The sequence below is a fragment of the Streptosporangium fragile genome, from assembly GCF_039534445.1.
Lineage (GTDB): Bacteria > Actinomycetota > Actinomycetes > Streptosporangiales > Streptosporangiaceae > Streptosporangium > Streptosporangium fragile.
Genome location: NZ_BAAAVI010000026.1, coordinates 1 through 56,703, shown reverse-complemented (window position 1 = coordinate 56,703; position 56,703 = coordinate 1). Strand labels below are relative to the sequence as shown.

The window sequence follows — 56,703 nt, the reverse complement described above, 5'->3', positions numbered from 1 at the left end:
AGTGGATGGCGGGTTCGGCGTTCGGCGCGGCCCCGGGGACGGACGACCCGTTCGGCGTCGTCCCCGGCACGGACGACCCGGCGCTGCCCGCCCCCGAACTGCCGACGACCCCGCTGAAGGCGCGGGGGCGCCACCGTTGACCGTGTCCGGCGGCTCCCCGCGACGCGCCTCCCGCACCCTCCGAGGCGGGAAGCCGGTACGGCCGTGGACCGCCGTGGCGTCCCGCGGCCGGTGACCGCGCACACCGTGCGGCACTCCGAGGGCTCACCGGCCGGGTTCGCCGTGATCGCCCCCGCCGACGCTCGGGAAATCCCTGTCCGAAAACATGATTTTTTTCCCTATTAGTCATGATTTCGTCGTAACGGGAAAGCAACGTGGGAACCACGGTTCCGGCAGGGTGGACTCCCGCAACGGTAAGGGGGCGGCATGGCGGCCATCGATCCGAGCATGCGCACCGGCCAGCATGAGACTCCCTGGCAGGCGGGCTTCCGGGAGCTGGAAAGACAGGAGCGCCTCCTCATCGGCCGGCTGTTCCTCGCCCTCGCCCTCGGCCTGGTCCTCGGCCTGGCCGGTGAGTCGCTGAGCGACGTGCTCCCCGCCGGCGCCGTCGCCGTCTACGACCCCTACCTGTACGGGCTCCTGGTGCTCGGCATGACCCGCGGCCCGGCGCAGGCGGGATGGGCGCTGCTCACCGGCGTGGCGACCACCGCCGGCCTGGCCGCGGGCCACCTGAGCGCACAGGCGGTCGACTACGACGAGACACTGTTCGGCCAGGCCGACGCGAGCTGGAAGACCGCCCTGAGCGTCACGGTGATCGCCTTCGGGCTGGTCGGCCACCTCAGCCGCCGCGAGGACACCGGCGGCGACCTCGCCGTGGGGCTGCTCAGCGGCCTGCTCTTCGGCCGCGTCGCGCAGGAGCTCCGGCAGCTCTCCGGCCCGCCCCCGCACGGCGGGCCGTGGATCTTCGCCGTCCTGCTCGTCCTGGGCGTGGCCTTCCCGCTGCTGCTGCGCCGGACTCACGGGGCGCGCATACGCACCGCGCTCATCACCCTGATCGGCGCCGCTCTCGCCACGGCGTTCCTCCTCCTGCCGCCGGCGGGGTGAGCCGCCCGCACCGCGGGCGCCCGCCCCCGATGCCGGTTCCGGCGTCGGCAGCGTCGACGCCGAGGGCGGGGACAGGGGCAGGGCGGGGGGCGGCCGGAGCTAGACGACGATCAGTTCCCTGGGCCGGTGGTTGACGCGCTCGCCGCCCTCGGCCGTGCAGACCACGATGTCCTCGATCCGGGCACCGTGCGCCCCGGGCAGGTAGATGCCCGGCTCGACGGAGAAGGCGAAGCCCGGGGCCAGCGGCTCGGTGTTGCCTTCGACGATGTAGGGCTCCTCGTGGGTCTCCAGGCCGATGCCGTGGCCGGTGCGGTGGATGAAGTAGTCGCCGTAGCCCTCGGCGGCGATCACCTCGCGCGCGGCGGCGTCGACGTCCTCGCACGGCACCCCGGGGCGCACGGCGTCGCAGGCGGCCTGCTGGGCGCGCTGGAGCACGTTGTAGTACTTGACGAAGCCGGCCGGCGGTTCGCCGATGGCGTACACGCGAGTGGAGTCGGAGCAGTAGCCGTCGGGCATCTGCCCGCCGATGTCGACCACGATCGGCTCGCGCTCCCGCACCACCCGGTCCGACAGCTCGTGGTGCGGGCTGGCCCCGTTGGGGCCGGAACCGACGATGACGAAGTCGACGGTGGCATGCCCGGCCGCGATGATCGCGTCGGCGATGTCCCGGCCGATCTCGCGCTCGGTCCTGCCGGCCCGCAGGAAGTCGGGGACCCGGGCGTGGACGGCGTCGATCGCGGCGCCCGCCTCGCGCAGCGCGGCGACCTCGGCGGGGCTCTTGCGCATGCGCAGGCCCCGCAGAACCGTCCCGGCGAGCACCTGCTCGGCGCCGGGGATCGCGTCGCGGAAGCGCAGCGACTGCATCGCCCACATGCGGTCGGCGAGGCCGACCCGGCGCACCGCGCCCAGGCGGGCGCCGACGGCCGCGTAGGGATCGTCGGTCTCGTCCCAGGGGACGAACTCGATCCCCAGCCGTGACGCCGGAGAGTGCTCGGCCGCGGGCAACTCCAGGCGGGGCACCATCATGAAGGCCTCGCCCTCCGCCGGGAGCACCAGGCAGGTGAGCCGCTCCAGCGGAAGCGCGTCGTAGCCGGTCACGTAGCGCAGGTCGGGGCCCGGCGTGAGCAGCAACGCGTCGAGCCCGGCTGCCCCGGTCGCCTCCCGGGCGGCGGCCAGGCGGGTAACGGGATAGAGATCAGAAGACACCGTTGTCACACCGCCCAATCTAATCGGGGACGGATCTCGGACGCATCCGGCCCGGGCGCGGGAACGAAAGTCCAGGAAAAGCAGCCGGGGCGGCGAGCCCACCACTACAATCCGTTTAAGTACGATCACATTTTGTTGGTGAAATGTCCGTAAGGCCATAAATTCCGAGAGCGAGCTACATGGTCGGCGTAGTGGGCGGCCACCAGCCACCCCTCCACCCACGAAACGACCACGTGACCGGTTCGGCCCCGTTGACCGCTGCCGAGATGGTGCAGCGCCTGCGCGGAGAGCTGGACGAGCACCTGGCCGTGGAGCGCCAGCTCCTTAACGCACGCCTGGCGCACGCTGAGCGCCTGGGCGACATGGGCTGGGCCGAGTGGAATCTCCAGACCGGAGAAGCCACCTGGTCCGACCAGGCGTACGTCATCTTCGGCAGGGATCCCGGCGACGGGCCGGTCCAGCTGCGTGACCTGCTCGGCCACGTCGAGGCGGTCGACCGGCCGGCCCTCGACCGGCTGCTCTGGGCCGTGGTGCACCGGGCCTTCTCCGGGGAGGCGGAGTTCCGCATCCGCCGCCGGGGCGAGATCCGCCACCTGCGCGCCGCACTCGACCCCGTCGCCGCCGACGGCGCGGCCGTGCACGCCGTGGTTCAGGACATCACCGACCGGCGCCGGGCCGAACGCATCATGTCGGAGTCGCGCAGCAAGCTGCTGGAGGTGCGCGAGCGGGCCGCCCGGGAGCGGCACATGAGCGTGGCGCTGCGCGACGCGATCATGCCGGGGCTGGGCGAGGCCATCGAGCTGCCCCACGCGCGGATCGCAGTCCGTTACGTGGCGGCGGGCATCAGGGCCGGCCTCGGCGGCGACTGGTACGACGCCCTGCCCCTGCCCGACGACCGGGTCCTGCTGGCCATCGGTGACGTCTCCGGGCACGGCATGCCGGCGATCTCCCAGATGGCCCAGCTCCGGCACGCGCTGGTCGGCCTGGCGATGACCGGCCACGGCCCCGACCGGCTGCTGGCCTGGCTCAACGACCTGGTCCTGCACCGGATGCCGGAGAGCACGGCGACCGCGGTGGTCGGCCACCTCGACCCGGCCACGGGGAGGTTCACCTGGGGGCAGGCCGGGCACCCCGCGCCGATCCTGGTCCGCGACGGCAGAGCCGTCCAGCTCGACCCGCCCACCGGGGTGCTGCTCGGCGCCACCTCCGACGAGCCGTACGCCCTGGAGACGGTCGAGCTGCGGGAGGGCGACCTGCTGCTGCTGTTCACCGACGGGCTGGTGGAGCGGCGCACCCGCGACATCGACGAGGGCCTCACGCTGGTCCTGGAAGCGGCGGCCCTGCTGAGAGACGACCTGGGCGACGGCCTCGACCGGCTGATCGAGGTGGTCGGCGGCCCCAACCCGGAGGACGACACCTGCGTTCTGGCGATCGACGTGCTCGGCTGATTGGTTAAATGGTCGGCATGCCCGGTCTGATGCTTCTCGACACCCCGTCCCTGTACTACCGCGCCTTCTACGGGGTGCCCGAGTCACTGACCGCACCCGACGGGATGCCCGTCAACGCGGTGCGCGGCGTCATCGACATGATCGCCATGCTGGTCCGCGCGCACTCCCCCGCCGAACTGGTCGCCTGCATGGACGCCGACTGGCGTCCCGCCTTCCGGGTCGCGGCGATCCCGGCGTACAAGGCACACCGGGTCGCCCAGGACGGCGCCGAGGAGACCCCGTCGACGCTCGCCCCGCAGGTGCCGGTGATCGAGCAGGTGCTCGACGCGTTGGGTGTCGCCCGCATCGGGGTGCCCGGCTACGAGGCCGACGACGTGATGGGCACGCTCACCGCGCGGGCGCGCGGCCCGGTCGACGTCGTCACCGGCGACCGCGACCTGTTCCAGTTGGTCGACGACTCCCGGCCGGTGCGCGTCCTCTACACCGCCCGGGGCGTCAAGAACCTCCAGCCGGTCGACGAGGCCGCCGTCACCGGGAAGTACGGCATCCCCGGCCGCGCCTACGCCGACTTCGCCGTGCTACGCGGCGACCCCAGCGACGGCCTGCCGGGCGTGCCCGGTGTGGGTGAGAAGACCGCCGCGGCCCTGATCACCAGGTTCGGTTCGCTGGAGGCGCTGCTGCGGGCGGTCGACGGGGGCGGCGACCTGACGGCGGGCCAGCGGGCCAAGCTGTCGGCCGCCCACGACTACCTGCGTGTGGCCCCGGCGGTGGTCCGGGTCGCCCACGACGCGCCCGTCCCGGCGGCCGACCTCGCGCTCCCGGCCACGCCGCGCGACCCGGAGGCGCTGGCCGCTCTCGCCGAGCGCTACGGCATCGGCGGCCCTCTCGACCGCCTGACCTCCGCCCTCGCCGCGCGCTGAGCCCGGCGGATCCTCCGGCGGGGCGTACGGCCGTCCGGGGCTCGACCGGGAGCGGGGTCCGAGCGAGGGCCGGGGCTCGACCGGGAGCGGGGGACAAACCGGTAGGTTGCTCGATGTGCCCCATAAGAGCATCCGAATACCAGGAGAGTCCCATCCGCGGCTCGACGATGGTTTCGAGCGCATTCGCAGGGAGATGAAGCTGCCCTGGGAGTTCCCCCGGGCAGTGATCGACGAAGCCGAGTGGGTCGCCGAGGTACCGGCGCTGCCGCGGCTCGACCGCACCGACCTGCCGCTGGTCACCATCGACCCGCCGGGCGCGATGGACCTGGACCAGGCCCTCCACCTGGAGGAACGGCCCGGTGGCTACCGCGTCTGGTATGCCATCGCCGATGTCGGCGCATTCGTCCGGCCCGGCGGCGCGATCGACGCCGAGGCCCGCAACCGCGGTGAGACGGTCTACATGCCCGACGGGCGCGTGCCGCTGCACCCGCCCGTGCTGTCGGAGGGCGCCGCCAGCCTGCTGCCCGGGGTGACGCGCCCGGCCGCGCTGTGGTGCGTCGACCTCGACGCCGACGGGGAGATCGTGGGCGCCGACGTGACACGGGCGCTGGTGCGCAGCCGTGAACGCCTCGACTACGGCTACGTGCAGACGGCGGTCGACACCGGAACCGCCGACGGCACCCTGCGGCTGCTCGCCGAGATCGGCCGGCTCAGGCTCGCCCTGGAGCGGGCCCGGGGCGGCGTCACGCTACCCATCCCCGACCAGGAGATCGTCCCCGACGGGGGCGGCTACCGGGTGGAGTTCCGCGCCCCGCTGGAGGCCGAGGCGTGGAACGCGCAGATCTCCCTGCTGACCGGCATGGCCGCGGCGTCGATGATGCTGGACGCCGAGATCGGCCTGCTCCGGGTCCTGCCGCCCGCCCCCGCCGAGAAGGTGGCGCAGATCCGCCGGGTGGCCGCCGCACTCGGCGTGCCGTGGCCGGAGGACGCCGGCTACGGCGACGTCGTGCACGCCCTCGACCCGAGGGTCCCCGGGCAGGCGGCCTTCCTTCAGGAGTCCACCGTGCTGCTGCGAGGCGCCGGGTACGTGGCCTTCAACGGCGAGCCCCCGGCGCAGGCGGAGCACGTCGCGGTGGGAGCGCCGTACGCCCACGTGACGGCGCCGCTGCGCCGCCTCATCGACCGCTACGCCACCGAGATCTGCCTGGCCGTCGCGGCGGGCGAGCCTGTTCCGGCGGACGTGCAGGAGACCATGGGCACGCTACCGGAGATCATGCACGCCACCGGGCGGCGGGCGGGTGGCGTCGAGCGGGCGTGCGTGGACCTGGTGGAGGCGCTCGTGCTGCGCGAGCGGGTGGGCCAGGCGTTCGACGCCGTGGTGATCGATGTGGAGGCGGACCGTCCGGGGGGCCTGGTCCAGGTCACCGACCCGGCTGTGGTGGCCCGCTGCGACGGCGAAGGGCTCCCGCTCGGCGAGGCCGTCCGTGTGCGGCTGACACGCGCCGACCCGGCCACCCGCGAGGTCCGCTTCAGCCCGGCGTGACACCCGACCCCAACCGGCCTGACATCCCCTTCGTCCCCCTTCCCGGCCAGGCCCGGTCCGCCACCCGGGATGAGGCCGCGCCCGGGGCGTGGCGCGGCCTCACACACCGAGGGCTACCTCTTCAGGGTCCAGCCGGCGCCGACGCCCATCAGGTGCAGCGCCACGCAGAGCAGACCGGCGATGCCGAGCGTGGTGACGGTCACGACGGTGCCGACCGCCACGCCGGCGATCTGGAAGATCAAGGCCAGGACGAAGAGCAGTGCGGCGGCGAGGGCGAACATCCTTACCTCCCTGGGCGGGGGACAACTGCTTCCGACATGGGGATTTCCGCCGCGTCACCCCAGGAAACAGCCCTGAGGGCTACGTTCCGCCCACCGCCCGTCACGCCGTATTGACCGGGCGGTCAGCCAGGCCCGCCGGGCCCGCCGTGACGGCCCGGAGCGTGCGGGGGACGGCTCCCGGAAGCGGCCCACGCGGAGCGACCCGGCGGGAACCGGCCCGCGTGCGGGACCGCCCGGACGCGCGCCGGCTCGCGCAGAACAGCGCGGGACGCGCAGAACGGCACGGCGCGAACCGGCCTACGGCAGATCGCCCAGACGTGGAACGCCCCGGCGCGAACCGGCTCACCCGGAGGAGCGGACCCGGGCTCGAACCGGTCCCGGAGCGCGGCCGGGCAGCCGGGTCACGCCAGGGACGAGTAGGCCACCACGCCGCGCCGCAGGGCGTCCATCGATTTGCCCGCGGTCTGCTTGATCTTGCTCCCGGCGGGCGCGGCGTCGGCGATCTGACCGAGCAGGTCGAGCAGCTGCTTGGTCCAGCGCACGAAGTCACCCGCGGCCAGCTCCGCGCCGTTGATGCCGTCGCTGAGCACGGCGTCCAGGCTGTGGCCCTTGGCCCAGCGGAAGGCCGCCCAGGCGAAGCCGAAGTCGGGCTCCCTGATGAACGACAGGCCGTGGTCGCTCTCGATCGCCTCCAGCTCTCCCCAGAGGCGGACCATGTCCGCCAGCGCCTTCTGGGCGCGGCCCGCGGGGATCCTGGGCTGGCGGGCGTCGTCGGCCTGCCGCGACTCGAAGACCAGCGACGAGACGCAGGCGGCCAGCTCGGCCGGGTCCAGGTCGTTCCAGAGGCCGGCGCGCAGGCACTCGGAGGTCAGCAGGTCCAGCTCGGTGTAGAGCTGGGCCAGGCGGCGGCCCTCGGCGGTGACGTTCTCGCCGTCGAGGTAGCCGAGCTGGTCGAGCACCCCGCAGACCTTGTCGAAGGTGCGGGCGATGACGTGGGAGCGGCCCTCGACCCGGCGGCGCAGGCCCTCGGTGTCGCGGAGCAGCTTGTAGTAGCGCTCGGCCCAGCGGGCGTGGTCCTCACGCTCGTCACATCCGTGGCAGGGGTGCTGGCGCAGCTCCCGGCGCAGGCGCAGGATCTCGTCGTCCTCGGTCGCGTGGTCGCGCGCCCTGACCGGCTTGCCGAAGTCGCGGTCGCCGATCTTGGCGTGCACGGACGAGACCAGGTTGGCCCGCTCCTTCGGGGAGCGTGCGTTGAAGTTCTTCGGGATGCGCAGGTGGTCGACCGGCTCGACCGGGACGGGGAAGTCGGCCGGCGAGAGCTTCTTAACCTGCTTGCCGATGGTGAGCACCAGCGGCGAGGGCCCCTCGCCCCGGGAGTTGAGGCCCGGGTCGAGGACGACCGCCAGTCCGGCCCGGCGACCGCCGGGAACCCGGATGATGTCACCGGGCCGCAACGCCTCCAGCGAGCGCAGCGCCTGGGCCCGGCGGGCGGCGCCCCGCTGGCGCGACAGCTCGGACTCCCGGTCGGACAGCGCCCTGCGCAGCGCGGCGTACTCCTGGAAGTCTCCCAGGTGGCAGGTCATCGCCTCGCGGTAGCCCTCCAGGGCCTCCTCCGCGCGGCGCAACTGCTTGGCGATGCCCACCACGGCCCGGTCGGCCTGGAACTGCGCGAAGGAGGACTCCAGGAGGGTCCGGGCGCGCTCCCTGCCCACCTGGCCGACCAGGTTGACCGCCATGTTGTAGGAGGGGCGGAAGCTGGAGCGCAGCGGGTAGGTGCGGGTGCTGGCCAGGCCGGCGACCTGGAGCGGGTCGGTGCCCGGCTGCCACTGGACCACCGCGTGGCCTTCCACGTCGATGCCGCGCCGCCCCGCCCGGCCGGTGAGCTGGGTGTATTCGCCGGGCGTCAGGTCGGCGTGCGTCTCGCCGTTCCATTTGTCGAGCTTCTCGATCACCACGGAGCGGGCGGGCATGTTGATGCCCAGCGCCAGGGTCTCGGTGGCGAAGACGGCCTTGACCAGACCGCGGGTGAACAGCTCCTCGACGACCTCCTTGAAGGCCGGGAGCATGCCGGCGTGGTGCGCGGCCAGACCCCGCTCCAGGGCGTCGCGCCACTCCAGGTAGCCGAGCACGGCCAGGTCCTCGTCGGGCAGGTGCGCGGTGCGCTCGTCGACGATCTGACGGATCTCGTGGCGCTCGGCGTCGGTGGTGAGCCGGATGCCCGCGTACAGGCACTGCACGACGGCGGCGTCACACCCTGCCCGGGAGAAGATGAAGGTGATCGCGGGCAGCAGGCCGTTGGCGTCCAGGCGCTCGATGGCCACGGCCCGGTCGGGCGGGCCGCTCCGGCGGGGCCGGGAGTAGCCCCGGCGGCCCCGGCCGTAGGCCTGACGCTCCTCGTCGCGGGCGATGCGCAGCAGGTTGGGGTTGACCTGGGGGCGCAGGCCGTCTTCGTCGCCGACGAACAGGTCGTACAGGCGGTTGCCGACGAGCATGTGCTGCCAGAGCGGGACCGGACGGTGCTCGTCGACGATGACGCTCGTGTCGCCGCGGACCTCGCCGAGCCACTCGCCGAACTCCTCGGCGTTGCTGACGGTGGCCGACAGGGCGACCAGCCGCACCGACTCGGGCAGGTGGATGATCACCTCTTCCCAGACCGCGCCGCGGAACCGGTCTGCGAGGTAGTGCACCTCGTCCATGACGACGAAGCCGAGCCCCGCCAGGGTGCCGGAGCCCGCGTAGAGCATGTTGCGCAGCACCTCGGTCGTCATGACGACGATCGGGGCGTCGCCGTTGACGCTGTTGTCACCGGTGAGGAGGCCGACCTTGGCGGCGCCGTACCTCTTGACCAGGTCGTTGTACTTCTGGTTGGACAGGGCCTTGATCGGGGTGGTGTAGAAGCACTTGCGGCCCTCCGCGAGGGCGAGGTGGACCGCGAACTCACCGACGACGGTCTTGCCGGAGCCGGTGGGCGCCGCCACGAGGACGCCGTCGCCCGCTTCCAGGGCGCGGCAGGCGTCGAGCTGGAAGTCGTCCAGCTGGAAGTCGTACAGACCGCGGAACGAGGTCAGCGCGGGCCCGCTCTCGGCCTGACTCTGACGGAAGGCAGCGTATCGTTCCGCTGGGGTCGTCATGTCCCCCAGCCTACCGATATCGAGATTCCGGTCCGTCCGCCGTCCGCTCCGAGCGGATGTCCCACCGGGGGTGCCCCGGTCCGCGTGGGCCGGGGGTGGGCCGTGCCTGCGGCCGGACCGTCCCCGGCGGCCGAGCATCGCTAGACGACGACCGAGAGCGAGCCGGGGACGACCTCGCACGTCAGCGGGGTGGGCCCGACCCTCTCGCCGTCGGCGTAGGCGATCACGTCGGGGGCCTGGACGGTGACCCGGCGGGCGCGGCGCACGGTGACGGCCGGGTGGCCGATGTGGGACCCCCGGTAGACGCGGGGAAAGGTGCGCAGGAACTCGACCTTGGGAACCGCGCCGAGGACCACCACGTCCAGCAGGCCGTCGTCGGGGAGCGCGTCCGGGCAGACCCGCATGCCGGCGCCGTAGGAGCAGGTGTTGCCGATCGCGACCAGCATGGCCTCCCGCTCGACGAGCTCGCCGTCCAGGTCGATCCGGAACGGGATCGGCCGGAAGGTGCGCAGCTCGGCGGCGAGCGCGACCAGGTATTTGGCCATGCCGGGCGGCCAGGTCAGCCGGTTGGCCCGCTCGTTGACCCGGGAGTCGAAGCCGCAGGCGACGACCCCGGCGAACCACTCGGCCGCGCCCACGGTGGCGGCGTCGACCGTGCGGACCCGCCCGCGCAGCACGGTGTCGGCGGCGGCCAGGGGGTCCTTCAGCGGGATGCCGAGCGCGGCGGCGAAGTCGTTGCCGGTGCCGGCGGGGATGACGCCGAGCGGCACGCCGGTCCCGGCGACCGCCTGGACGGCGAGATGGACCAGGCCGTCGCCGCCGAAGGCCACCAGCACCGCGGGCCGCTCGGCGACGGCCGCGCGGGCGCGTTCCAGGGCGTCGGCGGCGGACTCCCCGAGGATGACCGAGACCTCACGACCGCCGCGCCGCAACCTGTCGAGCACCGGGGGCAGCAGTTCCCGTGACCGGCCGCCGCGGGCGGCGGGGTTGACGAGGACGGCGATCTGCGGGGGCACAGACCGGAACCTATCCCCTATTTGCTGGGATCGGGGTCGGCCGTTCTCGAATCGATAGGAGCCGGATCGTCGACGGGGTCCACGTCGCCCGGGGACGCCGGGTCGTCGCCGAGCGAGGACGCCTCGTCGTCGGACAGGTGGGAGAAGTCCTCACCCTTCGGCTGCCGCCTCTCCCGCAGATACATGAACCCCTCGGCCAGCGCGAACAGCACCACCATCGGGATGGCCAGGGCGACCATCGAGAACGGGTCGGTGCTCGGGGTGGCCAGCGCCGCGAAGAGGAACATGATGAAGATCACCATGCGCCGGTGCTTGGCCACCGTGGCGCGTGGCAGGACCCCGATGACGTTGAGGAAGACCATCAGCAGCGGCAGCTCGAAGGAGACCCCGAAGATGATGAGCATGACCAGCGCGTAGCTGAGGTACTCGTCCATCTCCAGCAGGGGCACCGCGTTGTCCGGCGCGAAGCCGAGCAGGATCGCCAGGCCGGTGTCCATGATGAAGTAGGCAAGCGCCGCACCCGCCAGGAACAGCGGGATCGCCATGGCGAGGAAGGCGATCGAGTAACGTCGCTCGTTGCGGTACAGGGCCGGGGTCACGAACGCCCAGATCTGATAGAGCCACACCGGGGAGGACGCCACCAGCGCGAACATCGCCGCGACCTTCAGGTTGACGAAGAAGGCCTCGAAGACGCCGCGGATGGCGAACGTGCACTCCCCCTCACGCAGGACCTGCGAGACCGGCAGGGCGCAGTACGGCTCGGTGATGAACGTCCAGATCGGCTGGAAGAAGACGAACCCGACGATGATCCCCACGACCATCGCCAGCAGGGAGATGACCAGCCGGTTACGCAACTCGCGGAGGTGCTCCATGAGCGGCATGCGGCCGTCGGCCGAGTCGGCGGGCGGTGCCGCCCCGTTCCGGCCCGGCTTGGGCCACTTCAGCAGCGCCATTCACGCATCCTGGTCTGACGAGTCGGGTGATCGGGAGAAGCTGGGGTGCCGCCGGTTACTGAGGCTTGGGGGCGGCGGCCTGGGCACGCAGCTTGGCGGCCTGCTCCTCCAGCCGGCGGGCCTGCTCCTCGGCGCTCAGCGCGGGCTCGGGAGCGGTCGCCGAGACCGGCGGGATCTGCTGCGGGGCCGGCGCGGGCGGCTGGGGCTGCGCCTGGACGACCGTGGCGGTCGTCGTCTCCGTCTCGTCGTCGCGGAGCTTGGAGGTCTCCGCCTTGAAGATACGCAACGAACGGCCGAGACCACGGGCGGCTTCGGGGAGCTTCTTGGCACCGAACAGCAGCACCAGAATCAGGCCGATGATGATCAGCTCAGTGGGTCCGAGGTTGGGCATGACACATCCTTATGCCGAGCGACGTGCAGTCTCTGGTCCCGATCGTACGCTGCTCACCGGGCAGACTCATCCCCTCCCGGCCCGTATTGTCCTTGTCGTCTCGATGAACACTTGTCGTGCGGGCTCCAACCTCCCGCGTGCCCGATCCACCTCCCGGCCGAGCTCGGTGGCCGCCCGCAGCACGCGAACGGCCAGGAAACCGAGGACGACCAGCCCGGCGAGGGCCAGCGCGCCCCCGGCGAAGATCCACGTCATACCCGGAGATCCTAACGCCGCACGTCAGGAAACCGATTCGTAACGATTCAGCGCCGCGGTCGCCGCCGCGCGCACGCTCTCGGCGAGCGAGGGGGGCGAGACCACCCGGCCGGTGTCGCCCAGGCGCAGCGCCAGGCGGACCACCCAGCCCCGCTCGCGGGCGCGCAGCGCCACCCGGACACGGCCCTCGCCGAGCTCCTCGACGCGCTCGCAGGGGTAGTACTCGGAGACCCAGCGGCCCGCGGCGGTCAGCTCCAGCTCCACCAGCTCGTCGGTGGGCGAGGGACGGAACACCCCGGGCGTCACCTCGTCGGGCACCGCGCCGGCCGGCGGGTCGGCGGGCACGTCGAGGACGTCGACGGAGAGCATCCGGTCGAGCCGGAACAGCCGCACCGCCTCGGCCCGATAGCACCAGCCGGACAGGTAGGGACGGCCGTCCACGACGACCAGGCGCATCGGGTCGACCTCGCGCGGGGTGATCTCGTCGCGCCCCGGCACGTAGTAGCGCAGCGAGAGCCGCCGCCGGCGGCGCAGCGCCTCGTTGACGCTGGGCAGCGCGTCGGGGGCGGCGTCGACCTCCACCGCGACCTGGCTGCTGACCGCCGCCGCGCCCTCGCCCGCGGCCTGCTCCAGCTTGGCGATGACCCGGGCCAGCGCGTCACGCTCCCCGAACTCGGGCATCTCGGCGAGCAGCCGCAGCGCCACCAGCAGCGCGCTGGCCTCGTCCACGCCCAGCCGCAGGGGGCGGGCGATCGTGTCGGCGTTGTCGATGACGATCTCGCCGCCGTCCCACGAGACGTCGATCAGGTCGCCGGGGGTGTGACCGGGCAGCCCGCACATCCACACCAGCTGCAGGTCGTCGATGAGCTGCTTCTCGCTCAGCCCGAAGATCTTCGCCACCTCCGGGACCTGCGCGCCCGGATGCGACATCAGATAGGGCACCAGCGCCAGCAGCCTGGGCAGGCGATCGGCCGTGCTCACGTGAGTGCTCCCTTCAGGCGGCAGATCACCGCGTCACGGGCGTCGGGCGGACCGACGACCACGGCGTCCGCGGCGAACCCCACGATCCACCCGGCCAGCCGGCCGGGGTCTGTGAAGTCGACTTCCAGCTCGTCCCAGCCGCCGCCGGCGGGCCGTACGGTCTTGGCCACCTGGCGCAGCCCCTGACAGGTGCCCTCCCTGACCCGGATGAGGGCGGTCCGCTCGGCGGGCGCGTCGTCGCCGTAGCCGACCATGGCCCTGATGTCGACGCCCTCGGGGACCACCACGGCGCCGGGACGGCCGATCGTGGTGACCGGGCCGCTGATCCGGCTGAGCCGGAACACCCGGGGCGCGTCGCGGTCGCGGTCGTGGCCCACCATGTACCAGCGGCCGCGGCGGCTGACCACGCCCCACGGCTCCACGGTGCGGGTCAGCACGTTCTGACTGGCCGCCCCGCGGTAGTCGAAGCGGACGGCGCGGCGGTCGCGGACGGCCTCCCACAGCGCGGGGAAGGACGGGTCCTGGGTGTCGACGCGCAGCTCAAGCGCCCCGCCGAGCACCCCCTGGGCCTCGTCGGTCTCCACGCCGCCCGCGCGCAGCTTCAGCAGCGCGCCGCTGGCCGCCTCGGCCAGGCTGGCCCGCTGCCACACCTGGGCGGCCAGGCCGACCACGGCCGCCTCGTCCGGCTCCAGGGTGATCTCCGGCAGCTCGTACGCCTGGCGGACGATCCGGTAGCCGGGATCCTCCTCCCAGGGGTCCTTGTGGACCTCGATCGGGATGCCGATCTCCCGTAGTTCGTTCTTGTCCCGCTCGAACATCCGCTGGAAGGCCTCGTCGTTGTCGGCGTCGTAGCCCGGCACCGCGTGGCGGATGTGCTCGGCGCTGAGCGGACGCCGCGTGGCCAGCAGGCAGATCACGAGATTGAGCAACCGCTCGGTCTTCCGGCGCGACATCAGGCCTCCTCCCTGTTCAAGTGACGCTACCCTTCCCCCGTGATCAGATGGCGCAAGGGTGAGGTCGTACGGGTCCGGCGCGAGTGGCCGGGGGCGGTGGAACTCGACGTCACCACCGAGGAGGGCGGCGTGCGCGCGCTCGCCTACCCGGCCCTCGTGGGACGCCCGGAGCCCGGCGACACGGTACTGCTCAACACGACCGCGCTCGCGATGGGTCTCGGTACGGGAGGCTACGCCATGGTGGTGGCGGTTCCCGACCGATTGCCGGAAGATCCACACGGTCCCGGACACCTGGTGAAGGCACGTTACACCCCTCTGCAGGCCACCGTGCTCGGCGCCGACGAGCAGGACTCCCCTTTTCACGAGGTCCTGCGGGAAGCCGACTCCCTCGACGGCATGCCGGTGATCGTCGCCGACCTGCACTCGGCCCTGCCGGCGATCCTGTGCGGCCTGTACGGCGCGCATCCGCCGGTCCCCGGCTCCCCCGCGGACGTCACGCCGATTTCACAGACCGCACCGGGCCCGTGGGAGACCGGTGCGGGGCACCCGTCGCCGGAGACGGCGACGCGAACCGGGGCGTCCGAGGTTGGGGCATCCGGGGCCGGGGCATCCGGGGCTGGGGCGTCCGAGGTTGGGGCGTCCGAGGTTGGGGCGGAGACTTCCGGGATGGAGACTTCCGGCGCGGAGGCTTCCCCGGCCGGAGACGGCGGACGGCGGGTCCCCCGGGTCGCCTACGTGATGCTCGACGGCGGCGCGTTGCCCGCCTGGTTCTCCATGTCGTGCGCGCGGCTGCGCGAGAGCGGCTGGCTGTGCGGGGTCATCACGGTGGGCCAGGCGTTCGGCGGCGACGTGGAGGCGGTGACGACGCACACCGGCCTGCTGGCGGCCCGCCACGTCCTCGGGGCGGACGTGGCGATCGTCGCCCAGGGGCCGGGCAACCTCGGCAGCGGCACCCGCTGGGGCTTCTCCGGCGTCTCGGCCGGGGAGGCCGTCAACGCCGCCGCCGTCCTCGGCGGCCGCCCGGTCGCGGCGCTGCGGGTCAGCGAGGGCGACCTGCGTGAGCGCCACGTCGGCGTCTCGCACCACTCGCTGACCGCCTACGGCCGGGTGGCGCTGGCCCCGGCCACGGTCGCGGTGCCGGAGCTGCCCGGCGACTTCGGCAGGCGGGTGGCCGAGCAGGCGCGGCCGCTCGGCGAGCGGCACGAGCTGGTCCGGGTACCCGTCGACGGGCTGTACGAGGCGTTGCGGGAGTGCCCGGTGCGGCTGTCGACGATGGGCCGGGGTCTGGACGAGGACCTGGCCTACTTCCTGGCCTCGGCGGCGGCCGGGCGCCACGCGGCCTCGCTGCTGCCGGAGCCGTCTCCGGCGCCTTAGCCGCCCGGGAACACCACGGCGTCCCGGCTCCGCACGCGCCCGGAACTCCACCGGCGCCGGTGGAGCCGTGGACGCCCTCGGCGCCGCGGTACGGCCGGCGCCCCTACATCGCGGGCGCCTCGACCTCGCGGACGCCTTCCGCCCCGTCGGCGCCCTCCGCCCCGCGGTCGCACGGCGCGTCGTGGAAGTCCTTGAAGGTGAACGCCTCCGGCGTGGGGCCCTGCGCCCTGAGCCGTTCCAGCCGCTCCATCCCCTCGGCCAGCGTCGGCACGTGGCCCTCGGGGATCCACCACATCACGGTGTACGGCTCCGCCATGCGCAGGAACCACTCCCTGCGCCGCTGCAGCACCGCCAGATGGCCGCTGCGGTAGATGAAGTCCCACAGCGTGTCACGCGACTCCCAGACCGAGAAGTTGATCAGCAGGTGGTCGCCGTAGTCGTGCTCGACGGTGTCCTGGGCGCCGTCGCCGCCCTTGAGCCGCCACACGAAGCCGGGGGTCGCTTCGGCCAGCCGGTTGATCGGGTCCAGGGCGGCCACGAAGCCGGCCAGTTCGGGAGAGTCCTTGGGGGCGCGCATGTGGGCGATGTTCATCTGGGCGAGGTGCATGGCCACAGCACACCATCCCCCCTCTTCTATGTCAATCTTCGTTGTTTTTAGAAAAGACGACGCAGCACTCCCCCGGCCGTGGATCCAGGCGGGCCGCCCCGGCGTCCCCGCCGAGCCCTTCGAGCAGGCCCCGGCAGAGTTCAAGGTTCATCGAGCAGACCAGCAGCGGATGCTCCTCGGCCAGCGTGTGGAACGGGCAGTTGCGCAACCGCACCATGCCGCGCCCGTCCGGGCCGCCCTCCTCGTACGGCTCGTAGCCGCGCCGCCGCAGCACCCCGTCCAGGTCCTCGCCCGCCCCGGCGAGAGCGCGCCCGGCCCGCCGTGCCGCCTGCTCGGCCCGTTCGTCCCCGCCGAGCAGGTCCACCGCCTCGGCCAGCGCCCGGGCGAGCGTGCGGTAGTCCCTGGCGGGCACACTGACCTGCCACTCGCCCCGCGCCCTGCGGTAGACCTTCGCCGGCCGCCCGCTACCCGGGCCCGTCCTGTCCGTAAGCCGCCGGAAGCCCGCCTCCAGCAGCCCGGCCTCAACGAGCTTGTCGAGGTGGAAGGCCGCCAGGGTCCGCTGGACCCCCACCGCCTCGGCGGCCTCGTTGCGCCCCACGTCCTGCCCACGGGAGACCACGTACTCGTAGACCGCCCGGCGCACCGGATCGTGGAGGGTCGCCACCGTGTCAAGGTCGTCGCTGTTCACAGCGGGGATTCTAGGCCCGGCCCGGAGGCCGCTCCGTCCCCTCGGGGCGGCGGGGCGACGGGACGGCCGGGTCAGGGCCGGCAGGCGGCCAGAGGGTCAGTAGGCGGCCAGCACGTCGACGACGAAGACGAGGGTGTCGCCGGGGCGGATCGTCGGGGGCAGGCCGTTCTCGTAGCCGAACCTCGGCGGGACGATCAGGGCGACGCGGCTGCCGACGGGGACGCCGACCAGGGCGCGGTCCCACCCGGCGATGACGGCTCCCTTGCCGATCCGGAACGCCCTGGGGTGCCCGGACCGCCAGGTGGAGTCGAAGACGGCGCCGCTCTCCCAGACCTTGCCCTCGTACTGGGTGACCAGGAGCTGCCCGGCCCGGGTCTTCGCCCCGGCGCCCCGGATGAGGACCTTGCTGCGCAGGTCCGCGGGCGGCCTGCTGCGCGGCAGGGCGAGGGAGGGTCGCGCTCCGGAGGCACCGGCGATCCTGACCCCGTCGAGGACCCCGGGGCCACCCTCTCCCCTGGCCGCCGCGCCCGGCGGGAAGGAACCGAGCACGTCGACCACGTAGAACAGCTCGTCCTCGGCGGTCATCCCGCCGGGCGGGTTCGGGCCGTAGCCCTCCTCCGGCGGGACGACGGCGACCACCCGGCTGCCGACCTTGTGACCGCGCAGGGCCCTGCCCACACCGGTGATCGACTGGCCCAGCGCGAACGAGGCGGGGGCACCCTGATTGAAACTGGAAGCCAGCAGGCGGTTGTCCTTGCCGTCCCACACGTGGGTGGTGTAGTGGGCGACGACCAGGTCGTTCCCGCCGATCTCCGCGCCGGTGCCGGCCATCAGCTCGGCGAACCGCAGGTCGGCGGGGGGCATGCCCTCCGGGAAACGCACGGTGGGCCTGTCCCCGAAACTTCCGAGCACCTCGACGTCCGGACCGGCCTGCTCACCGGAGGTGCACGCGGCGGCCAGCAGCAGCGAGAGCGCGGCGAGCAGAGCAGCAGGACGCATCCCAACCTCCCCGGGCCGAGGGCTGCGCCCACCCTAGCGCCCTATTAGGAGAGTTGTCAGTAGCCCGGTCTCCCTCCGACGCGCGGTGGAGCCCGGCCACGGCTCCGGCCTCGAACGACGCCGGCCCGGCCGTGAACACGCACACCCCGCCGCGAACGCACGCGGGCCCGGCCGTGAACACGCACGGCCGGGCCCGCGGTCACGGGACGGAAGCGTCAGTAGGCGGCCAGCACGTCCACCAGGAAGACCAGGGTGTCGGTGCCCTTGATCTTGTCGCCGGAGCCGGCCTTGCCGTAACCGAGGTCCGGCGGGATGCTCAGCAGCACCCGGCTGCCCACCGGGACACCGACCAGACCCTGGTCCCAGCCCTTGATGACCTTGCCGGTGCCGATCTGGAAGATGATCGGCTGGGCGCCCCGGGACCAGCTGCTGTCGAACTCGACGCCGGTGCCCCAGATCTTGCCGGCGTACTGGACCAGGATCGACTGGCCGGACTTGACCTCCGGGCCGTCACCCTTGATCACGGTCTTGGCGACCAGTTCCTTGGGCGCCTTGACCTCGGTCTTGGTGGTCAGCGTGGGGGCGGTGTCGCCGCCCGGGTTCTCGACCTTGACCCCCTTGACGCCGGGGTCGACGGCCTTGCCCTTGGCCGCGTTGGCCTCGGGGACGCCGACCACGTCGACCACGAAGACCTGCGACTGCCCCGCGGGAACCTGCGCCTGCTGCTCAGCGGGCAGCGCGTCCTTGCCGACGACGGAGACGAAACGCCCGCCGCCCTTGGTCTGGGCGAAGCCCTTGCGCAGGACCTCCGGGATCTGCTCGTTGACCGGGATGACCTGCGGGCTGCCCTCGTCATAGGTCGACCCGCTGAGCGCGTTCGTCTTACCGTCCCAGGTGAAGACGGTGAAGTTGGCGACCACGTTTGTCCCGGCCGTGGCGGAGCGGCCGACGGTGCCGGGCGTGAGCACCTTGACCGAGGAGGTCTCGGCGACCTTCGACGGGAAGGTCACGGTCGGCTTCGCGTTCGTCTCCCCCGTCACCTGGATCTCCGTGGCCCCGCCGGAGGCGGAACCGGAGGTGCTGGTGGTCCCGCCGCTCCCGGAACCACAGGCTGCGGCGAACATCAGGGGAACTGCGGCAAGTACGGCCATGCTGCGGCGGCGCATAGATATCCCTCAAGCAGACGTCAGGTTCGCGCCACATTACCCGCCCCGGCATACGGAAGAGGTAAGCCATGGGCGGTCTTGCCGAAGCGTGACCATCACATTCCGGCGATCAGCTTGTCCACTCTCTCGTCGACGCTGCGGAAGGGATCCTTGCAGAGCACGGTGCGCTGAGCCTGGTCGTTGAGCTTCAGGTGGACCCAGTCGACGGTGAAGTCGCGCCGCTTCTCCTGCGCCCTGCGGATGAACTCCCCGCGCAGCCGCGCCCGGGTGGTCTGCGGCGGCACCGACTTGGCCTCGAAGATCTTCAGGTCGGACGCCACCCGCTCCACCGCGCCGCGCTTCTGCAGCAGGTAGAACAGACCTCGGCGGCGGTGCACGTCGTGGTAGGCCAGGTCGAGCTGGGCGACCCGGGGGCTCGACAGCGGCAGGTCGTACTTGCTGCGGTAGCGCTCGATGAGCTGGTACTTGGTCACCCAGTCGATCTCGCGGGAGACCAGGTCGAGGTTGCCGGTGTCGACCGCGTTGAGCGTGCGCTCCCAGAGCTCCAGCACCCGCTCGCTGATGTCGTCGCCGCCGCGGCGGTCGACGAAGTCACGGGCCTTGGAGAGGTACTCCTGCTGGATCTCCAGCGAGGACGCCTCCCGGCCGTTGGCCAGCCGCACCCGCCGCCGCCCCGTCATGTCGTGGGAGACCTCGCGGATGGCCCGGATCGGGTTCTCCAGCGACAGGTCGCGCATCACCGTGCCCGCCTCGATCATGCGCAGCACCAGGTCGGTCGCGCCGACCTTGAGCAGCATGGTCGTCTCGCTCATGTTGGAGTCGCCGACGATGACGTGCAGGCGGCGGAAGCGCTCGGCGTCGGCGTGCGGTTCGTCCCGGGTGTTGATGATCGGGCGCGAGCGGGTGGTGGCGCTGGAGACGCCCTCCCAGATGTGCTCGGCCCGCTGGGAGACGCAGTAGACCGCGCCGCGCGGGGTCTGCAGCACCTTGCCGGCGCCGCAGATGATCTGGCGGGTGACCAGGAAGGGGATCAGCACGTCGGCCAGGCGGCCGAACTCCCCGTGCCGGCCGACCAGGTAGTTCTCGTGACAGCCGTAGGAGTTGCCCGCGGAGTCGGTGTTGTTCTTGAACAGGTAGATGTCTCCGGCGATGCCCTCCTCCCGCAGGCGCTTCTCGGCGTCGACCAGCAATCCCTCCAGGATGCGCTCGCCCGCCTTGTCGTGGGTCACGAGCTCCACGACGTTGTCGCATTCCGGAGTGGCGTACTCGGGGTGGCTGCCGACGTCGAGATACAGGCGGGCGCCGTTGCGGAGGAAGACGTTGCTCGACCGGCCCCATGAGACCACCCGGCGGAACAGATATCGCGCGACCTCGTCGGGCGACAGCCGCCGCTGCCCCCTGAACGTGCAGGTGACGCCGTACTCGTTCTCAAGCCCGAAGATGCGACGATCCATTGCCTCACACTATTCGCCGAACCCCTCTCGCGGGAGGGATCATGGGGTTTTCGGTCGTACGGCTTATGCCCCGGGCGGTGAACTGCTAAGCACGGCCCGGCCCGGACGGCCGGGGGCGGGCCGGAGGGGATGGCACCGCACCCCCGGCGAACAGCCGGAAAACACCTGCGGTGGCGCCCGGGAACCGGGCGGGAACGGGCGGGAACACGGTCCCGGCGGAGCCGTTTCCGGCACGGCTCAGGGGGTGTAGATCTCCTGAAGCTTGACGATTTCGCCGCGGTAGACCGTGATCAGCGCGGGGCGCTCGGCCTTCGCGGCCCTGGACAGCAGTTCCTTGCGGGAACAACGCTTGACCCCCAGGCCCTTCTCGTTCACCGTGGTGGCCGATCGCCTGCCGGAGCAGCCGGCGGCGCTCAGGAAGACGACGGTCTCGGCGACGGGCGAGGCGTAGGCGGTGACGTCGCCCTCCGGCGGCCCCACGAAGTAGCCCTTGGTCTTCCTGCCCTTCACCCATCTGATGGGTTCGTACTCCACCCGGCCGGAGTCCACGTGGGTGATCCAGCCGCGCAGGACGCCGTCCTTGCGGGGCCTGAGGCCCTTGGTGAAGTCGTGGCCGGGGTCGGGCTGGAACGCCGTCCCGTAGACCTTCGGGACGGGGAAGCCGGGGATCGCGGCGGCCTGGGCGGGGACCGCGGCGACGAGGACGGCCGAGAGCGCCGCGGCGGCCGGGAGGAGAGGCAAGCTTCTCATGCGCCGTACGACGGCGGACCCGGACACCGCGTTGCCAGGGCGGTGAGTGATTCGCGTCACAGCGGAGCGCCGCCCCCCGGGGCGGGGCACGGCGCTCCGTGGTCTCGCGGTCAGCCGCCGGAGCCGGTGTCGATGTCGCCCTCGGGCGCCGTGGGCGGCACCTCGGGGGCTCCGGTCTCGGCTGCGCCGGTCTCGGGGGTCTCCGGCGCGGGGGCGGGCGTGGCGCTCTCGGCCAGCAGGCGCTCCAGCCTCGCGCCGTTGAGCCGCAGGAACTTGCGGTGCGGCCGGTTGCGGTCGAGCACCGCGACCTCCAGCTGGCCGGCGGGCGGGCGCTCACCGCCCGGCTCGGTCAGCGCGAACAGCGCCGCGTCCAGCGCCTCGGCCAGTGGCAGCCCGTCACGGTAGCGCTCCTTGAGACGGCCCGCCACCGCGTCCGCGTGGCCGCCCATCGCCACCAGGCCCGCCTCGTCGAAAACCGAGCCGTCGAAGGTCAGCCGGTAGATGTGGTCCTCGTCGGCCGTGTCACCGACCTCGGCGACCACGATCTCCACCTCGAACGGCTTCAGCGACTCGGTGAAGATCTGGCCGAGGTTCTGCGCGTAGAGGTTGGCCAGGCCGCGGGCGGTCACGTCGTCGCGGGCGTAGGTGTAGCCGTTGATGTCGGCGTAGCGGATGCCGCCGAGGCGTAGCGCCTCGAACTCGTTGTAGCGGCCGACCGCGGCGAAACCGATCTTGTCGTAGATCTCGCTGATCTTGTGCAGAGCCCGGGACGGGTTGGGGGCGACGAACAGGATGCCGTCCTCGTACTGCAGGACGACGACGCTGCGACCCCGCGCGATCCCCTTTCGCGCGTAGTCCGCCTTGTCCCGCATCTGCTGCTCGGGCGAGACATATCCAAAAGGCATGGACACCTGGGGTGATCCTCTCGTGTTAGCGCAGCGGGGCGATGGGGCCGTCGGGAGTGCCCATCCGGTTGCCGATCACCGTCTGGACGTACTCGGCGACCTCGTCATCGGAGAGCCGGCGGAAGCCGTCCGCGGTGATCACCGCCACGACGGGCCAGATCCTGCGGGTGACGTCGGGGCCGCCGGTCGCGGAGTCGTCGTCGGCCGCGTCGTAGAGGGCGTGGATGGCGGTCAGCACGGTGTCCTCGGGCGAGGCGCCCTCCCGGTAGAGCTTCTTCAGCGCGCCCCGGGCGAAGATCGAACCAGAGCCGATCGCGTGGTGCTGCCGCTGCTCGTAGGGGCCGCCGCCGACGTCGTAGCTGAAGATCCGGCCGCCGTCGATGGCGGGGTCGTAGGCGACGAACAGCGGCACGACCACCAGGCCCTGCATCGCCATCGGAAGGTTGCCGCGGATCATCGTGGCGAGGCGGTTGGCCTTGCCCTTGACCGAGAGGGTGCGGCCCTCCCTCTTCTCGTAGTGCTCCAGCTCTACCTGGTAGAGCCTGGCCAGCTCGATCCCGGTGCTCGCCGCCCCGGCGATGCCCATGCCCGAGTGGTCGTCGGTGCGGAACACCTTCTCCATGTCGCGCTGGGAGATGATGTTGCCGGAGGTCGCCCGGCGGTCTCCGGCGATCACCACGCCGCCGGCGCACGTGGCCGCGACGATCGTGGTCGCATGGGGGATCTGGTCACCCACCGGAGCCGCCAGGGTCTCGTTACGGCCAGGCAACAAGTCCGGCGCGTGGGACCTAACGAACTCGGTGAACGACGAACTCCCAGTGTCGGTAAAGATGTGATTCACCATTCCGGCGGGCAGGTCCCTGTGCGATCCCACGCCACTCCCTCCAAAGGTGCGGTCCCTTAAGGCCCGACCTTACTCATCTTGCCGTGCTGCATGCACTTCCCTCGATCAGCTCAGCGCGAACCACCTGCGGCGGGGCCGCCCGATATTTACGGCCGGACCCACCCGCGCGACGGCCGGGCGCCGCCCGGCGGCCGGGCGGCCGCGAGCCGTCGAGGTGTGACGCCGGAGCCGGTGGGACAGAACCTGGGATGCCCGCCGGAGAGATCACAGGAATCGGAGATGAGGCGTGTGACGCCTGACATCGTGGTCGTCCCGCACACCCACTGGGACCGCGAGTGGTATCTGCCGTTCCAGCGGTTCAGGCTCGGCCTCGTCCGCATGCTCGACGACGTCCTCGACGCCATGGGCGCCGACCCCGCCTACAGGTTCACCATGGACGGCCAACTGGCCGCCCTGGAGGACTACCTGGAGATCCGCCCCGAGCGGCTGCCGGAACTGAGGCGGTTCGTCACCGAGGGGCGCCTGGCGGCCGGGCCGTGGCTCGTCCTCGCCGACGAGTTCCTGTGCTCGGGTGAGACGCTGATCCGCAACCTCGAGTACGGCATGCGGGGAGCCGCCGAGCTGGGCGGCGTCATGCGGGTCGGCTACCTGCCCGACCAGTTCGGCCACTGCGCCCAGATGCCGCAGATCCTCAAGCAGGCCGGGCTCGACCACGCCTGCCTGTGGCGGGGCGTGCCCGGCCGCGTCGACCGCGACGCGTTCGCCTGGGTCGGCGCCGACGGCACCGCCATCCGCACCCAGTACCTCCCCGGCGGGTACGGCAACGCCGCGGCCCTGTTCAAGGGCCCGGCGGCGGGGCTCGCCGACCGGCTGGCCGCGTTCACCGAGACCATGCGCCCGTGGCACCCCGAGGGACCGCTGCTGGCCATGTACGGCGGCGACCACACCGCGCCCGCCGCGGACATCACCGCCGCCGGGCTGCGCATCGCCACCCTCGGCGACTACGTCACCGCCCAGGACCCGGGTGTCACCGGCCTGCCCGTGGTCCACGGCGAGCTGCGTTCCCACGCGCGGGCCAATCTCCTGCCGGGTGTCGTCTCCGCCCGCATGCCCGCCAAGCGGCTCATGGCCCGCGCCGAACGCGTCGTGACCCGCTACGCCGAACCGCTGTCGGCGCTCTGGCTGCCGGGCGGCACGGGCGGCACGGGCGGCACGGCGGCCCGAAGCGGCGCTGACGGCGCGGGCGTCAGGAGCGGCACGGCGGCGGCGAGGCTCCTCGACATGGCCTGGCGCCGCCTGATCGCGTGCGGCGGCCACGACTCGATCACCGGGTGCGGCGCCGACGAGACCGCGCAGCAGGTCGCGGCGCGCATCGCCGAGGCCGAGCAGATCGGCCAGGCCGTGGTCGACCTGGTCGGCTCCCACCTGGCGGACCGGGCCGCCCGGGGCTCCCTCGTGGTCGTCAACCCCTCCCCGTTCGCCCGCACCGCCCTCGTCCTCGCCGACCTGCCCGAGGCCCGGGCCCACCTGCTCACCCCCGGCGGCGGGCAGGTGCCCACCCAGCGGCTCGAACTCGCCCCCACTCTCCTCGACGAGACCGTGATGGACGACCTCACCCGGCTCCTGGGCCGGGTCCACGAGCGCGAGCTGTTCGGGATGGAGATCGTCTCCTGGTCCGCCGCCGAGGATGTCTTCACCGTCGTCGTGGGGCGGCACGCGACCGGCGGCTACGACCACGCCGACCTGCGCGCGGCCGTGCTGGCCGCCGCCGCGGCCCGGCCCGGCCCCTGGCGCGTGCGCACCTGCGCCGAGCCCGTCGTCACCGTCGCCGCCCAGGTCACCGTCCCGCCCCTGGGTCGCGTCACGCTCTCCCCGGCGCCCCGCCCGGCTCCCTCCGCCGGGGCGGCGCCCGCGGGCGGGCCGGGGTGGGACCGTCCCGCCGACGGCACGCTCGACAACGGCCTGTTGCGCGTCGTCGCCGCCGCCGACGGCACCCTGTCGCTGTTCTCCGCCGGCGGCGAGGCGCACGGCGTGGGACGCGTCGTGGACGGCGGTGACGCCGGCGACACCTACAACCACGCCCCTCCCCGCGAGGACCTCCTCGTCGGCGTCCCACGCCTGGTGGAGGTCGAGCCCCTGTACACCGGGCCGCTGGTCTCGGTGCTGGAGATCCGCCGCACGTACGCCTGGCCGTCGGACACCACCCCGGAGGCCCGCTCCGCCGCCGCCGAGGACGTCACCGTCGTCACCCGGGCGGAGCTGCGCGCCGGAGAACCGTACGTGCGGCTGGAGATCTCCTTCGACAACCGCTCCCGCGACCACCGGGTCCGCTGGCACGCGCCACTCCCCCGCACGGCGGCGGAGTCGTTCGCCGAGGGGCAGCTGGCCGTGGTGCGGCGCGGGCTGACCGGCGAGGGAGGTTGCGGCGAGCGGCCCGTGCCCACCTTCCCCGCGGAGGGCTTCGTCGCCGCGGGGGGCCTGGCCGTCCTGCTGGACCAGGTCACCGAGTACGAGCTCACCGGCGGGGAGCTGGCCCTGACCCTGGTCCGCTCGGTGGGGCTGCTGTCGAACAACCGGAACGCCTGGCGCGAGGAGCCCGCGGGGCCGCAGCTGCCCACGCCGGCCGCCCAGTGCCCGGGGCCGGTCTCCATGCGCCTGGCCGTGCTCCCTCATTCGGGCGGCTGGGAGGAGGCGGGGCTGCCGCGCCTGGCCGAGGAGTACCGTCACGAACTGCTGGCCGTACCCGGGACGGGCCGCGCCGGCGCGGAACCCGCGGGCGCGGCGACCGCGGGTGTCGCGGTGGAGGGCGCGGGCGTGGTGCTCACCGCGCTGCGCGAACGCGCGGGCGTCCTGGAAATGCGTCTGGTGGCCGAGCATCCGCGCCCCACCGAGGCCGTCGTCCGCGGCCCCTTCACAGCCGCCCGCCGCGCCGACATACTCGGCGCGGCGGGCGAGCGACTGGAAATCGCCGGCGGTGCCGTACGGCTGCCGCTGCGCCCCTTCGAGATCGCGACCCTTCACCTGACGAGGGCGGGGTGAGCGCGCCGGGCCGTACTCTCCGTGTCTTCCGGCCCGGCGTTCTCCGCCTGCGCGGCCCTCGCGCCCGCTCCGGCTCCGGCCGTCACCGGCGCAGCCGGGAGACCCCGCCGCGGGATCCTCCCGTATTCTCTTCCCGCGCCGAAGAACAGGGCGTTCCACGCTGCGGGGGCTCGGTGACGGAGCTTCCGGTAAGGAGTCGGCCCATCGGGATACCACCGATTAGGGCCGACCTCAGCCCAGGGTTTTTATCTCTCCATATTTCGGACAGCATCAGCGCCCTCCGGAGCGCCGAAACGCTCCCGGACGGCTTTTCCCCGTTCGGCCCGGCATCGGGGGAGCTCCCGGCGGAGCGCCTCCCGCGGCATTACCCGCCGGAGCGGGCACGCCTCACGCCGGACTTTAAATCTGGACACATATCTTACTGTCCGCCCTTTTGGACGTAGCTCCTTACGAACTCCTCCGCGTTCTCTTCGAGAACCTCGTCGATCTCGTCCAGAATCGCGTCGACGTCGTCCGAGAGCTTCTCGTGGCGCTCCTGGACGTCGGAGGTCTCCGCCGGGGCGGTCTCCTCCACTTCCTTGTCGGTCCGGCCAGTCTGCTTCTGGCCGCCGGTGTCCTTGCTCACCATCTGTGGCTCCTCCGCCTGGGGGACGTATCTGACCCACCCCATATCTTCCCCGAACCGGACGACATTGCGCGTGGATCACCCTGCGATCTTTCGGGGAACGCGCCGAGGCCGGTCCGGGGCCCCGCGCCAGAGAGCCTCCCCAGGAGGCACGGCGGCGAATCCACCCGCCCTTGACCAGATAGTGTAACTATCCAATAATTGGCGAGCGACACTATCCAATCGAAGGGCTCCCCATGTCACCGTCGTCGCTGAGCACCGCCGGCCTGCTCCTCGTCACCGTGCCCGCCGTCGCCTTCGGCGGGGCCTCCCTGCTGGCGCACATCATGCGCGGCTTCCCGGGTTACCTGGACAACCCGGTGCGGCGCGGCCTGTGGCGGGCCGGGCACGCGCACGCGGGCATCCTGGTGCTCTTCGCGCTCGTCGCCATGCTGTACGTCGACCAGGCCGACCTGTCCGACGGCCTGAAGGGCCTGACCCGCGTCCTGATCGTGGCGGCGCCGATCCTGATGCCGATCGGCTTCTTCCTGTCGGTGGCGCGCCCCTCCGACACCAGGCCGAACAGGCTGATCTGGCTGGTCCCCGCCGGTGGGGTGTCCCTCGCGGCGGGCACGCTGCTGCTCGGCGTCGGGCTCGTCTGAGTGCCCCGCCCGATGACTTCTGACGCATTTCCGAACCCCCGGACGGTCAGGGACCGTTCCAAGTAGGCCTCAGGCGCCGGAAACTGCGATCATTGGAGGGTGAGCACCATCATCGCCCGCAGGTACAAGCTCGTCTCCCGCGTCGGCCAGGGAGCGACCGGGGTCGTCTGGCGCGCCTACGACCTGCTGCTGGAGCGAGAGGTGGCCCTCAAGGAGATACCGTTGCCACCCGGGCCCGCCGCGGCCGAGCAGCGGCGGCGGGTGGTGCGGGAGGCCCGGATGGCGGCGCGGCTGAGCCACCGGGGCATCGTGACGGTGCACAACCTGACCGAGGAGGCCGACCGCCTCTGGATCGTCATGGAGTTCCTGGAGGCGCTGACGCTGCACGACACGCTCGTGCAGGCCGGCCCCCTCCCGGTCCACCTGGTGGCCGCGATGGGCTGCCACCTGCTCGACGCGCTGCGGCACGCCCATGACGGCGGGGTCATCCACCGCGACATCAAGCCGGCCAACATCATGCTGACCGGCGACCGGGTGGTGCTGGCCGACTTCGGCTTCGCCGCGCCGGAGGGGGTGGCGTCGAGCTCGATGCGGGGCACCCCGGCGTTCATCGCGCCGGAGGCGCTCCAGGGCCGGGGCGGCACCCGCGAGGCGGACATGTGGTCGTTCGGCGCGACGCTGTACATGGCGGTGGAGGGCAGGACCCCGTTCCGCACGGTGAACTCGATGGCGGCACTGGTGGCGGCGTTGCGCGAGCCGCCGCGCGCGCCCAAGCGGGCGGGTGCCCTGGAGCCGGTGCTGCGCGGGCTGCTGCGCAAGGATCCGCGGGCGCGGCTGAGCGCGGAGCGCACCTCGCAGATGCTGGAGGACGTGCGCTCGACCCTCAGCGCCGCCTGACACCTCGGCGCTTCACACCCCCGGAGGCGTTCGCCGAGTTCCGGGGGTTTTTCCTGACCACCGCCTCAAGGTTCGCAGCATGGACGGCATTCTGCGCGTTCCATGCTGCGAACCATGCAATCCAATCGTTACCGACAATCACCATCAGTAACCGCATATGCATCGTTCCACAGTGAAAATATGAATCAGCTGAGGGGAATCGGCGTCTATGCGCAATGGGTGATTCATGGGAACAGATGCCGGAAAGGCGCGGTTACTCGGAGCTCGTTATCAACTGATATCGCCGATGGGCCGGGACTCGGTGGGCATGGTGTGGCGCGCCCACGATTTCCTGCTGAGACGTAATGTGGCGATCAAGGAAATCCGCCCTCGGTCCTACGAGAACGGCGTGGACCTTCACGACGCCCGCCGCCGGGCGCTGCGCGAGGCGCGGTCGGCCGGGCGGCTGAACCACCCGGCGGTGATCTCGGTGCACGACCTCCTGGAGGTGGAGGGACGACTCTGGATCGTCATGGAGCTCCTGGAAGCCCTCACCCTGAAGGAGACGGTCCGGCACCTGGGCCACCTGCCGATCCACTGGACGGCGTGGATCGGCTTCCAACTGCTGGGCGGGCTGCGCCACGCCCACGGGATGGGCATCCTGCACCGGGACATCAACCCGGGCAACATCCTGCTGACCGGCGATCGGGTGGTGCTGTCGGACTTCGGGATCGCGGCGCTGCACCGCGACTCGGACCAGTCGACGACCATGCCGCTCGGCTACGCCCCCGCCTTCATCGCGCCGGAGCGGATACGGGGCGGCCCGGCGACCCCCGCGGGTGACCTGTGGTCGTTCGGGGCGTGCCTGTACTTCGCGGTGGAGGGCCGGGCGCCCTACCCCGTCGCCGGCCCGCCGGGCGCGTCCGGCACGCAGGCGGCCGGGCGCGTGGCCCCGCCGGTGAAGGCCGGGCCGCTCCGGCCGGTCCTGGAGGGGCTGCTCCGGCCCGATCCGGCGGCCCGGATGGGCACCGGGCACGCGGGCCGGATGTTGTCGGAGATCCTTCGCGTGGAGGGGGTGACGGCGGCGGCGCCACGGCTGCCCGCGGCACGCCTGCCACCCGACTCCTTTACAGTGTAGATCATCAGGTGCGGGTGAGCGGGCGGCAGGCCTCGACGAACCTGGCGGCCAGGTGAGGGCTGCCGGCCCAGTGCAGGTGCAGGTAGGAGGCGGCCACCCGGCCGTCGGCGAAACCGTCGGCCCCGCCCCGCCAGCGGAACAGCGGCCGCTCGGGCACCGGCTCGACCGCGGTGCGGTGGAACTCATGGCCGCGGTAGCGCTCGCCGGCCCTGGTCAGCACGGAGTCGCGGACGGCGACCGCGTCCCGGTAGCCGAGGGTCAGCGTGCCGGTCATCCTGGCCGTGGCGTCCAGGACCCCGCACATCGGCCTGCCGTCCAGCTCCCTGGCGAGGTACAGCAGCCCCGCGCACTCGGCCGCGATCGGCCCGTCGAACGCGGCGACCTCCTTGCGCAGCGGCTCGTTGGCCGACAGCTCGGCGGCGTAGACCTCGGGGAAGCCGCCCCCCACGACGATCCCGCGGGTCCCCTCGGGCAGGCTCTCGTCGGCGAGCGGGTCGAAGGGCACCACCTCGGCCCCCGCCGCCGCCAGGAGCTCGGCCTGCTCGGTGTAGCCGAAGGTGAAGGCCTGCCCTCCGGCGACGGCGACCCGCGTGGTGGCGGGAGCGGGCGGGCCCGGGGTCCACGGGGTGCCGGGCAGCGGCGGGGCCGTGCGGGCCAGCCGCACGAGCCCCGGCAGGTCGCAGGAGGCGGCGACGAGCTCCGCGACGGCGTCCATCGCCCGCTCCGCCTGGGTACGGCGCTCGGCGGCCGGCACCAGGCCGAGGTGGCGGGAGGGGGTTGCGACGGCGTCGCTGCGGTGGATCGCGCCCAGCACCGGGACGCCGCTCTCGGCCAGGGCCTCGCGGCAGATGGCCTCGTGCCGCGCCGAGCCGATCCGGTTGAGGATCACCCCGCCGAGCCTGATCCGGGTGTCGAAGGAGGCGAACCCGTGCACCAGCGCCGCCACCGACCGGCTCTGCTTGGCCGCGTCCACGACCAGCACCACCGGGGCGTCCAGCAGCCTGGCGACGTGCGCGGTGGAGGCGAACTCCCCCGAACCCGCGCCGTCGTACAGGCCCATCACCCCCTCGACCACCGCGACGTCGGCCCCGGCGGCGCCGTGCAGGAACAGCGGGGCGACGAGGTCCTCCCCCACCAGCCACGGGTCGAGGTTGCGACCGGGGCGGCCGGTGGCCAACGCGTGGTAGCTGGGGTCGATGTAGTCGGGGCCCACCTTGTGCGGGGAGACCACCGTGCCCCGGCGGGCGAGCGCGGCCATCAGCCCGGTCGCCACGGTCGTCTTCCCCGCGCCCGAGGCCGGGGCCGCGATGACCAGGCGGGCTACCATTCGATGCCCTTCTGACCCTTCTGCCCGGCGTCCATGGGGTGCTTGACCTTGCCCATCTCCGTCACCAGGTCGGCGGCGTCGAGCAGCCTGGGATCGGCGTCACGGCCGGTGACGACGACGTGCTGGGCACCCGGCCGGGCCCGCAGGGTCTCGACCACGTCGTCGACGTCGACCCAGCCCCACTTCATCGGGTAGGTGAACTCGTCGAGCACGTACAGCCGGAACGTCTCGGCGGCCAGGTCGCGCTTGATCTGCTCCCAGCCCTCGCGGGCGTCGGCGGCGTGGTCCTCCTCCCGGCCCGGGCGCTGGATCCAGGACCAGCCCTCGCCCATCTTGTGCCAGGAGACCGTCCCGCCCTCCCCCGAGGCGCCGAGCACCCGCAGGGCACGCTCCTCGCCGACACGCCACTTGGCGGACTTGACGAACTGGAAGACCCCGATCGGCCAGCCCTGGTTCCAGGCACGCATCGCCAGGCCGAAGGCCGCGGTGGACTTGCCCTTCCCGGGGCCGGTGTGCACGATCAGCAGCGGCCGGTTGCGGCGCTGCCGGGTCGTCAGGCCGTCCTCGGGCACGCTGACCGGTCTGCCCTGCGGCATCGTCGCCATCCCTTCGCTGTCACGCGGCGCTCCGCCGCTCACGGATCATTCCCGCCAGGTCCGTCAGGTCGTCGAGACGTACGGTGTCGGCGCCCATGCGCGTCGCCAGAGCCCCGGCGAGGCCGAGGCGGACGTGGCCGCCCTCGCAGTCGACCACCACGCCCGCCACCCCGGCCAGCAGGCCCGCCGCGCGGTGCGCGTCCTCGACCGTGCCGGAGGTGGCCCGGCCGTCGGTGACCACGACCAGCAGCGGGCGCCTGGCCGGGTCGCGCAGACGCTCCACCCGCAGTACCTCGGCGGCCCGCAGCAGCCCGGCGGCCAGTGGGGTGCGCCCGCCGGTGGGCAGCTCGCGCAGCCGGGCCGCGCCGGCCTCGACCGAGGAGGTGGGGGGCAGCACCAGCTCGGCACGGGTGCCGCGGAAGGTGACAAGCCCGACCTTGTCGCGGCGCTGGTAGGCGTCGAGCAGCAGGCCCAGCACCGCGGTCTTGACCGCGCGCATGCGCTGCCGGGCGGCCATGGAGCCGCTGGCGTCCACCACGAACAGCACCAGGTTGCCCTCGCGGCCCTCCCGGACCGCCTCCCTGAGGTCGGCACGGCGTAGCAGCAGCCCGGGACCGCTCCTGCCGCGTGCGACCTGGTGCGGGGCGGCGGCGGCGACGGTCGCCCGCAGGTGGAGGGAGCCCGGGCTCCCCTCGGGGACGCGGGCCCCGGTGGTGCGGCCGAGCGGGGTCCTGGCGCGCGAGCGTCGCCCGGGGGCGCCCGCGCCGACGCCCGGGACGGTGAACAGGCGGGTCCGGGGGGCCGGGTCGGCGTCGAAGGTCTGCTCGCGGGCCTGTCCCGGAGACACGGCCCCGGTCTCCGTCCCCGGGGGTCGCGCGGGCGCCGGGGCGTCCCCAGGGCCGGGGCCGGGAGCGGCGTCGGAGGCGGGGGTGCCGGTGGCCGGGGCGGTCGGGTCGTCCCGACCGTCACGGCCGTCGGCGGTGCCGGGCCGGCCCCCGGGCTCCCCCCCCCCCCCGGCGGGGTCCCGGGCCCCCCCTCGCCCTCCGGCTCTCCGGGGCCCCCGCCACCGGGACCGTCCGGTGGCGTGTCACCCGGCTCGCCGGGGCCGTCGGGGCCATCGGGGCCGGGATCGTCGGGGTCGTCGGTGACCTGGTCGAGGAGGTCGCGCAACCTGGCCTCGTCCAGACCGGGAGCGTCGAAGGGGTCGCGGCGGCGGCGGTGCGGCAGGGCCAGCCTGGCGGCCTCGCGGACGTCCTCGGCGGTGACCGAGGAGCGGCCCTGCCAGGCGGCGTGCGCGATCGCCGCGCTCGCGGTGACCAGGTCGGCGCGGAGGCCGTCGACTTCGAACCCCGCGCAGACCGTGGCGATCCGGCGCAGCTCCGCGTCCGGCAGCGCGACGTGCGCGACCCGGGCCCGGGCGTCGGCGATGCGGTCCGCCAGGGCGCGTTCCCGGGCCGACCAGGCGGCGGCGAAGCCGGCCGGGTCCGCCTCGAACGCCAGGCGCCGGCGCACCACCTCGGCCCGTTCGGACGGCTCCCGCGACGCCCGGACCTCCACGGTCAGCCCGAACCGGTCGAGCAGTTGCGGGCGCAGCTCCCCCTCCTCCGGGTTCATGGTGCCCACCAGCAGGAACCGGGCGGCGTGCCGCACCGAGACGCCCTCACGCTCGACGTAGCAGGTGCCGAGGGCGGCGGCGTCGAGCAGCAGGTCCACCAGGTGGTCGTGGAGGAGGTTCACCTCGTCGACGTAGAGGACGCCCCGGTGCGCGGCGGCGAGCAGGCCGGGTTCGAAGGACTTCACCCCCTCGGTGAGGGCGCGTTCGATGTCGAGGGAGCCGACCAGCCGGTCCTCGGAGGCGCCGACGGGCAACTCCACCAGGCGGGCGGCCCGCACGCCCCGATCCGGGCCGGTACCCGGCCCGTCGGTCTCCGCGCGGGCCTGGTGCGGCCCGTCGGGGCAGCCGGGGTCGGGGGCGCCGGGATCGCAGGAGAAACGGCAGCCGGTGACCACCTCGACCGGCGGCAGGAGCGCGGCGAGGGCGCGCACGATCGTGGACTTGGCGGTGCCCTTCTCCCCTCTGACCAGCACTCCCCCGGCGCGCGGGGAGACGGCGTTGAGGATCAGCGCGAGTTTCAGGTCCTCCAGCCCCACGATCGCGGTGAAGGGATAGCGGTGGTCACGCACCGTCGAGGTCTCCTTGCCTGTCGTTCACGGGGTGTAGCTCAGCTGCCAGCGCCCGCCGCGGCCGGTGAGCGCCACGCGGGCCAGCGGGGCGACGTCGACACGCCAGAAGGCTGGGGCGGGGGCGCCCACGGCGTGGACGACCGCGGCGCGGATGACGGCGGGGTGGGTGACCGCGACGACCCGGCCGGGCGCGTGGCCGGCGAGCCAGCCGGACACACGAGCGAGGAGCGCGATGATCGACTCCCCGCCGTGAGGTGCCGAGGCCGGGTCGCCCAGCCAGGCGGCGAGCGCCTCGGGCTCGGCCGCGCCGACCTCGTCGAGGGTCCTGCCGCGCCAGCGGCCGTAGTCGCAGTCGGCGAGCAGCGGGTCGATCTCGGCCCGCAGGCCGAGCGCCGCCGCCGTCTGGGTGCAGCGCAGCTCGGCGGCGCAGGCCGCCTGGCCGGTGCCGACCTCCGGCGCCAGCGCGGCGGCCCCGCGCAGGCCGCGCCCGTCGAGCGGTTCGTCGCCCGGGAACGCGGCCCGCACCGTGGCCGGGGTGGAGCCGTGGCAGACCAGCAGCAGGCGGGTGACCCCCGAGGGGGCCGTCACACCGGGCTGCGTCCGCGCGCAGCGAAGGCGAACAGCGCGCCGACACCGGTCCAGAAGACCGCCTGGGTGCCGAGTGAGGCGATCCGGAAGTCCCACAGCAGGTCCGCGGGGAAGCCCGCGGGCACCTCCGCGATCTCCGGTAGGAGGATCCAGGCCGCGATGACGGGAACCAGCACCGCGGCGCCCGCCGCCAGCCAGCGCAGCCACGGCTCGGCGGCCGAGGCGTACCGGTGGGCGGCGGTCCCGGCGGCGACGGAGAGAATCCCGATGGCCACGGCGACCAGGTAGAGCACCGTGCGCTGGTCGATGGTCTCCGGATCGCCCACCGCGGGCGGGTTGGCGGGATACTTCACGAACGGGATGAGGACGATCGCGGCGAAGGCTGCGGCCGCCAGGGCCACGGCCAGCACCGGTTCCGATCGGGGCCCCACCCGGCCGCGCAGGGCCGCGTAGACGAGGGCGAACAGGCCGCCCACCGCCATCCCGTACAGGCCCAGGGCCAGGAAGAGGCCGAACCGCTGCCCGCCCCTGCTGACCAGGGCCTCCTCTCCGTGGGAGTGGGCCGCGGGTTCGGCGGCTCCGTGCGAGTGGGTCTCCGCGGCCGGGGCGGCGGCAGCGGCCGCCTCCTCCAGCGCGATGGCCTGCTCGATGCGCGGCTCGCCCACGGCGTAGGCGAAGACGGCGGCGAGCAGTCCGGCGAGCAGTCCGACGACGATGCCGCGGACGAGGAGTTTGCCGATCACACGCGGCTCAGTGGCACGGGACGCCGAGCAGGTGGCGCCCGTCGTGCATGAGCTCGTGCAGGTAGTTTCCGGCCTGCGAGATCGCGCCCTGGTCGAAGGTGACCAGGTAGGCGACGAGCAGGAGCACCGGTACGGCGAGCAGCCAGCGGGCGATCGACGTCCACGGAACGGGCTGGGTGTGCGGAGCCGAGATCTGGCTCACGGGGCCTCCTTCGGGATTGACGCGTCCCTTGTCGTAGGTCGGTGGCGGTCGAGTGACCTGGCTCCCGGCCCTCGCGGGCCGGTCACAGTGGCGCGACCGCACCGGCATTTCACCGGATTTCCCTCGCACCGCCACAAAACACCCGGAACGTATCCCGGTTCCCTATCCCCCGTCAATCCGGACATCAGCCTTCTGGCGATCCGGACAGCGGTTCCTCGCCGATCGGGACGGCGGCTCCGGCCGATACGGGCGGCGGCTCCCGACGGCAAGGACGGCGGCCGGTGCTCGCGCCGGGGCGCGGGCGCCCGACGCCGCCACCGGGCACACCGGAGCGGGGACGCCCGACGCCGCCGCCGGATACGCCGGAACGGGGACGGTCCGGCCCGGACCGCCCCCTCCCGAGAACCCCGCTACTCCCCGGTCAGCGCCGCCACCAGCTCGGCGGCGGTGCGGCAGCGGTCGAACAGCTCGCCCACGTGGGCCTTGGTGCCGCGCAGCGGCTCCAGGGTGGGCACGCGCTGCAACGACTCGCGGCCCGGGATGTCGAAGATGACCGAGTCCCACGAGGCCGCGGCCACCGAGTCGCTGTACTGGCTCAGGCAGCGGCCCCGGAAGTAGGCCCGGGTGTCGCTGGGCGGCGCCTCGATGGCCCGCTGCACCTCCTCCTCGGTCACCAGACGCCGCATCTTGCCCCGGGCGACCAGCCGGTTGTACAGGCCGCGGTCGGGGCGGATGTCGGAGTACTGCAGGTCGACGAGCTGCAGACGCGGGTGCGACCAGGGCAGGCCGTCACGGCTTCGGTAGCCCTCCAGCAGTTCCAGCTTGGCCACCCAGTCGAGCTCGCCGGCCAGCTGCATCGGGTCCTCGGCCAGCCGGGTGAGGACCGACTCCCAGCGGTCCAGGACGTCCTTGGTGGGCTCGTCCAGACCGTTGACGCTGCGCTCCTCGGCGTACTTGCGCGCGAGCTCGAGGTACTCCATCTGGAGCTGCACGGCCGTCAGCTTGCGACCGTCGCGCATCGCGATCTCGTATTTGAGCGTCGGGTCGTGCGAGACCGCCCGGAGAGCCTGCACCGGGTTCTCCACGGCGAGGTCCCGGGTGAAGTAGCCGTCCTCGATCATCGCCAGGACGAGTGACGTGGAGCCGACCTTCAGGTAGGTCGAGATCTCCGACATGTTGGCGTCGCCGATGATGACGTGCAGACGGCGGTACTTCTCGGGGTCGGCGTGGGGCTCGTCACGGGTGTTGATGATCGGCCGCTTGAGCGTGGTCTCCAGGCCCACCTCGACCTCGAAGAAGTCGGCGCGCTGGCTGATCTGGAAGCCCTCGCCGCGGGAGTCCTGGCCGATGCCGACCCGGCCCGCGCCGGTGACGACCTGCCTGGAGACGAAGAACGGGGTCAGGTGCCTGACGATGTCGGCGAACGAGGTGGCCCTGCGCATGAGGTAGTTCTCATGGCAGCCGTAGGAGGCACCCTTGTTGTCGGTGTTGTTCTTGTAGAGCTGGATCGGGGCGTTGGTCGGGATCGCCGACGCGCGGAGCGCGGCGTCGTGCATCACCCGTTCGCCCGCCTTGTCCCAGATCACCGCGGCCCGGGGGTTGGTGCACTCGGGAGTGGAGTATTCGGGATGGGCGTGATCCACATACAGCCGAGCACCGTTGGTCAGGATCACGTTGGCCAGTCCGAGGTCTTCGTCGGTGAGCTGGCTCTGGTCGGCCGCCTCCCGTGCGAGGTCGAATCCCCGCGCGTCGCGCAGCGGATTCTCCTCCTCGAAGTCCCATCGCGCACGCCGCGCCCTGGCCGCCGAGGCCGCCAGGTAGGCGTTCACGACCTGAGAGGAGGTCACCATCGCGTTGGCCCCCGGCTGTCCGGGCACGGAGATGCCGTACTCGGTCTCGATGCCCATCACCCGCCGTACCGTCATGCGCACCCTCTGTTCATCCGGGACTGTTCTCTCCGCCGATATCTATTCCCGACCCTAGACCCTTCACTATGCCCGGTGGTCAGACAGTTATGGCACCGAAGCCTTTTCGCCCGTTGCGAGGGGGAAAGAGGCGAGTCCCGGAGCCTGCGGCGGCGGGCTCTGACCGGACCGGCGGCGTCTGACGGCCTTGACGAACTCCTGGACCGGCCGCTCGGCCACCCGGTACACCAGGTACGAGAACGCCAGCGCGGCCACCACGGTGACCAGCGCGGTCAGCGCGGGCGGCAGCACGTCCCGGAGGGCGGGGACGATCAGCACCGCCGCCGTGGTGTGGAACAGGTAGAGCGGGTAGGTGAGCGCCCCCAGGACGACCAGGCCACGCCAGCGCAACCACCGCAGCCAGCCGAGCGCCACCATCGCCATGACCACGTAGAAGCCGACCACGGTGGCCACCACGGCCCACTCGGGAACGGGCATCGCCGCGTAGCCCACCTTGTCGATGCGCCCGGCCACCCGGTCGAGCGCCGCGTTGACGGCCAGACCACCGCTGATCCCGGCCAGGCACCACAGGACGAGCTTGGGCCCGAACCTCGTCATCAGGAAGAACGCCATGCCGCCGACGAAGTACGCGGCGTACTTGGGCATGACCACGAGGTCGACCCAGAAGCTCTCGCTGCCCGTGAAGAACCCGGCCGCCAGGAGCCAGACGCCCATGAAGACCAGGCAGCGGTTGAGCGTGACCCCGGTGATCACCAGGATGGAGATGAGCACGTAGAAGCGGAGCTCCACCCAGAGCGACCAGTAGACGCCGTTGGCGTCGGCGACGCCGAAGGCCCGCTGGAGCATCGTCAGGTTGACGCCGTACCCTCCCGGGCCGAGCTTGGGGTCCAGGGCGGTGGCGGCGGTCAGCCCGTAGACCGCGGCGGTGGCGGCCACGCTGACCCAGTAGGCGGGGAACAGCCGCACCAGCCGGGACAGGGCGAACGAGCCCAGGCTCCGCCCCCAGACGCTCATCAGGATCACGAAACCGCTGATCATGAAGAACAGCTCGACGCCCAGGATGCCGAGCCCGGACAACGTGGAGATCGCCGGGAACAGCTCGGCCGGGCGGTCGCCCCACACCGAGGCGAAGGCGATGAAGTAGTGGAAGGCGAGCACCGCCAGGGCGGCGACGAAACGCAGGAGGTCGAGTTCGGCGAGGCGGCCGCTTCCCCGGAGCGCCTCGCGGGACCCCGGGCCGGTCACCGGGCGACCGTGCCGGAATGTTCACGCACGCCACTTGGACGGCGGCGAGATCATTTGGGTTCCCCGTGACGGACGATGTCCTCGGGACTCGTGTGACGGGTGTGAAAAGCCGCCGCGGGCGCGGGACGGCCCGGTCGGGCGGGCGAGAACGCCGACGGCGCGGCCCCGGATGAGGGGCCGCGCCGCCGGCGCACGCTGGAGGTCCGCTACAGGTACTGACCGGTGTTGGCCACCGTGTCGATGGACCGGCCGGCCTCGGTGCCCTGCTTGCCCGTCACGAGGGTGCGGATGTAGACGATCCGCTCGCCCTTCTTGCCGGAGATGCGGGCCCAGTCGTCGGGGTTGGTGGTGTTGGGCAGGTCCTCGTTCTCGGAGAACTCGTCGACGCAGGCCGTCAGCAGGTGCTGGATGCGCAGACCCTTCTGGCCGGTCTCGAGGAACTGCTTGATCGCCATCTTCTTGCCCCGGTCGACGATGTTCTGGATCATCGCACCCGAGTTGAAGTCCTTGAAGTACAGGACCTCCTTGTCGCCGTTGGCGTAGGTCACCTCAAGGAAGCGGTTCTCCTCGCTCTCGGCGTACATCCTCTCGACGACCCGCTGGATCATCCCGCTGATGGTCTCCTGACGGTTGCCACCGTGCTCGGCCAGGTCTTCGGGGTGGAGCGGAAGGTCTTCGATGAGGTACTTCGAGAAGATGTCCTTGGCCGCCTCGGCGTCCGGCCGCTCGATCTTGATCTTGACGTCCAGGCGGCCGGGCCGAAGGATCGCCGGGTCGATCATGTCCTCGCGGTTGGAGGCGCCGATGACGATCACGTTCTCCAGACCCTCGACACCGTCGATCTCCGACAGGAGCTGGGGAACGATGGTGTTCTCGACGTCGGAGGAGACACCCGAACCGCGGGTGCGGAAGATCGAGTCCATCTCGTCGAAGAACACGATCACCGGGGTGCCCTCGGAGGCCTTCTCCCGAGCCCGCTGGAAGACCAGGCGGATGTGCCGCTCGGTCTCGCCGACGTACTTGTTGAGAAGCTCCGGGCCCTTGATGTTGAGGAAGAAGCTCTTGCCGGACTGGCCGGTCTTCTCCGCGACCTGCTTGGCCAGGGAGTTGGCGACGGCCTTCGCGATGAGCGTCTTGCCGCATCCGGGCGGACCGTAGAGCAGCACGCCCTTGGGCGGGCGGAGCTTGTGCTCGCGGAAGAGGTCGGCGTGCAGGTAGGGAAGCTCCACGGCGTCCCGGATCTGCTCGATCTGCCGCATGAGCCCGCCGATCTCCTCGTAGGAGATGTCGGGCACCTCCTCCAGGACGAGCTCCTCGACCTCGGACTTGGGAATGCGCTCGTAGACGTAACCCGAACGTGGTTCGAGCAGCAGCGAGTCGCCCGCGCGGATCGGCTGGCCGACCAGCGACTCGGCGAGCTTGACCACCCGCTCCTCGTCGGCGTGCGAGATCACCAGCGCGCGCTGACCGTCCTCAAGGAGCTCCTTGAGCATGACGATCTCGCCGAGCTCCTCGAAACCGAGGGCCTCGACCACGTTGAGCGCCTCGTTGAGCATGACCTCCTGGCCACGCTTCAGCGACTCGACGTCCACCGCTGGACTGACGTTCACCCGGAGTTTGCGGCCACCGGTGAAGACCTCCACCGTGCCGTCTTCCCTGGCTTCAAGGAATACGCCGAACCCGGATGGCGGCTGGGCCAACCGGTCGACCTCCTCCTTCAAGGCGACGATCTGGTCTCTGGCCTCCTTGAGGGTGGCCACCAGACGCTCGTTCTGGCCGGTTACGGCCGCGAGGTTCGCCTGCAAGTCGTGAAGACGCTCTTCGAGGATCCTGGCCTGCCGGGGAGACTCCGTCAGCTTCCGACGCAACGTGGTGATCTCCTCCTGCAGGAAGGAGACCTGTGTTGTGAGGTCAGCGACCTCCCGTTCGCGCTGCGCGGCTCGAGCTTCAGCGTCGTCGCGAGCTGCCACGGCGTCACCTCCTTCCCAGTCGAGACCGACTACTCAAAACCCTACCCATCTGGGGGCTGTCCCTTACCTGGCCGAGCAGTGTTCGTATGACTACATTAAGTGCGCGATGAATAATCCCTTTTAGTGCGTTTAGTGCTGGAAGCATAAGAACACGGCGGTCTGTCCCCGTGTCAGCCCTCCACACACCGTTGTGTCTGAATTGTCATCAAGTGGCGGAAGACGTGGACTCCTCGCCATATGCCCCCTTCGCCGGACGTCTGCGCCGGGGTGGCGGCGTCACCCCGTCGGCCATGCGGCGGGCCGTCACCAGGAAGCCGGTGTGGCCGACCATCCTGTGGTCCGGCCGGACGGCCAGACCTTCGACATGCCAGTCGCGAACCAGGGTCTCCCACGCATGGGGCTCGGTGAAACTCCCGTGCTCCCGCAGAGTTTCGACCGTGCGGGACAGCTGGGTTGTGGTTGCCACATAACAGCAGATCACACCTCCCGGCGTGAGAGCCTTGGCCGCGGCGTCGACGCACTCCCACGGGGCGAGCATGTCGAGGATGATCCGGTCGACATCGCTCTCGTCGAGGGCGTCGACGAAGTCGCCGACCACCAGGCGCCACTGCTCCATCGGGCCGCCGTAGAACTTCTCGACGTTCTTGGTGGCCACGTCGGCGAAGTCCTGACGCCGCTCATATGACGTGACCCTACCCTCCGTGCCGACCGCGCGCAGCAGGAAACAGGTGAGCGCGCCGGAGCCGACGCCCGCCTCCACCACCCGGGCACCCGGGAAGACGTCGGCCATGGCGACGATCTGCGCGGCGTCCTTCGGGTAGATGACCGCCGCGCCGCGCGGCATGGACAACGTGTAGTCCGAGAGCAGGTGCCGGAACGCCAGGTACTGGGTGCCGCCGGACGAACGCACCACCGACCCCTCGGGCCGGCCGATCAGCTCACTGTGCGGGATCCCGCCCTTGTGCGTGTGGAACACGCCGTCTTCCTTCAGCGTCACCGTGTGGCGCTTGTTCTTGGGATCGGTGAGCTGAACCTGATCCCCGGCCTGAAACGGCCCATGCCTGCGAAAACCCATGACCGCAAGGTTATCGGCGCGCGGCGGCGGCCCGTCCCGGCCCGGTTCGGGGCCACCCCACGGCCGGGGCGCGGGCGGGGTCGTACGGAGCCGGGCGGACGGAGCAAAGGAAGGGGCACGGACGGGGCACGGACGGGGCTCAGAAGGACGGAGCACGGACGGAGCAAGCCCTCGGGGCGCGGGCGACGGAGTGAGGACAAGGAGAGCAGAGGCACAGGGGCACAGGACACAGGAGAACAGGAGCGCAGGCGGGCGGGGCGGAGACCGAACCGGCACGGGGGCAAAATGGTTCGCCCCTTCCGGCGACACCTGGTAGCTCTTGCGGTGTGCTGTCTCCCGATGTGATCCCCGCCGGCCCGGTCGTCCTGCGGCCGCACGCGCCCGCCGACGCCGAAGCGATCGTCCGTGCCTGCTCCGACCCGGAGATCGTCCGGTTCATCCCGCCCGTGCCCGTGCCGTACACCCACGACGACGCGCTCCGGTACCTGGAACAGGTCGAGCAGGAGTGGAAGGACGGGAGCGCCCCCTTCGCGATCGCGGACGCGGAGAGCGGCGAGTGGCTGGGCAACATCAGCCTGCGGGTCGCGCGCCTGGCGGGCAACGCCGAGATCGGTTACCTGGTCGCGCCGTGGGCGCGGGGCCGCGGGGTGGCCACCGCCGCCACCCGGGCGCTCGCCGGGTGGGCCCTGGCCCGCGGGGTCGAGCGCATCGAGTTGCTGACCGCCCCGGAGAACCTGGCCAGCCAGCGCGTCGCGCTGGCCGCGGGCTTCCGCCGCGAGGGCGTGCGGCGCGCGGCCGAACCGCGGCGGGACGGCGCCCGCGGCGACCTGGTGGCCTTCGCGCGGCTGCGCGGCGACTCCGGCGAGCCGGTCCGGCCGTTCCTGCCCGGCTTCCCCGGCGGGTCGCTGACCGACGGGGTGGTGCGGCTGCGCCCGCTCACCGAGACCGACGCCGCCGCCTACCTGGCGCTGCAGACCGTGCCCGACGTGGTGGCGTACAGCGTCCCGCCCGAGGCGCCCACCCCGGCGGAGGCCGAGGAGAGGTGCCGCATGGCGGGAACTCAGTGGCTGGCCGGTGAGCGGGCCGAGGTCGCGATCCTGGACGCCGTCACGGGCACGTTCGCCGGGCACATCCAGCTCACCGCGGTGATCCCCCCGCTGGGCGAGGCCATGACGGGCTACAGCGTCCTGCCGGAGTTCCGCGGCAGGGGTTTCGCCGCCCGGGCGGTGAACCTCCTGGTCGGCTGGGCCTTCGCGCACACCTCCCTGGTCCGGATCGTCGCGGGCACCTCCCCCGCCAACACCGCCTCGCACCGTGTGCTGGAGCGTGCGGGCTTCAGCCGGGAGGCGCTCATCCGCGGGCTGCTGCCGGGCCCGGACGGCACGCGCCTGGACGACCTGCGCTGGTACCGCCTGCGTGAGGGCCTCCGGCTCCAGGATCCTCAGCCGTAGGGTTCCCGGGGTCTCCGGATCCCCGGCCGCCCGCGCCCCGGACGCGGCCGCCCACCGAAGATCCGGACGCGCCCGCCCCGGACCCGGGGGAACGCCCGGGAGCGCCCGCTCCGGGTCCCGGTGAGGGTACCCGGACGTACCCGCTCGGGCCCCGGAGGGACGCCCCGGGCGGCCCGGCTCAGTCGGCGCCGAAGCGGGCCCTGAGCTTGGCGAAGGCGGCGTCGGTGCCCTGGAGCGCGCGGTCGATGTCGGCGTCGGTGTGGGCGGCCGACAGGAACCAGTTGTGCCACGGGTGCAGGTAGACGCCCTCCTCCAGGCAGGCCCCGGCCCAGAACATGCCCTTCTCCAGCGTCGCGTCACCCTCGAAGGACAGCCACGGGATCTGCACCGGCCCGGTCTGCCTGATCACGAAACCGTGGGAGGCCGCCTGGGCGGCCAGTCCCTCGCGCAGGCGGGTGCCCGCCCGTTCCATCAGGGCGATGCCGCCGATGTCGCGCAGGGTCTCGACGGTGGCCTTGGCCGCGGCCATCGGGGCGGCGTTGAACCAGAACGAGCCGGTGGAGTAGAGCGTCTGGGCCGGGGCGCGCAGGGCGTCGACGCCGGTGACGGCGGCGATCGGGTGACCGTTGGCCAGGGCCTTGCTGAAGGCGTACAGGTCGGGGCGGACGCCCAGGGGCTCCCAGGAGCCGCCGAGGTCGATCCGCCAGCCGCCGCGCACGTCGTCGATCACCAGCGCGGCGCCGATCCGGTCGGCCAGGGCCCGCACCCCGCGGGCAAACTCGGGGACGGGAAGTTCCTGGTCCTCGAACGAGTCGTGCTTGAACGGCGTCACGATGATCGCGGCGACGTCCCCCTCGGCCCGGGCGGCGGCGGCCTCGACGCTGGCCAGGTCGTTGTAGACGAACTCGACCAGGTCGGCGCGCTCGTTCGGGGTGGTGCCCGCCGGGCTGGGCGTGCACCAGGGGTCGGCGCCGTGATAGGCGCCGTGGGCCATGAGCACCTTGGTCCTGCCGGTGGCGGCGCGGGCGACCATCAGCGCCTGGGTGGTGGCGTCGGTGCCGTTCTTGGAGAACATCACCCAGTCGGCCTGCGGGACGGTCTCCACCAGCAGCTCGGCGAGCTCCACGTAGACGGGGCCGGGGCCGTTGAGGCAGTCGCCCGTGGCGAGTTGGGCGGCGACCGCGGCCTCCACCGCCGGGTGGCGGTGGCCGAGCACGACGGGGCCCCAGGAGCACATCAGGTCGACGTACTCGCGGCCGTCGGCGTCACGCTGCCGGCAGCCCTCGCCCCCGACGAAGAACTGCGGGTAGGACGGGCCGTGCAGGGCGGCGTTGAGGTGGCCGTACATGCCCCCGGGGACGACCTTGGCGGCCCGCTCCCTGAGGTTGGCGTCGATGGACATGCGTCGTCCTTTCAGAAGACCTTCGATCCGGAGTGCTTCGCGGGTCCGGCACGGGTCCGGCGCGTTCCCCGAACCCGGCGCGGCTCCCGGAACGGCCCGCTGCTCGCGCGTGACCGCCGCTCACCTCTCGTCGCGGATGCTCCGCGCCCCGTCCAGGCCGGCGTCGGAGCCGAGGCCGCCGGCGACGCGGGCGGCCAGCGCGGTGCCGAGCCGCGCGGCCCCGGCGACGTCGCGGCCGTCGACCAGCCCGGCGACGAAGCCGGCGCAGTAGGCGTCGCCGCACCCGGTGGTGTCGACCACCGGGACGTCGAGGGCGGGGACGCGGGTGATCCCGGACGCGTCGGCGACCAGGCTCCCCTCGGCCCCGAGCGTGACGAGCACGGCCGAGGGCCCCTCGGCCAGCAGTTCGCGCGCCGCCCCCGCCGCGTCCCCGGCGCCGCTCATCATCAGCGCCTGCTCCTCGTTGGGCAGCAGGTAGTCGACGTACGGGAGAAAGCCCCGGGCGCCCCGCACGAGGTCCGGCATATTGGACAGCAGGTCCATTGTGACGATCACGCCCGCCGCTCTCGCCTCCTCCAGCAGCGCGAAGAACGCGGGGTCGTGCAGGCCCCAGGTCACGTCCATGCCGCCCAGGTGCACGACCCGCGCGCCGAGGACGCGCTCGCGGGCGACGTCGGCCGCCGACAGGCCCAGATTCGCGCCGGGGACGTGGAAGGAGGGGCGCCCGCCGTCGGGCCGGATGGGGAGGATCGAGGCGGCGGTCTGCTCGCCGGGCTTGCGGACGATCCCGGAGACGTCCACACCGCGCCGCCCCATGATCATGACGAGGAGGTCGCCGAGCTCGTCGTCGCCGACCGCGCCCACCGAGGCGACCTCGACCCCGAGCGCGGCCAGATCGACCGCGGTCCCGGCGGCCGCCCCCGCGGCGGTGACGCGGATCTGCTCCAGCACGTGGGTGTCCTGTCCGGCGGGGATCGACTCCACCGGCCTGGCGAGGACGTCCACGATGTGCACCCCGAGCGCGACGACGGTCATATGAGCCCTCCTCATGTCCTTAGCGGATGATAGACGGGCGACCGACTACAGTGTCAACGGAACCGGATCGGGGAGGGGACGAGGTGCCGAAGATCGTCAATCACCGGCAGCGCCGCGCGGAGGTGGTCGAGGCGGCCCGGCGAATCATCCTGCGCGAGGGCATCGAGGCCGCCACCACCCGGGCGATCGCCAGGGAGGCCGGTTACTCCAACGGGGTCCTCACCCACTACTTCGCCGACAAGGACGACATCATGCTGTCGGCACTGCGCTCCTCACACCGGCGCATCGTGGAACGCCTGCGCGGCAAGCTCACCGGCCGCACCGGGCTGGACGCGCTCCGCGAGCTGCTGCTGGACAATCTGCCGCTGGACGAGGAGCGCGCCCAGGAGAGCCGGCTGGAGATCGGTTTCTGGGGCCGCGCCCTGACCGGCCCGGCGATGCTCCAGGCGCAGCGCGCCGAGGCCGGGGAGCTGCGTTACCTGGTACGCAGCCTGCTGGGCGCGGCGGCCGACGCCGGGGAGATCGGCACCGCCGAGGACCTCGACGACGTCGCCGACCGGCTGCTCGCCCTCGTCGACGGGCTGAGCGTGCACCGCCTGCTCTACCCGGACAGGCTCGGCGTCGACCGCCTGCGACGGCTGCTCGGCGCCGAACTGGACCGCCTGCGCCCGCCGGGCGGGTGAGCCCGGCCCCGGCGGGGGCGCCGCCCTCAGCCCAGCAGGGCGTACAGGCGGTCGGCGACGCCCCGCGCGGTGGGGCGCTTGGCCATGTCGCCGAGGCACGCCTGGACGAGGTCCGAGATCCCGGGCTCCAGGTCGGGGCTGATCGTCGGCGCCGTGCTGTAGACCTTGCGGAGGGTCAGCAGCGGGTCGTGGGTGGGCAGCTCACCGTAGAGCCCCTGGCCGCTCACCGCCCAGTGCAGGGTCGCGCCCAGCGACCACACATCACCCTGCGGGGTGGGCTTGTCGCCCTGCAGCAGCGCGGGATCGGTGAACTCCACCGAGCCGATGCCGCCCATCCCCGTCACCGTCGCGCCCGGCGTCAGCACCTGCGACAGGCCCAGGTCCGACAGCTTGCCCCCGGTCTCGGTGAGCAGCACGTTGCCGGGGCGGATGTCGCGGTGCACGATGCCCTCCTCGTGCAGCGCCTGCGCGGCGTATGAGACACAGGCGATGGCACGCAGCACCTGCTCCCGCGACGGCCGCTCGGCCGGGCGGGCCAGCGAGCCGCCGGGCAGGTACTCCATCGAGTAGTAGAACACCCCGCCCTGCTGGCCGGCGTCGTAGAGCCGCACCAGGTACGGCGAGCTCACCGCCGCGAACGCCTTCAACTCCCTGGTGGCCCGGCGGAACGCGTCACTCCCGGTGCCCCCCACGACTTTCACCGCGACCAGATCCGCCTCGACGGGCAACCGCTCGGGCTTCTTCGCCAAGTAGAACTCGCCGTGATTGCCCGCCCCCAGCGATCGGACGAACTCGTAATCGGCGATGCCTTCCACCAACGGTCTCCCTCCGTACCTGCGCGTTGTCCGCGCGATGTTCGCAGCGACAACCCAACACACGGTAACGTCGCCTTTGACATTGTCAGGGCTTTTCATTGCTTACGGAAAGCGTGCACACAAGTGCTCCACATGGACCTGCTCCTGCTCGATCTGGTGATCGTCCTCGCGGCGGCGCGGCTGTTCGGAGCCGCGGCCAGATGGCTCGGCCAGCCGCCGGTCATCGGCGAGATCGTCGCCGGTATCCTGCTCGGCCCGACCCTGCTGGGTCCGCTGATCGGCGACACGCTGTTCGGTCCGGAGATGCGGCCCCCGTTGCAGGCCCTGGCCAACGTCGGCCTGGTGCTGTTCATGTTCATCGTCGGCCTGGAGCTGGACCAGAAGCTGGTCAGGGGCAAGGGCCGGCTCGCGGTCACCGTGGCGCTGGGCTCGACGGTGGTGCCGTTCGTGCTGGGCTGCGCGCTCGCCCTGGCGATCGCCGGTGAGCACGTGGGCGGCGACAAGACGCTCCCGTTCGTGCTGTTCATGGGTGCGGCGATGTCGGCCACCGCGTTCCCGGTGCTCGCCCGCATCCTCACCGACCGCGGGATGCAGCGCATCACCCTCGGCGGCCTGTCACTGGCCGCCGCGGCCGTCATCGACGTCCTCGCCTGGACCGTTCTGGCGGTGGTGGTCGGCCTCGCCGGCGCCGGCGAGGCCGAGGGGCAGTGGAAGGTCCTGCTCGCGCTGCCGTACGCGCTGGTGATGTTCCTGGTGGTCAAGCCGCTGCTGGCCCGGCTGGTGCCCGCGTACGAGAAGGCGGGGCGGCTGACGCCCGGCCTGCTCTCGCTGGTGCTCATCGGCCTGATCGCCTCGTCCTGGGCCACCGAGTGGATGCACGTGCACTACATCTTCGGGGCGTTCGTGTTCGGCGCGGTGATGCCGCGCGAGGGCGCCGAGCGGCTCAACCACGAGATCCTGGAACGGCTGGAGCAGCTGGCCGTGCTCCTGCTGCTCCCGATGTTCTTCGTGGTGGCGGGGCTCAACGTCAACCTGCGTGAGCTCGACCTGTCCAGCCTCGGCACGCTCGCGGCGATCCTGGCCGTGGCGATCGGCGGCAAGATGCTCGGCTCCTACGCGGCGGCCCGCACGCAGCGGCTGCCGAACCGGCAGTCGTGGGCGATGGCCGCCCTGCTCAACACGCGAGGGCTGACCGAGATCGTCATCCTCACCGTCGGCCTGCAGAAGGGCGTGCTCGACAACGAGCTGTACTCCCTGATGGTGGTCATGGCCCTCGTCACCACCGGGATGACCGGGCCGCTGCTGCGCAGGCTCTACCCCGACCGGCGGGTGGCCCGCGACATCGCGGAGGCCGAGCGCGCCGCGCTCGGCGTCACCGCCGCGCACCGAGTGCTGGTGATCGTGCCCGATCCTCCCGCCGCACAGGCCCCGCTGGTCGGCCTGGCCGCGGCGCTGGCCACCGCCAAGTCCCCGTCCGAGGTGGTCCTGGGCCACCTGCGCCCCTACCCGAAGGGCCGCCTGGAGGTCGGCAGCGGCCTGTCCTCGGAGCTCGCCGAGCTCGCCGAGACCCTGCACGACCTGGAGGTGCTGGCCGGCACCGCCCGCGAGCGCGGCGCGGCGGCCAGGGTGGTGAGCAGGTTCAGCGCGAACGTGGCCGACGAGCTGCCCGAGCTGGCCTCCGGCGCCCAGCCCGATCTGCTGGTGCTGCCCGCCGGCCTCCCCGGCCACGCCACCGTCCGCGACGGTGTCACCTGCCGCGTGGTGACCGTGTCGGCGCACGTCCCCGCCGGCCCGGACGCGGTGCCCGCGCCGGTCGCGGTGCACCACGGCGCGGGCGGCGACGCCGCGGCGCACGTGGCGCTCATCCTCGCCGTCCTGGAGGACCGTCCGCTGGTCGTCACCGGCGGGAGCCGGGCCTCGGCCCTGGCGCAGCGGCTGGCCAAGCTCGGCGTGGCGGCCACCGCGGGAGCGGTCCCGGAGGGCGCGCTGGTCGTGGCCGCCGACACCGACGACGCCCCGGAGGGCGCGCACCTGCTGGTCCGCGCCGAGCAGGACGCCGACCCGGTCGACTGGGCCGAGGCCGTCTCCGCCCTGCGCCCCCTCGTCTCCCGGCCCTGACGCCGGCCCCGGCCCCGGGCCGAAACCCGAGCGCGGCGGCCCGGGGACCGCACGTATGAAGGCCCGGGACCGGGCGGATGCCTGGTCCCGGGCCGGACAACGCCTCCGGGCGGCGCGGCCGGAGCCGTGCCGCCCGGAGGCGTGGGGTTCGTCAGCGGTTGCGGTGCGACTCGTAGCGCATGGTGCGCGAGACACCGATCCGCACGGTGGTGCCCGGCATGATCGTGACCGGCTCGTTCGGGGGGATGTCGTAGAAGTTGGGATCGCCGGACGGCTGGATCTGGGTGCCGTTGACCGATCCCAGGTCGATCAGGTTGACGTCCCAGCCGTCCAGGGCCACCCGTAGGTGGCGGCGGGAGACCGAGCCGTCGGGGCTGGTGACCTTGGCGGGACGAACGGAACCCTCGGCCACCTCCGGCGCCCGCTCCGGGTCGCGGCCCACCAGGTAGTCGGTGTCGAGGCGCAGCGTCGTGCCGTCGTCCAGGAGCAGCACGCCCAGCGGCGGGCGCGGCCCCTTGTAGGGCACGAGCGTACGCTGGACCAGCGCGATGCCGCAGACCGCGCAGTAGGGCACACGCGGGTCGTTGAAGTGGTCGTTCTTGCAGTCGACCCCGTAGACCAGCGGCCGGGACTCGGGCTCGGCCTCCGGGCCGGGCTCGGCGGGCGGGGCCTCCGCGGGCTTCGAACCGCCCGGGGTCAGCAGCTCGTACTCGAACGGCTGGTCCCGGACGTCGACGGGCTCACCGCCCATGCCGTTCGCCCTGGCGGCCTCGATGTCCTCGTGCCCCATGACCGCGGGGGCGGGGCCCGTGGCCGGGCCCTGCGCGACGGCGGGTGCCGGCTGCGGCGTGGGGGGCTGGACCGGGGCCGGTGGGTACGGCTCCGGCGTGCTCAACGGGTAGGGCGGCGGGGCCTCCACCGGCGGCGCGGGCACGGGAGCGGGCTCCATCGGGGGCGCCGGCTTCTGGAAGACGGGCTGGGCCGGCGCCACCGGCTCCATCCGCGCCACGGGCTCCATGTGCGGTTCCATGTGCGGTTCCATCCGCGCCACGGGCGCCATGTGCTCCGCGGGTTCCATCCGCGACATGGCCGGCGGGGCCCCGGCGGTCTCGGACAGGTCGGAGGAGACACCGCCCGCGACGATCACACCGGCGTCCAGCCGGGCCAGCGGGTGCGCTTCCCCGGCGTCGGGCAGGCGCAGCTCGACCCGGGTCACCGGGCCGGGCACCAGGCGGTCGGACCACGTCAGCGCGTCACGTCCGGCGAGCTGGATCTCACCGGCCGCGCCGGTCACCGACGCGGACGCCGAGCCGCTGACCAGGACCGCCACTCCCCCGTTCGCGGGGCCCGCGACGGCGCACGCCACCGGCTCGCCTATCCCCACGGCGAGGATCCGCGCGACACGCCGGGCCAGCGCCCGGCCGTCGCCGCCCGCGGCGGCGGTCTCCCGCAGCGCCCCCAGCAGGTCCCCCACGACGGCCTCGGCCGCGTCGCACACCAGCAGCAGGCCGCCCACGTGGGCCACCAGCCCGTTGCCCGGAAGCGGACGCACCACTCCGAAGCCCTGGTCGGTCACAGAACTCTCCCTCCCCGGAATCGCCACCGGATGAACGGCACCCGCATCGGGCCGTTCGCCACCAACCACATGCATACCCAGACGACGGTGAAGTGCGTCCAGAAGGCGGCCAGCGGGACCGGATCGATGAAATCAACGGCACCGGACCGTAGCAAAAAGTACAGCAGAAGGCCCTCGGGGATAAGCGTCAGCAGCCCGAAGGAGGTCGGCCAGTCCTTCTCCCAGCGGAACTGCATGAGGAAGTGATAGATCAGCTCCCAGCCGATGCCCACCACGCCGACGGCCACCAGGATCAGGAGGGCGTTGACGTAGAGGTCGCCGAGGGGCCCGGAGAGGCCCGGCAGCACCGGCACGATCAGCAGGGTGACGATCACGCCGACGGTGGCGAGGAGGAACAGGCGCGTCTGGATGCGCCCGAACAGAGTCGGAACCACGGGAGATCGCTCCTTACACCGGCGAGTTGAAGGCCCACTTGAACCACTGCGAGGTCGACCGCAGCGGCCCCATCTTCTTGACGAACCCGCGTCTCGCCAGGTCGTCGGCTATCTCCTGGGCCGCGATCTGCAGGCCGAGGAAGGTGTCGACGCCGGGGAAGTAACCGCCGAGCGTCGCCGACCCCGAGGCGTACAGGGCGCCGTCGCCGCTGGCCGTGCCCTTCACCTCGAAGTGCCGCTCCACTTCCAGCCTGTTGACCGGGTTGCGGAAGGCCCCGCTGTACTTGAGCAGGTCGTCGAAGATCCGGTGCTCGGCGATGTCGGCCTCGAGGCCGGTGCAGTCGATGATGTAGTCGGACACCATCTCGCGGACGATGCCGTCCTTGCTGCGCGCGTAGCTGATCAGCCGCCCCTCCGGGGTGCGCTCCACGCGGTCGACGGTGCCCTGCACGGCGTGGTAGTAGCCGCCGCTGCGGCCCTCGCGCATCTGCTTCTGCCAGTGCCTGCGGTAGGGCGTGTTGGTGCCGCCCATCTGCTTGTACTTCTTCGCCCGGGCCTCGCCCTCGAGCTTGCGCATCTCCGCCTTGAGCTGGCCGCCCCAGACCGACTTGGGGTAGTTGAAGCCCTGGTAGGCCCAGCCGTTGCCGCCCTTGCGGCGCGACCAGAGGTGCGGGCCGTGCGAGCCGCTGATGAACGTGCGGAAGATGTGGATGATCTGCGTCTGCAGGTTGAACTTCTCGCGGTCGTCGAACAGTCGCTGGAGCACCCGGGAGGCGACGATGCCGCCGCCGCGGATGACCACCGCGCCGGGCCGGGTCTTGAGGAACTCGTAGACCTGCTCGTGCGGCTCGTAGGCGTTGACGACGTGCTGGTAGTCGCCGTACTTGGTACGGAACTCCTGCAGGTCGGGCAGGAACTTCAGGCCCGGGTAGCCGACCGCGAGGTGGACGAAGCGCGAGCGGAAGATGATGCGCTTGGTCGGCGCCGCCCCCTCGGGCGGGGTGACCACCGTGAAGTAGCCGCCGCCGACCCGCTTGCGGACCATGCGGACCTGGCCCTTGACGAGCATGTCCCAGTAGTTGATGCGCTTGGCCTCACGCTCGAGGTTCTCGAAGACCGTGCCGGCCCGCGGGGTCCAGTAGTCGTTGATGATCGGCTCGGTGAGGATCTGCCACAGGTAGGCGGGGTTCTTGTCCTTCCACGCCTCCTCCAGGGCGTAGGAGGGGAATCCCCACAGGTTGTCGGGCCGCGAGGAGGAGTCGGAGCGGATCCGCTCCCTCCGCGGGATCTGCGAGCACCGGGTGAGGAACTCGTAGGTCTGCCACGGATGGTCGATGTTGGACACCACGCGCATCTGCGAGGTGGGAACCCCGTAGATCCGCAGGTAGTCGAGGGTCACGAAGGACCCGATGCCGCCCCCCACCGTCAGGAAGGGGATGTCGTACATCGGGATGCCTGCCGCCGCGACCAGCTGATCGGTCCATTCCGGCGTGTTCAACAGTTCCGGGGTGAGGTCACCGGCCGGAGCCGGCGTGTGGGGGGGTGCCAATTGATGCGTCCCTTAAACTCCATGGCCAACGCGTGCGGTCGGCCAAACATTAGTCCTGTATGCGGGCCCAGGACGAGCGGGGCGACCAGGTCCGATCACCTCACCTGTCCGGCCTCCTCAGGCGAGTATCGGGTGAGACGCCTGTAAACCACATGTGGTTCGCTTAAACCCCACTGAATACCCGGTTCACGTCGGACGTCGCCAGCACGCCGAAGATCTCGCCGTTCCGCTCCACCAGAAGGTACTCGCCCGCGGGCGACTCGCGCATGGCGTCGATCAGCGGCTCGCCCGCCAGGTCGGCGGCGAGCACCAGGGACGGTTCGAGGCTGCGCGCCAGCGAGCCCGCCGTGACCCAGGGGCGGCGGTTCTCCGGGGTCGCCTCCACCGCGACCTCGTTGACGATGCCGGTGGGGTGGCCCTCGTGGTCGACCACCACCACGGCCCCCGCATGCGCCTCGGCGGCCCGGCGCAGCGCCTCGGCCAGCGGCACGTCGCCGGTCACCGCGATGGCCCGCCTGGCCAGGGCGCGGGCGTTGACCTGCGGGATGCGGGCCCGCACCCGGGCGCTCCGCAGGGACTGCGTGGCGCCGATCCAGATGAAGGACGAGAGCAGCACCGACCAGACGAGCGTGGTCAGGCCCGGCGCCTGGCCGCTCACCAGCGCCAGCCCCACGGGGACGGCGACCAGGGCGACGGCCAGCACCCGGCCCACCCAGGCGGCGGCGATCGTGCCGGAGCCGGAGTTGCGGGTCACCTTCCAGACCCCCGCCCGCAGCATGCGCCCGCCGTCGAGCGGGAGCCCCGGCAGCAGGTTGAAGACCCCGACGATCAGGTTGGCCGCCCAGAGCTGGAGGATCAGGACCCCGGCGACCGAGTTCCCGTCGACGAACTCGCCGGCGGCGAAGCCGATCCCGGCCAGCCCGAGCGAGAGCAGGGGCCCGGCGAAGGCCACCATGAACTCCCTGGCCGGGGTCTCCGGCTCGCGCTCGATCTCCGACACGCCGCCGAGCAGGTAGAGGGTGATGCGACGCACCGGCAGGCCGTACATCCTGGCGACCACGCAGTGCGCGAGCTCGTGCAGGAGCACCGAGACGTACAGCAGCACGGCGAAGGCGAAGGAGACGAGGTAGGTCACCGGGATGCTCAGCTCGGGCAGGCGGAAGGCCACGGTCGGCTGGAACATGTAGGTGATGAACGCCGCCACGATGAACCAGGTGGGCGAGACGTAGACCGGGATGCCGAACGGGCGCCCCATCCGTAGTCCTGGACTGTCCTGGCGCGGGCTCTGGCTGCTCACCGCTGACTCACCACTCCTCGTTCACGCCGCCCTCAGGCCTCGATGGTACGCGCCGACGGGCCCGGGGCAGGCGCGTGGAGGCGCCGCGGGCGCGAACTGTCGCCGGGGTGACCTACAGTGCGGTCATGTCGCCGACCGAGCCCACGATCATCGGAGCCCTCTCGCCGTCCCGCGCGGGCGACTTCATGACCTGCCCGCTTCTGTATCGTTTCCGGGTGATCGACCGGCTCCCGGAGCCGCCGTCGCCCGCCGCGGTGCGCGGCACGATGGTCCACTCGGTGCTGGAGCGCCTGTACGACCTGCCCGCCCCCGAGCGCACCGTCGACGCGGCGCGGGGCCTGCTGGAGCCGGAGTGGCGCAGGCTCCTGACGGAGGAGCCCGCCTACGCCGGGATGTTCACCGGCGACGACGACCACGCCCGATGGCTGGCCGAGGCCCGCGCCATGCTGGAGCGCTACTTCACGCTGGAGGACCCCACCTGCCTGGAGCCCGCCGAGCGGGAGCTGTACGTGGAGGCGATCCTCGGCAGCGGCCTGATGCTGCGGGGCTACATCGACCGGCTGGACGTGGCGCCCACGGGCGAGGTGCGCGTCGTCGACTACAAGACCGGCAGCGCCCCCGGGGCCGCCTTCGAGGCCAAGGCGCTGTTCCAGATGAAGTTCTACGCGCTGGTGCTGTGGCGGCTGCGCGGCTCGGTGCCGCGCCTGCTCCAGCTGATGTATCTGGGGGGCGACGGCGAGGTCCTGCGCTACAGTCCCGACGAGGCCGACCTGCTGGCCACCGAGCGCAAGGTCCAGGCTCTGTGGGAGGCGATCGAGCGGGCCCTGGAGACGGGCGAGTGGCGCCACCGGCCGAGCAGGCTGTGCGGCTGGTGCAACTACAAGGAGCTGTGCCCGGAGTTCGGCGGCACTCCCCCGCCGGTCCCCGCGCGGCAGCCGGGCGACACCCTTCGCAGCACCCGCCCCGCCAAGGCCTCCAGAGCGGCCACCGACGAGCTCTGAGGGCCGCCCGGGCACGGGGAAGCCCACGGCTGGGCCCCGGGGTCCCGGGGTACGGCAGGGCTCCGTAGCGGCCCGCTGAGGGCTCCGCCGCCCGCTGCCCGTACGGGCCCGCCCCGCGGGGGCGGCGGGTCCTCCGCGGGGATGAGAGCCGATATCCCCCCACAGCAGGGTGGCCCCGCCGGAGGGGCACCTAGATTGATTGTGTGTGCACCACCATCGGTAGCCTGCGGGCGCGGCTCCACGAGCACCCGCTGGCGTCCGACGCGGCCCTCGGCGCGGTGCTGGCCGGCGCCGCGGTCCCGTACGCCTACGCCGCATCCCTGCTCGGCGGGCCGGCCCCGCCGCGGGAGCCCGACGCGCTGAGCCTCACCCTGATCGTGACCGGCTGCCTGTCACCGGTCCTGCGCCGCAGCAGGCCGTTCCTGGCGCTCACGCTGGTCTGCCTGGCGCAGGTCACACTGGCCGCGACCGGGCAGAGCGCCTCGCTGCTCTGGCTCGCGGCGCTGGTGCTGGTCTACTCGATCGCGGCGCACCGTGGCCTGGCGGTCAGCCTGGGCGCGCCGGCGCTCGCCCTCACCGCCCACCTGGCGTCGGCGGTGCCGTCCGACCGGCTCGGCGACGTGCGGACCCACCTGCTGACGACCGTGCTGACCGTGACCGTGTGGATCACCGGGCGCAGCGTGCGCCTGCGCCGGGCCTACCAGGCGGAACTGCGCGACCGGGACCGGCGCATGGAGCGCGCCCGGGAGGCCGACCGGCGGGCGGCCAGGGCCGAGGAGCGCTCCCGCATCGCCCGCGAGCTGCACGACGTGGTCGCCCACCACGTGAGCGTGATGACCGTCCAGGCCGCCGCGGCGCGGCGGGTGCTGGCCGCCGACCCCGACAGGGCGGGCGAGGCCCTGTCGGCGATCGAGAACCTGGGCCGGACCGCCATGGCGGAGATGCGCGACATCGTGGGCGTGCTCAGGACCGACACGGCGCCCGCCGAACGCACCCCGCAGCCGGGCGTGGAGGAGATTCCCGCCCTGGTCGACCAGATGCGGGAGGCGGGGCTGCACACGCAGCTGTGGATCGAGGGCGAACGGGGGCGGCTCTCACCCGGGGTCGATCTGGCCGCCTACCGGCTGGTCCAGGAGGCCCTGACCAACAGCCTGCGGCACGCCGGCCCGCAGGCGCGGGCCTGGGTGACCGTGCGGCACGGGCCGGGCGAGCTGGCGGTGCAGGTGGAGGACGACGGCCGGGGCCCCGAGGCCGGTGACCCGGACGCCGAACCGGCGGGCCACGGTCTGGTGGGCATTCGCGAGCGCGTCGCCCTCTATGGTGGACTTCTGCGGATCGGCCCGCGTCCCGGGGGCGGATTCGAGGTCAACGCCCGGTTCCCCCTCAAGGAGACTCGATGACGATCAGGGTGCTGCTGGTCGACGACCAGCCCCTGCTGCGCACCGGTTTCCGGCTCATCCTGGAGGCCGAGCCCGACCTCACCGTGGTCGGCGAGGCGGGAGACGGCAAGGCCGCCCAGGACCAGTCGCGGGCGCTGCTGCCCGACGTGGTGCTGATGGACATCCGGATGCCCGGCGTGGACGGCATCGAGGCGACCCGCCGGATCGTGCGGGAGGCCGGCGGCGGCGCGCACGTGCCCCGGGTGCTGGTGCTGACCACTTTCGACCTGGACGAGTACATCGTGGAGGCGCTGCGCGCCGGGGCCAGCGGCTTCCTGCTCAAGGACGTCCCGCCGGACGAGCTGGTGCAGGCCATCAGGGTGGTCGCGGCGGGGGACGCCATCGTCGCGCCGAGCGTCACCCGGCGGCTGCTCGACAGGTTCGGCCGGCACCTGCCCTCGGCCCAGCAGCAGTCCACCCCCGCCCGTCTCGACCGGCTGACCGAGCGTGAGCTGGAGGTGCTGCGGCTGATCGCCAAGGGCATGTCCAACGCGGAGATCGCCGCCGAGCTGGTGGTGAGCGAGACGACGGTCAAGACCCACGTCGGCAACGTGCTGACCAAGCTGGGGCTGCGCGACCGGGTCCAGGCGGTGATCCTCGCCTACGAGACGGGCCTGATCACCCCCGGCGCGCTCCCCTGACCCCGGCCCCCGGCGGGTCCGGGGTGGGGCGGTCCGGCGGCGCGCCCGCCCGCGTGTGCCGCGCGAGTGCGGGAATCGGGGCCGACGGCGCGCGCCCGCCCGCACGGGCCGGGGGCGGC

General features: G+C 72.5%; 51 protein-coding genes, 1 pseudogene and 1 riboswitch (1 of these 53 only partly in view). Of the genes and pseudogenes, 16 read left to right on the top strand and 36 right to left on the bottom strand.

Going from position 1 to position 56,703, the window contains the following annotated elements:
• Together ABD841_RS19100 and ABD841_RS19095 are read left to right on the top strand one after the other, a co-directional pair.
• Positions 1-140: the end of a pirin family protein gene (locus ABD841_RS19100; protein ID WP_344973266.1), read on the top strand. It extends 844 nt beyond the left edge of the window; the window shows 140 of its 984 coding nt (coding positions 845-984); its start codon lies off the left edge, out of view; its stop codon occupies positions 138-140.
• A 286-nt stretch (positions 141-426) separates the two neighbouring features.
• Positions 427-1,104, top strand: a complete 678-nt coding sequence (locus ABD841_RS19095; protein ID WP_344973264.1) for a hypothetical protein — start codon at positions 427-429, stop codon at positions 1,102-1,104.
• Between the two features lie 99 nt (positions 1,105-1,203).
• Here ABD841_RS19095 and ABD841_RS19090 read toward each other — a convergent pair whose 3' ends face one another.
• Positions 1,204-2,310 carry a M24 family metallopeptidase gene (locus ABD841_RS19090; protein ID WP_344973378.1) on the bottom strand — a complete coding sequence of 369 codons (1,107 nt, stop codon included), beginning with the start codon at positions 2,308-2,310 and terminating at the stop codon, positions 1,204-1,206.
• Between the two features lie 266 nt (positions 2,311-2,576).
• Between ABD841_RS19090 and ABD841_RS19085 the strand changes: the two genes are divergently transcribed.
• The 3 genes from ABD841_RS19085 to ABD841_RS19075 all read left to right on the top strand — a co-directional run bounded on the left by ABD841_RS19085 (position 2,577) and on the right by ABD841_RS19075 (position 6,221).
• Positions 2,577-3,758 (top strand): PP2C family protein-serine/threonine phosphatase, encoded by a 1,182-nt coding sequence (locus ABD841_RS19085; protein WP_344973262.1) that lies wholly within the window; start codon positions 2,577-2,579, stop codon positions 3,756-3,758.
• Positions 3,759-3,775: 17 nt separating this feature from the next.
• Positions 3,776-4,678: a 5'-3' exonuclease gene (locus tag ABD841_RS19080; protein WP_344973260.1), complete on the top strand. Its 903-nt coding sequence runs from the start codon at positions 3,776-3,778 to the stop codon at positions 4,676-4,678.
• A gap of 193 nt (positions 4,679-4,871) precedes the next feature.
• Positions 4,872-6,221 (top strand): RNB domain-containing ribonuclease, encoded by a 1,350-nt coding sequence (locus tag ABD841_RS19075; protein WP_344973258.1) that lies wholly within the window; start codon positions 4,872-4,874, stop codon positions 6,219-6,221.
• 113 nt (positions 6,222-6,334) lie between these two features.
• On the opposite strand, the gene ABD841_RS19070 is transcribed toward ABD841_RS19075, so the two are convergent.
• From ABD841_RS19070 to ABD841_RS19035, 8 genes are all read right to left on the bottom strand, one after another.
• On the bottom strand, positions 6,335-6,502 hold the full coding sequence (locus tag ABD841_RS19070) for a hypothetical protein (protein ID WP_344973257.1): 168 nt from the start codon (positions 6,500-6,502) through the stop codon (positions 6,335-6,337).
• Between the two features lie 401 nt (positions 6,503-6,903).
• Positions 6,904-9,633, bottom strand: a complete 2,730-nt coding sequence (locus ABD841_RS19065) for a DEAD/DEAH box helicase (protein WP_344973255.1) — start codon at positions 9,631-9,633, stop codon at positions 6,904-6,906.
• A gap of 140 nt (positions 9,634-9,773) precedes the next feature.
• Positions 9,774-10,649 carry a diacylglycerol/lipid kinase family protein gene (locus tag ABD841_RS19060; RefSeq protein WP_344973253.1) on the bottom strand — a complete coding sequence of 292 codons (876 nt, stop codon included), beginning with the start codon at positions 10,647-10,649 and terminating at the stop codon, positions 9,774-9,776.
• Positions 10,650-10,666: 17 nt separating this feature from the next.
• The gene (gene tatC, locus ABD841_RS19055) at positions 10,667-11,602 is read right to left on the bottom strand and encodes a twin-arginine translocase subunit TatC (RefSeq protein WP_344973251.1); all 936 of its coding nucleotides are present in this window, start codon (positions 11,600-11,602) and stop codon (positions 10,667-10,669) included.
• A 55-nt stretch (positions 11,603-11,657) separates the two neighbouring features.
• Positions 11,658-11,993, bottom strand: a complete 336-nt coding sequence (gene tatA / locus ABD841_RS19050; RefSeq protein ID WP_344973249.1) for a Sec-independent protein translocase subunit TatA — start codon at positions 11,991-11,993, stop codon at positions 11,658-11,660.
• Between the two features lie 66 nt (positions 11,994-12,059).
• Positions 12,060-12,248 (bottom strand): hypothetical protein, encoded by a 189-nt coding sequence (locus ABD841_RS19045; RefSeq protein WP_344973247.1) that lies wholly within the window; start codon positions 12,246-12,248, stop codon positions 12,060-12,062.
• A 24-nt stretch (positions 12,249-12,272) separates the two neighbouring features.
• Positions 12,273-13,229: a helix-turn-helix transcriptional regulator gene (locus tag ABD841_RS19040; protein ID WP_344973245.1), complete on the bottom strand. Its 957-nt coding sequence runs from the start codon at positions 13,227-13,229 to the stop codon at positions 12,273-12,275.
• Positions 13,226-14,182, bottom strand: a complete 957-nt coding sequence (locus ABD841_RS19035; RefSeq protein WP_344973243.1) for a helix-turn-helix transcriptional regulator — start codon at positions 14,180-14,182, stop codon at positions 13,226-13,228. The genes ABD841_RS19040 and ABD841_RS19035 overlap by 4 nt, the downstream gene beginning before the upstream one ends.
• A 39-nt stretch (positions 14,183-14,221) precedes the next feature.
• On the opposite strand from ABD841_RS19035, the gene ABD841_RS19030 reads away from it, so the two are divergent.
• A complete protein-coding gene (locus tag ABD841_RS19030) occupies positions 14,222-15,556 on the top strand; it encodes a DUF3866 family protein (RefSeq protein WP_344973241.1) in 1,335 nt (444 codons plus the stop codon).
• Positions 15,557-15,659: 103 nt separating this feature from the next.
• Here ABD841_RS19030 and ABD841_RS19025 read toward each other — a convergent pair whose 3' ends face one another.
• The 8 genes from ABD841_RS19025 to prcB all read right to left on the bottom strand — a co-directional run bounded on the left by ABD841_RS19025 (position 15,660) and on the right by prcB (position 22,969).
• A complete protein-coding gene (locus ABD841_RS19025) occupies positions 15,660-16,163 on the bottom strand; it encodes a DUF3291 domain-containing protein (RefSeq protein ID WP_344973375.1) in 504 nt (167 codons plus the stop codon).
• Positions 16,164-16,194: 31 nt separating this feature from the next.
• Positions 16,195-16,851, bottom strand: coding sequence for a helix-turn-helix transcriptional regulator (locus ABD841_RS19020; protein ID WP_344973239.1), 657 nt, complete (start codon positions 16,849-16,851; stop codon positions 16,195-16,197).
• A gap of 96 nt (positions 16,852-16,947) precedes the next feature.
• On the bottom strand, positions 16,948-17,850 hold the full coding sequence (locus tag ABD841_RS19015; protein ID WP_344973237.1) for an FKBP-type peptidyl-prolyl cis-trans isomerase: 903 nt from the start codon (positions 17,848-17,850) through the stop codon (positions 16,948-16,950).
• A 215-nt stretch (positions 17,851-18,065) separates the two neighbouring features.
• Positions 18,066-19,016, bottom strand: a complete 951-nt coding sequence (locus ABD841_RS19010; protein WP_344973235.1) for an FKBP-type peptidyl-prolyl cis-trans isomerase — start codon at positions 19,014-19,016, stop codon at positions 18,066-18,068.
• 95 nt (positions 19,017-19,111) lie between these two features.
• Positions 19,112-20,470, bottom strand: a complete 1,359-nt coding sequence (gene pafA, locus ABD841_RS19005) for a Pup--protein ligase (protein WP_344973233.1) — start codon at positions 20,468-20,470, stop codon at positions 19,112-19,114.
• Between the two features lie 237 nt (positions 20,471-20,707).
• On the bottom strand, positions 20,708-21,220 hold the full coding sequence (locus ABD841_RS19000) for a hypothetical protein (protein ID WP_344973231.1): 513 nt from the start codon (positions 21,218-21,220) through the stop codon (positions 20,708-20,710).
• 110 nt (positions 21,221-21,330) lie between these two features.
• Positions 21,331-22,125 (bottom strand): proteasome subunit alpha, encoded by a 795-nt coding sequence (prcA, locus tag ABD841_RS18995; RefSeq protein WP_344973229.1) that lies wholly within the window; start codon positions 22,123-22,125, stop codon positions 21,331-21,333.
• Between the two features lie 25 nt (positions 22,126-22,150).
• Positions 22,151-22,969 carry a proteasome subunit beta gene (gene prcB / locus ABD841_RS18990; protein ID WP_344973372.1) on the bottom strand — a complete coding sequence of 273 codons (819 nt, stop codon included), beginning with the start codon at positions 22,967-22,969 and terminating at the stop codon, positions 22,151-22,153.
• Between the two features lie 279 nt (positions 22,970-23,248).
• Between prcB and ABD841_RS18985 the strand changes: the two genes are divergently transcribed.
• Complete coding sequence (locus ABD841_RS18985; protein ID WP_344973227.1) at positions 23,249-26,008, top strand: glycoside hydrolase family 38 N-terminal domain-containing protein; 2,760 nt, start codon at positions 23,249-23,251, stop codon at positions 26,006-26,008.
• Between the two features lie 418 nt (positions 26,009-26,426).
• Here ABD841_RS18985 and ABD841_RS18980 read toward each other — a convergent pair whose 3' ends face one another.
• Positions 26,427-26,636, bottom strand: a complete 210-nt coding sequence (locus ABD841_RS18980) for a ubiquitin-like protein Pup (RefSeq protein WP_344973225.1) — start codon at positions 26,634-26,636, stop codon at positions 26,427-26,429.
• Between the two features lie 233 nt (positions 26,637-26,869).
• Here ABD841_RS18980 and ABD841_RS18975 point away from each other — a divergent pair, with 233 nt between their 5' ends.
• The 3 genes from ABD841_RS18975 (at position 26,870) to ABD841_RS18965 (ending at position 29,288) form a co-directional block, all read left to right on the top strand.
• Complete coding sequence (locus tag ABD841_RS18975) at positions 26,870-27,274, top strand: hypothetical protein (protein WP_344973223.1); 405 nt, start codon at positions 26,870-26,872, stop codon at positions 27,272-27,274.
• A gap of 99 nt (positions 27,275-27,373) precedes the next feature.
• Positions 27,374-28,171: a serine/threonine-protein kinase gene (locus ABD841_RS18970; RefSeq protein WP_344973221.1), complete on the top strand. Its 798-nt coding sequence runs from the start codon at positions 27,374-27,376 to the stop codon at positions 28,169-28,171.
• A 226-nt stretch (positions 28,172-28,397) separates the two neighbouring features.
• Complete coding sequence (locus ABD841_RS18965; RefSeq protein ID WP_344973219.1) at positions 28,398-29,288, top strand: serine/threonine-protein kinase; 891 nt, start codon at positions 28,398-28,400, stop codon at positions 29,286-29,288.
• A gap of 4 nt (positions 29,289-29,292) precedes the next feature.
• Here ABD841_RS18965 and ABD841_RS18960 read toward each other — a convergent pair whose 3' ends face one another.
• The 11 genes and pseudogenes from ABD841_RS18960 to ABD841_RS18910 form a co-directional block, all read right to left on the bottom strand.
• Entirely contained in the window at positions 29,293-30,615 is a 1,323-nt protein-coding gene (locus tag ABD841_RS18960; RefSeq protein ID WP_344973217.1) for a cobyrinic acid a,c-diamide synthase CobB, read from the bottom strand.
• On the bottom strand, positions 30,609-31,211 hold the full coding sequence (gene cobO, locus ABD841_RS18955; protein ID WP_344973215.1) for a cob(I)yrinic acid a,c-diamide adenosyltransferase: 603 nt from the start codon (positions 31,209-31,211) through the stop codon (positions 30,609-30,611). Before cobO ends, ABD841_RS18960 begins: the two co-directional genes overlap by 7 nt.
• Before the next feature lie 19 nt (positions 31,212-31,230).
• A complete protein-coding gene (locus tag ABD841_RS18950) occupies positions 31,231-32,058 on the bottom strand; it encodes a vWA domain-containing protein (protein WP_344973213.1) in 828 nt (275 codons plus the stop codon).
• Positions 32,059-32,432: 374 nt separating this feature from the next.
• A pseudogene (locus ABD841_RS18945) lies at positions 32,433-33,086 on the bottom strand (magnesium chelatase ATPase subunit I); the annotation flags it as partial.
• Positions 33,087-33,419: 333 nt separating this feature from the next.
• Entirely contained in the window at positions 33,420-33,983 is a 564-nt protein-coding gene (locus ABD841_RS18940; RefSeq protein ID WP_344973211.1) for a histidine phosphatase family protein, read from the bottom strand.
• Positions 33,980-34,726, bottom strand: a complete 747-nt coding sequence (locus ABD841_RS18935; protein ID WP_344973209.1) for a CbtA family protein — start codon at positions 34,724-34,726, stop codon at positions 33,980-33,982. The genes ABD841_RS18940 and ABD841_RS18935 overlap by 4 nt, the downstream gene beginning before the upstream one ends.
• A 7-nt stretch (positions 34,727-34,733) precedes the next feature.
• Positions 34,734-34,928 (bottom strand): CbtB domain-containing protein, encoded by a 195-nt coding sequence (locus ABD841_RS18930; RefSeq protein WP_344973207.1) that lies wholly within the window; start codon positions 34,926-34,928, stop codon positions 34,734-34,736.
• Positions 34,929-34,957: 29 nt separating this feature from the next.
• A riboswitch (cobalamin riboswitch) is annotated at positions 34,958-35,076 on the bottom strand.
• Between the two features lie 262 nt (positions 35,077-35,338).
• Complete coding sequence (gene dop / locus ABD841_RS18925; protein WP_344973205.1) at positions 35,339-36,853, bottom strand: depupylase/deamidase Dop; 1,515 nt, start codon at positions 36,851-36,853, stop codon at positions 35,339-35,341.
• Between the two features lie 87 nt (positions 36,854-36,940).
• Positions 36,941-38,098 carry an acyltransferase family protein gene (locus ABD841_RS18920; protein ID WP_344973203.1) on the bottom strand — a complete coding sequence of 386 codons (1,158 nt, stop codon included), beginning with the start codon at positions 38,096-38,098 and terminating at the stop codon, positions 36,941-36,943.
• A gap of 206 nt (positions 38,099-38,304) precedes the next feature.
• The gene (arc, locus tag ABD841_RS18915) at positions 38,305-40,068 is read right to left on the bottom strand and encodes a proteasome ATPase (protein WP_344973201.1); all 1,764 of its coding nucleotides are present in this window, start codon (positions 40,066-40,068) and stop codon (positions 38,305-38,307) included.
• A 205-nt stretch (positions 40,069-40,273) separates the two neighbouring features.
• A complete protein-coding gene (locus tag ABD841_RS18910) occupies positions 40,274-41,143 on the bottom strand; it encodes a tRNA (adenine-N1)-methyltransferase (protein ID WP_344973199.1) in 870 nt (289 codons plus the stop codon).
• A 326-nt stretch (positions 41,144-41,469) separates the two neighbouring features.
• Here ABD841_RS18910 and ABD841_RS18905 point away from each other — a divergent pair, with 326 nt between their 5' ends.
• The gene (locus ABD841_RS18905; protein ID WP_344973197.1) at positions 41,470-42,594 is read left to right on the top strand and encodes a GNAT family N-acetyltransferase; all 1,125 of its coding nucleotides are present in this window, start codon (positions 41,470-41,472) and stop codon (positions 42,592-42,594) included.
• Positions 42,595-42,772: 178 nt separating this feature from the next.
• On the opposite strand, the gene ABD841_RS18900 is transcribed toward ABD841_RS18905, so the two are convergent.
• Both ABD841_RS18900 and ABD841_RS18895 read right to left on the bottom strand, forming a co-directional pair.
• On the bottom strand, positions 42,773-43,996 hold the full coding sequence (locus tag ABD841_RS18900; RefSeq protein ID WP_344973195.1) for an aminotransferase class III-fold pyridoxal phosphate-dependent enzyme: 1,224 nt from the start codon (positions 43,994-43,996) through the stop codon (positions 42,773-42,775).
• A 120-nt stretch (positions 43,997-44,116) separates the two neighbouring features.
• Positions 44,117-45,031 (bottom strand): carbohydrate kinase family protein, encoded by a 915-nt coding sequence (locus ABD841_RS18895; protein WP_344973193.1) that lies wholly within the window; start codon positions 45,029-45,031, stop codon positions 44,117-44,119.
• 83 nt (positions 45,032-45,114) lie between these two features.
• Between ABD841_RS18895 and ABD841_RS18890 the strand changes: the two genes are divergently transcribed.
• Positions 45,115-45,714, top strand: a complete 600-nt coding sequence (locus ABD841_RS18890; protein WP_344973191.1) for a TetR/AcrR family transcriptional regulator — start codon at positions 45,115-45,117, stop codon at positions 45,712-45,714.
• Positions 45,715-45,740: 26 nt separating this feature from the next.
• On the opposite strand, the gene ABD841_RS18885 is transcribed toward ABD841_RS18890, so the two are convergent.
• Positions 45,741-46,529 carry a serine/threonine-protein kinase gene (locus ABD841_RS18885; RefSeq protein ID WP_344973189.1) on the bottom strand — a complete coding sequence of 263 codons (789 nt, stop codon included), beginning with the start codon at positions 46,527-46,529 and terminating at the stop codon, positions 45,741-45,743.
• 132 nt (positions 46,530-46,661) lie between these two features.
• On the opposite strand from ABD841_RS18885, the gene ABD841_RS18880 reads away from it, so the two are divergent.
• A complete protein-coding gene (locus tag ABD841_RS18880; protein ID WP_344973369.1) occupies positions 46,662-48,647 on the top strand; it encodes a cation:proton antiporter in 1,986 nt (661 codons plus the stop codon).
• 151 nt (positions 48,648-48,798) lie between these two features.
• On the opposite strand, the gene ABD841_RS18875 is transcribed toward ABD841_RS18880, so the two are convergent.
• The 4 genes from ABD841_RS18875 to ABD841_RS18860 form a co-directional block, all read right to left on the bottom strand.
• Positions 48,799-50,223, bottom strand: a complete 1,425-nt coding sequence (locus ABD841_RS18875) for an FHA domain-containing protein (RefSeq protein WP_344973187.1) — start codon at positions 50,221-50,223, stop codon at positions 48,799-48,801.
• Positions 50,220-50,657, bottom strand: coding sequence for a hypothetical protein (locus tag ABD841_RS18870; protein ID WP_344973186.1), 438 nt, complete (start codon positions 50,655-50,657; stop codon positions 50,220-50,222). The genes ABD841_RS18875 and ABD841_RS18870 overlap by 4 nt, the downstream gene beginning before the upstream one ends.
• Before the next feature lie 13 nt (positions 50,658-50,670).
• Positions 50,671-52,206: a hypothetical protein gene (locus tag ABD841_RS18865; protein WP_344973184.1), complete on the bottom strand. Its 1,536-nt coding sequence runs from the start codon at positions 52,204-52,206 to the stop codon at positions 50,671-50,673.
• A 163-nt stretch (positions 52,207-52,369) separates the two neighbouring features.
• Entirely contained in the window at positions 52,370-53,461 is a 1,092-nt protein-coding gene (locus tag ABD841_RS18860) for a site-2 protease family protein (RefSeq protein WP_344973183.1), read from the bottom strand.
• Between the two features lie 167 nt (positions 53,462-53,628).
• On the opposite strand from ABD841_RS18860, the gene ABD841_RS18855 reads away from it, so the two are divergent.
• From ABD841_RS18855 to ABD841_RS18845, 3 genes are all read left to right on the top strand, one after another.
• On the top strand, positions 53,629-54,504 hold the full coding sequence (locus tag ABD841_RS18855) for a RecB family exonuclease (protein WP_344973181.1): 876 nt from the start codon (positions 53,629-53,631) through the stop codon (positions 54,502-54,504).
• 203 nt (positions 54,505-54,707) lie between these two features.
• Positions 54,708-55,904 (top strand): sensor histidine kinase, encoded by a 1,197-nt coding sequence (locus tag ABD841_RS18850; RefSeq protein WP_344973179.1) that lies wholly within the window; start codon positions 54,708-54,710, stop codon positions 55,902-55,904.
• Positions 55,901-56,584, top strand: a complete 684-nt coding sequence (locus tag ABD841_RS18845) for a response regulator (RefSeq protein WP_344973178.1) — start codon at positions 55,901-55,903, stop codon at positions 56,582-56,584. The genes ABD841_RS18850 and ABD841_RS18845 overlap by 4 nt, the downstream gene beginning before the upstream one ends.
• Positions 56,585-56,703 lie beyond the last annotated feature (119 nt).

Bases quoted from the DNA above. Each gene is read 5' to 3' on its own strand.
- ABD841_RS19095 (WP_344973264.1), top strand. From the start codon at position 427: ATGGCGGCCATCGATCCGAGCATGCGCACCGGCCAGCATGAGACTCCC.
- ABD841_RS19085 (WP_344973262.1), top strand. From the start codon at position 2,577: ATGGTGCAGCGCCTGCGCGGAGAGCTGGACGAGCACCTGGCCGTGGAG.
- ABD841_RS19080 (WP_344973260.1), top strand. From the start codon at position 3,776: ATGCCCGGTCTGATGCTTCTCGACACCCCGTCCCTGTACTACCGCGCC.
- ABD841_RS19075 (WP_344973258.1), top strand. From the start codon at position 4,872: ATGAAGCTGCCCTGGGAGTTCCCCCGGGCAGTGATCGACGAAGCCGAG.
- ABD841_RS19070 (WP_344973257.1), bottom strand. From the start codon at position 6,502: ATGTTCGCCCTCGCCGCCGCACTGCTCTTCGTCCTGGCCTTGATCTTC.
- ABD841_RS19065 (WP_344973255.1), bottom strand. From the start codon at position 9,633: ATGACGACCCCAGCGGAACGATACGCTGCCTTCCGTCAGAGTCAGGCC.
- tatC (WP_344973251.1), bottom strand. From the start codon at position 11,602: ATGGCGCTGCTGAAGTGGCCCAAGCCGGGCCGGAACGGGGCGGCACCG.
- tatA (WP_344973249.1), bottom strand. From the start codon at position 11,993: ATGCCCAACCTCGGACCCACTGAGCTGATCATCATCGGCCTGATTCTG.
- ABD841_RS19045 (WP_344973247.1), bottom strand. From the start codon at position 12,248: ATGACGTGGATCTTCGCCGGGGGCGCGCTGGCCCTCGCCGGGCTGGTC.
- ABD841_RS19035 (WP_344973243.1), bottom strand. From the start codon at position 14,182: ATGTCGCGCCGGAAGACCGAGCGGTTGCTCAATCTCGTGATCTGCCTG.
- ABD841_RS19025 (WP_344973375.1), bottom strand. From the start codon at position 16,163: ATGCACCTCGCCCAGATGAACATCGCCCACATGCGCGCCCCCAAGGAC.
- ABD841_RS19015 (WP_344973237.1), bottom strand. From the start codon at position 17,850: ATGCGTCCTGCTGCTCTGCTCGCCGCGCTCTCGCTGCTGCTGGCCGCC.
- ABD841_RS19010 (WP_344973235.1), bottom strand. From the start codon at position 19,016: ATGCGCCGCCGCAGCATGGCCGTACTTGCCGCAGTTCCCCTGATGTTC.
- pafA (WP_344973233.1), bottom strand. From the start codon at position 20,470: ATGGATCGTCGCATCTTCGGGCTTGAGAACGAGTACGGCGTCACCTGC.
- ABD841_RS19000 (WP_344973231.1), bottom strand. From the start codon at position 21,220: ATGAGAAGCTTGCCTCTCCTCCCGGCCGCCGCGGCGCTCTCGGCCGTC.
- prcA (WP_344973229.1), bottom strand. From the start codon at position 22,125: ATGCCTTTTGGATATGTCTCGCCCGAGCAGCAGATGCGGGACAAGGCG.
- prcB (WP_344973372.1), bottom strand. From the start codon at position 22,969: ATGGTGAATCACATCTTTACCGACACTGGGAGTTCGTCGTTCACCGAG.
- ABD841_RS18985 (WP_344973227.1), top strand. From the start codon at position 23,249: ATGAGGCGTGTGACGCCTGACATCGTGGTCGTCCCGCACACCCACTGG.
- ABD841_RS18980 (WP_344973225.1), bottom strand. From the start codon at position 26,636: ATGGTGAGCAAGGACACCGGCGGCCAGAAGCAGACTGGCCGGACCGAC.
- ABD841_RS18975 (WP_344973223.1), top strand. From the start codon at position 26,870: ATGTCACCGTCGTCGCTGAGCACCGCCGGCCTGCTCCTCGTCACCGTG.
- ABD841_RS18965 (WP_344973219.1), top strand. From the start codon at position 28,398: ATGGGAACAGATGCCGGAAAGGCGCGGTTACTCGGAGCTCGTTATCAA.
- ABD841_RS18960 (WP_344973217.1), bottom strand. From the start codon at position 30,615: ATGGTAGCCCGCCTGGTCATCGCGGCCCCGGCCTCGGGCGCGGGGAAG.
- cobO (WP_344973215.1), bottom strand. From the start codon at position 31,211: ATGCCGCAGGGCAGACCGGTCAGCGTGCCCGAGGACGGCCTGACGACC.
- dop (WP_344973205.1), bottom strand. From the start codon at position 36,853: ATGACGGTACGGCGGGTGATGGGCATCGAGACCGAGTACGGCATCTCC.
- ABD841_RS18910 (WP_344973199.1), bottom strand. From the start codon at position 41,143: ATGGGTTTTCGCAGGCATGGGCCGTTTCAGGCCGGGGATCAGGTTCAG.
- ABD841_RS18900 (WP_344973195.1), bottom strand. From the start codon at position 43,996: ATGTCCATCGACGCCAACCTCAGGGAGCGGGCCGCCAAGGTCGTCCCC.
- ABD841_RS18895 (WP_344973193.1), bottom strand. From the start codon at position 45,031: ATGACCGTCGTCGCGCTCGGGGTGCACATCGTGGACGTCCTCGCCAGG.
- ABD841_RS18880 (WP_344973369.1), top strand. From the start codon at position 46,662: ATGGACCTGCTCCTGCTCGATCTGGTGATCGTCCTCGCGGCGGCGCGG.
- ABD841_RS18860 (WP_344973183.1), bottom strand. From the start codon at position 53,461: ATGGGGCGCCCGTTCGGCATCCCGGTCTACGTCTCGCCCACCTGGTTC.
- ABD841_RS18855 (WP_344973181.1), top strand. From the start codon at position 53,629: ATGTCGCCGACCGAGCCCACGATCATCGGAGCCCTCTCGCCGTCCCGC.
- ABD841_RS18845 (WP_344973178.1), top strand. From the start codon at position 55,901: ATGACGATCAGGGTGCTGCTGGTCGACGACCAGCCCCTGCTGCGCACC.